The 57671-nt window shown below is 67.4% G+C and carries 48 protein-coding genes (1 of these 48 cut by a window edge); 37 read left to right on the top strand and 11 right to left on the bottom strand.

All coding sequences use genetic code 11. The features are described from left to right. The first annotated feature begins 57 nt into the window (after positions 1 to 57). The 7 genes from OR600_RS08230 to OR600_RS08200 all read left to right on the top strand — a co-directional run bounded on the left by OR600_RS08230 (position 58) and on the right by OR600_RS08200 (position 6017). Positions 58 to 684: a bifunctional 4-hydroxy-2-oxoglutarate aldolase/2-dehydro-3-deoxy-phosphogluconate aldolase gene (locus tag OR600_RS08230; protein WP_204407088.1), complete on the top strand. Its 627-nt coding sequence runs from the start codon at positions 58 to 60 to the stop codon at positions 682 to 684. 2 nt (positions 685 to 686) lie between these two features. Beyond that, on the top strand, positions 687 to 1136 hold the full coding sequence (locus tag OR600_RS08225) for a PTS sugar transporter subunit IIA (protein ID WP_168354132.1): 450 nt from the start codon (positions 687 to 689) through the stop codon (positions 1134 to 1136). A 15-nt stretch (positions 1137 to 1151) separates the two neighbouring features. Then, entirely contained in the window at positions 1152 to 1448 is a 297-nt protein-coding gene (locus OR600_RS08220; RefSeq protein ID WP_135979001.1) for a PTS sugar transporter subunit IIB, read from the top strand. A 40-nt stretch (positions 1449 to 1488) separates the two neighbouring features. Continuing rightward, complete coding sequence (locus OR600_RS08215) at positions 1489 to 2757, top strand: PTS galactitol transporter subunit IIC (protein WP_204407090.1); 1269 nt, start codon at positions 1489 to 1491, stop codon at positions 2755 to 2757. A gap of 63 nt (positions 2758 to 2820) precedes the next feature. Next, positions 2821 to 3966, top strand: a complete 1146-nt coding sequence (gene dgoD / locus OR600_RS08210) for a galactonate dehydratase (protein ID WP_135979003.1) — start codon at positions 2821 to 2823, stop codon at positions 3964 to 3966. A gap of 5 nt (positions 3967 to 3971) precedes the next feature. Then, entirely contained in the window at positions 3972 to 4877 is a 906-nt protein-coding gene (locus tag OR600_RS08205) for a phosphotriesterase family protein (protein WP_265590987.1), read from the top strand. A 78-nt stretch (positions 4878 to 4955) separates the two neighbouring features. Further along, positions 4956 to 6017: a phosphoglycerate dehydrogenase gene (locus OR600_RS08200; RefSeq protein ID WP_309295241.1), complete on the top strand. Its 1062-nt coding sequence runs from the start codon at positions 4956 to 4958 to the stop codon at positions 6015 to 6017. Positions 6018 to 6229: 212 nt separating this feature from the next. On the opposite strand, the gene mscL is transcribed toward OR600_RS08200, so the two are convergent. The 3 genes from mscL to OR600_RS08185 all read right to left on the bottom strand — a co-directional run bounded on the left by mscL (position 6230) and on the right by OR600_RS08185 (position 11086). Continuing rightward, on the bottom strand, positions 6230 to 6673 hold the full coding sequence (gene mscL / locus OR600_RS08195; RefSeq protein ID WP_265590986.1) for a large conductance mechanosensitive channel protein MscL: 444 nt from the start codon (positions 6671 to 6673) through the stop codon (positions 6230 to 6232). A gap of 120 nt (positions 6674 to 6793) precedes the next feature. After that, the gene (locus OR600_RS08190; RefSeq protein ID WP_135979007.1) at positions 6794 to 9283 is read right to left on the bottom strand and encodes a tetratricopeptide repeat protein; all 2490 of its coding nucleotides are present in this window, start codon (positions 9281 to 9283) and stop codon (positions 6794 to 6796) included. Positions 9284 to 9430: 147 nt separating this feature from the next. Next, positions 9431 to 11086, bottom strand: coding sequence for a putative manganese-dependent inorganic diphosphatase (locus OR600_RS08185; protein WP_135979008.1), 1656 nt, complete (start codon positions 11084 to 11086; stop codon positions 9431 to 9433). A gap of 201 nt (positions 11087 to 11287) precedes the next feature. On the opposite strand from OR600_RS08185, the gene OR600_RS08180 reads away from it, so the two are divergent. The 3 genes from OR600_RS08180 to OR600_RS08170 all read left to right on the top strand — a co-directional run bounded on the left by OR600_RS08180 (position 11288) and on the right by OR600_RS08170 (position 16717). Next, a complete protein-coding gene (locus OR600_RS08180) occupies positions 11288 to 12442 on the top strand; it encodes an exonuclease SbcCD subunit D (RefSeq protein WP_168354133.1) in 1155 nt (384 codons plus the stop codon). Then, positions 12443 to 15238 carry an AAA family ATPase gene (locus OR600_RS08175; RefSeq protein ID WP_265590985.1) on the top strand — a complete coding sequence of 932 codons (2796 nt, stop codon included), beginning with the start codon at positions 12443 to 12445 and terminating at the stop codon, positions 15236 to 15238. Positions 15239 to 15481: 243 nt separating this feature from the next. After that, positions 15482 to 16717, top strand: a complete 1236-nt coding sequence (locus OR600_RS08170) for a MalY/PatB family protein (RefSeq protein WP_265590984.1) — start codon at positions 15482 to 15484, stop codon at positions 16715 to 16717. 93 nt (positions 16718 to 16810) lie between these two features. On the opposite strand, the gene OR600_RS08165 is transcribed toward OR600_RS08170, so the two are convergent. Beyond that, positions 16811 to 17704 (bottom strand): SGNH/GDSL hydrolase family protein, encoded by an 894-nt coding sequence (locus OR600_RS08165; RefSeq protein ID WP_135979012.1) that lies wholly within the window; start codon positions 17702 to 17704, stop codon positions 16811 to 16813. Positions 17705 to 17954: 250 nt separating this feature from the next. Here OR600_RS08165 and OR600_RS08160 point away from each other — a divergent pair, with 250 nt between their 5' ends. The 4 genes from OR600_RS08160 to OR600_RS08145 all read left to right on the top strand — a co-directional run bounded on the left by OR600_RS08160 (position 17955) and on the right by OR600_RS08145 (position 21769). Further along, on the top strand, positions 17955 to 19121 hold the full coding sequence (locus tag OR600_RS08160; RefSeq protein WP_265590983.1) for a pyridoxal phosphate-dependent aminotransferase: 1167 nt from the start codon (positions 17955 to 17957) through the stop codon (positions 19119 to 19121). Between the two features lie 84 nt (positions 19122 to 19205). Beyond that, the gene (locus tag OR600_RS08155) at positions 19206 to 20060 is read left to right on the top strand and encodes a Cof-type HAD-IIB family hydrolase (protein ID WP_265590982.1); all 855 of its coding nucleotides are present in this window, start codon (positions 19206 to 19208) and stop codon (positions 20058 to 20060) included. A gap of 21 nt (positions 20061 to 20081) precedes the next feature. Beyond that, complete coding sequence (locus OR600_RS08150; protein ID WP_265590981.1) at positions 20082 to 20702, top strand: nitroreductase family protein; 621 nt, start codon at positions 20082 to 20084, stop codon at positions 20700 to 20702. 92 nt (positions 20703 to 20794) lie between these two features. Next, a complete protein-coding gene (locus OR600_RS08145; protein ID WP_265590980.1) occupies positions 20795 to 21769 on the top strand; it encodes a 3-hydroxyacyl-CoA dehydrogenase in 975 nt (324 codons plus the stop codon). A 323-nt stretch (positions 21770 to 22092) separates the two neighbouring features. Here the strand turns inward: OR600_RS08145 and OR600_RS08140 are convergent, their stop codons facing one another. Both OR600_RS08140 and OR600_RS08135 read right to left on the bottom strand, forming a co-directional pair. Next, on the bottom strand, positions 22093 to 23199 hold the full coding sequence (locus OR600_RS08140) for a sensor histidine kinase (RefSeq protein ID WP_265590979.1): 1107 nt from the start codon (positions 23197 to 23199) through the stop codon (positions 22093 to 22095). Between the two features lies 1 nt (position 23200). Beyond that, positions 23201 to 23899, bottom strand: a complete 699-nt coding sequence (locus OR600_RS08135) for a response regulator transcription factor (protein ID WP_265590978.1) — start codon at positions 23897 to 23899, stop codon at positions 23201 to 23203. Positions 23900 to 23951: 52 nt separating this feature from the next. Here OR600_RS08135 and OR600_RS08130 point away from each other — a divergent pair, with 52 nt between their 5' ends. Beyond that, entirely contained in the window at positions 23952 to 24218 is a 267-nt protein-coding gene (locus tag OR600_RS08130; RefSeq protein ID WP_168354136.1) for a hypothetical protein, read from the top strand. A gap of 195 nt (positions 24219 to 24413) precedes the next feature. Next, positions 24414 to 24710, top strand: coding sequence for a hypothetical protein (locus tag OR600_RS08125; RefSeq protein WP_135979019.1), 297 nt, complete (start codon positions 24414 to 24416; stop codon positions 24708 to 24710). Between the two features lie 142 nt (positions 24711 to 24852). Here OR600_RS08125 and dtd read toward each other — a convergent pair whose 3' ends face one another. Continuing rightward, positions 24853 to 25299, bottom strand: coding sequence for a D-aminoacyl-tRNA deacylase (gene dtd / locus OR600_RS08120; RefSeq protein ID WP_135979020.1), 447 nt, complete (start codon positions 25297 to 25299; stop codon positions 24853 to 24855). 46 nt (positions 25300 to 25345) lie between these two features. Next, positions 25346 to 26869 (bottom strand): carboxypeptidase M32, encoded by a 1524-nt coding sequence (locus OR600_RS08115; RefSeq protein ID WP_135979021.1) that lies wholly within the window; start codon positions 26867 to 26869, stop codon positions 25346 to 25348. A gap of 106 nt (positions 26870 to 26975) precedes the next feature. On the opposite strand from OR600_RS08115, the gene OR600_RS08110 reads away from it, so the two are divergent. The 3 genes from OR600_RS08110 to OR600_RS08100 all read left to right on the top strand — a co-directional run bounded on the left by OR600_RS08110 (position 26976) and on the right by OR600_RS08100 (position 30284). Next, on the top strand, positions 26976 to 28247 hold the full coding sequence (locus tag OR600_RS08110; RefSeq protein ID WP_135979022.1) for an aminotransferase-like domain-containing protein: 1272 nt from the start codon (positions 26976 to 26978) through the stop codon (positions 28245 to 28247). Between the two features lie 3 nt (positions 28248 to 28250). Then, positions 28251 to 29243 carry a D-alanine--D-alanine ligase family protein gene (locus tag OR600_RS08105; RefSeq protein ID WP_135979023.1) on the top strand — a complete coding sequence of 331 codons (993 nt, stop codon included), beginning with the start codon at positions 28251 to 28253 and terminating at the stop codon, positions 29241 to 29243. A gap of 87 nt (positions 29244 to 29330) precedes the next feature. Next, entirely contained in the window at positions 29331 to 30284 is a 954-nt protein-coding gene (locus OR600_RS08100; protein WP_251164191.1) for an ROK family protein, read from the top strand. A gap of 232 nt (positions 30285 to 30516) precedes the next feature. Here the strand turns inward: OR600_RS08100 and OR600_RS08095 are convergent, their stop codons facing one another. Continuing rightward, on the bottom strand, positions 30517 to 31533 hold the full coding sequence (locus OR600_RS08095) for a hypothetical protein (protein ID WP_265590977.1): 1017 nt from the start codon (positions 31531 to 31533) through the stop codon (positions 30517 to 30519). A 385-nt stretch (positions 31534 to 31918) separates the two neighbouring features. Between OR600_RS08095 and mihF the strand changes: the two genes are divergently transcribed. Both mihF and OR600_RS08085 read left to right on the top strand, forming a co-directional pair. Beyond that, positions 31919 to 34321: an integration host factor, actinobacterial type gene (mihF, locus tag OR600_RS08090; protein ID WP_265590976.1), complete on the top strand. Its 2403-nt coding sequence runs from the start codon at positions 31919 to 31921 to the stop codon at positions 34319 to 34321. 61 nt (positions 34322 to 34382) lie between these two features. After that, complete coding sequence (locus tag OR600_RS08085) at positions 34383 to 34574, top strand: hypothetical protein (RefSeq protein ID WP_135979027.1); 192 nt, start codon at positions 34383 to 34385, stop codon at positions 34572 to 34574. A 263-nt stretch (positions 34575 to 34837) separates the two neighbouring features. On the opposite strand, the gene OR600_RS08080 is transcribed toward OR600_RS08085, so the two are convergent. Together OR600_RS08080 and OR600_RS08075 are read right to left on the bottom strand one after the other, a co-directional pair. After that, entirely contained in the window at positions 34838 to 36475 is a 1638-nt protein-coding gene (locus tag OR600_RS08080) for a hypothetical protein (protein ID WP_265590975.1), read from the bottom strand. Then, positions 36472 to 37221: an ABC transporter ATP-binding protein gene (locus OR600_RS08075; RefSeq protein ID WP_265590974.1), complete on the bottom strand. Its 750-nt coding sequence runs from the start codon at positions 37219 to 37221 to the stop codon at positions 36472 to 36474. The genes OR600_RS08080 and OR600_RS08075 overlap by 4 nt, the downstream gene beginning before the upstream one ends. A 491-nt stretch (positions 37222 to 37712) precedes the next feature. Between OR600_RS08075 and OR600_RS08070 the strand changes: the two genes are divergently transcribed. The 16 genes from OR600_RS08070 to OR600_RS07995 form a co-directional block, all read left to right on the top strand. Next, positions 37713 to 37976: a hypothetical protein gene (locus tag OR600_RS08070; RefSeq protein ID WP_135978223.1), complete on the top strand. Its 264-nt coding sequence runs from the start codon at positions 37713 to 37715 to the stop codon at positions 37974 to 37976. A gap of 58 nt (positions 37977 to 38034) precedes the next feature. Next, the gene (locus OR600_RS08065) at positions 38035 to 39633 is read left to right on the top strand and encodes an ABC transporter ATP-binding protein/permease (RefSeq protein WP_168354043.1); all 1599 of its coding nucleotides are present in this window, start codon (positions 38035 to 38037) and stop codon (positions 39631 to 39633) included. 154 nt (positions 39634 to 39787) lie between these two features. Further along, positions 39788 to 40438 carry a hypothetical protein gene (locus tag OR600_RS08060; RefSeq protein WP_265590973.1) on the top strand — a complete coding sequence of 217 codons (651 nt, stop codon included), beginning with the start codon at positions 39788 to 39790 and terminating at the stop codon, positions 40436 to 40438. Between the two features lie 248 nt (positions 40439 to 40686). Next, the gene (locus tag OR600_RS08055) at positions 40687 to 41400 is read left to right on the top strand and encodes a hypothetical protein (protein ID WP_265590972.1); all 714 of its coding nucleotides are present in this window, start codon (positions 40687 to 40689) and stop codon (positions 41398 to 41400) included. A gap of 911 nt (positions 41401 to 42311) precedes the next feature. Beyond that, positions 42312 to 43394 carry a DUF871 domain-containing protein gene (locus OR600_RS08050; RefSeq protein WP_265590971.1) on the top strand — a complete coding sequence of 361 codons (1083 nt, stop codon included), beginning with the start codon at positions 42312 to 42314 and terminating at the stop codon, positions 43392 to 43394. A gap of 19 nt (positions 43395 to 43413) precedes the next feature. Then, positions 43414 to 43713: a PTS sugar transporter subunit IIB gene (locus OR600_RS08045; protein WP_135978228.1), complete on the top strand. Its 300-nt coding sequence runs from the start codon at positions 43414 to 43416 to the stop codon at positions 43711 to 43713. 54 nt (positions 43714 to 43767) lie between these two features. After that, positions 43768 to 45177: a PTS sugar transporter subunit IIC gene (locus OR600_RS08040; RefSeq protein ID WP_204407120.1), complete on the top strand. Its 1410-nt coding sequence runs from the start codon at positions 43768 to 43770 to the stop codon at positions 45175 to 45177. Between the two features lie 81 nt (positions 45178 to 45258). After that, complete coding sequence (locus OR600_RS08035; protein WP_135978229.1) at positions 45259 to 45438, top strand: hypothetical protein; 180 nt, start codon at positions 45259 to 45261, stop codon at positions 45436 to 45438. Then, the gene (locus OR600_RS08030; RefSeq protein ID WP_135978230.1) at positions 45428 to 45871 is read left to right on the top strand and encodes a DUF3284 domain-containing protein; all 444 of its coding nucleotides are present in this window, start codon (positions 45428 to 45430) and stop codon (positions 45869 to 45871) included. Before OR600_RS08035 ends, OR600_RS08030 begins: the two co-directional genes overlap by 11 nt. 296 nt (positions 45872 to 46167) lie before the next feature. Next, positions 46168 to 50550, top strand: a complete 4383-nt coding sequence (locus tag OR600_RS08025) for a YSIRK-type signal peptide-containing protein (protein ID WP_265590970.1) — start codon at positions 46168 to 46170, stop codon at positions 50548 to 50550. Positions 50551 to 50760: 210 nt separating this feature from the next. Further along, positions 50761 to 52734: a PTS sugar transporter subunit IIA gene (locus OR600_RS08020; protein ID WP_265590969.1), complete on the top strand. Its 1974-nt coding sequence runs from the start codon at positions 50761 to 50763 to the stop codon at positions 52732 to 52734. Positions 52735 to 53110: 376 nt separating this feature from the next. Then, complete coding sequence (locus OR600_RS08015) at positions 53111 to 53470, top strand: phage integrase N-terminal SAM-like domain-containing protein (protein ID WP_204407096.1); 360 nt, start codon at positions 53111 to 53113, stop codon at positions 53468 to 53470. Positions 53471 to 53512: 42 nt separating this feature from the next. Further along, entirely contained in the window at positions 53513 to 54505 is a 993-nt protein-coding gene (locus OR600_RS08010; RefSeq protein ID WP_265590968.1) for an ABC transporter permease, read from the top strand. A gap of 10 nt (positions 54506 to 54515) precedes the next feature. After that, the gene (locus OR600_RS08005) at positions 54516 to 55541 is read left to right on the top strand and encodes an ABC transporter permease (RefSeq protein ID WP_135978235.1); all 1026 of its coding nucleotides are present in this window, start codon (positions 54516 to 54518) and stop codon (positions 55539 to 55541) included. A 12-nt stretch (positions 55542 to 55553) separates the two neighbouring features. Beyond that, a complete protein-coding gene (locus OR600_RS08000; RefSeq protein WP_135978236.1) occupies positions 55554 to 57524 on the top strand; it encodes a dipeptide ABC transporter ATP-binding protein in 1971 nt (656 codons plus the stop codon). A 56-nt stretch (positions 57525 to 57580) separates the two neighbouring features. After that, positions 57581 to 57671: the 5' portion of an ABC transporter family substrate-binding protein gene (locus OR600_RS07995; RefSeq protein ID WP_265590967.1), read on the top strand. Its footprint extends 1673 nt past the window's final position; 91 of the gene's 1764 nt are visible here — the first part of the coding sequence; it begins with the start codon at positions 57581 to 57583; its stop codon lies off the right edge, out of view.

Raw genomic sequence — 57671 nt, 5'->3', positions numbered from 1 at the left:
TGCTCTAATCTCAATAACAGAAAAAAATACGACAGCAAGACAGCAAAGGAGGAGAGAGTGATTGGTCAAGACGTGGCGTTCTCCAAGGTGACCGTGATTCTCAGACGGGTTCCCCTGGAGGCGGCGCGGGTCATCGCCCTCCAGATGACCAAGAGCCGCATCCGCTCCATGGAGGTGTCTCTCGTCACGGGCGATGCGCTCGACATCATCCGCACGCTCAACGACGAGTTCGGCGACGCGCTCAGCATCGGTGCTGGCACCGTGCGCACGGCAGAGGATGCCCGCGGAGCCATCGGGGCTGGCTCCTCCTTCCTGCTCTCGCCGGTGGGCTTTTCCCAAGAGATTATCGATGTGGCCAAGGAGGCCGGCGTGATCTCGGTGCCCTCGGGCTTCAGCCCCACGGAGATTGCAACCATGTTTGATATGGGGGCAGACATCGTGAAGGTCTTTCCCGCAAGCCGCTTGGGGCCCGCCTACCTCAAGGACCTGGCCGCACCCTTGGGACCCCTGCCGCTCATGGTGGTGGGCGGCATCAACGCCCAGAACGTGCAGGACTACTTCGATGCCGGCGCCTCCTATGCGGGCATCGGGTCCGGCTGCTTCAAGCCGGAAGACATCGCATCCCTCAATGGGGCGGGAATCGCCCGTTCCTTGGCAGAACTTGAGAAAAAGGTGAGGTGGTAGCCGTGGACAGGTTCAGCGTTTCTCCTGAGGACGTGCTGCTGGGGCTCGAGGCGGTAAGCCAGGAAGAGGTCGTCCATCAGCTCTGTGAGCACTTGGCCGGCCAAGAGGCGATTGTTTCCGGCTATGAGGAGAGCCTGCTGGAGCGCGAGGAAGATTACCCCACGGGCCTTGACCTGGGCGAGGTATGTGCAGCCATCCCTCACACTGACCCTCAGTACGCCCGCGACACCAAGCTTGTGGTCGCCACACTGGCCAGTCCCGTGGCCTGGAAGAACATGGAGGACCCCGACGATCAGGTGATGGTGTCTGTGGTCGTCCTGAGCCTGTTCGACAAAGCTGAGAAGCAGTTGGAAGCACTTAAGAAAATAATGGGAATCATTCAAGACCAAGACACTCTCAAGCAGGTCTTGAGCGCTTCAGGCCCGGATGAAGTGGTAAGTATTTTTAACTAGAAAGGAAAAAGGACCATGGAGAGGAAGACCGTAATCGTATGCTGCGCCTCGTCGATGATCACCTCTACGGTTGCCGTGGAGAAGATCAAAGGGGTAGCCAAGGCCATCGGTGCCCCCGAGCCCAATTTCATCCAATGCAAGTTCTCCGAGGTGCTCGGCAACCTCGCTACCAGCAAGGTTGACCTCATCGTTCCCACCGGAAAGCTCAAAGGCGTCGAGACTGACGTGCCCATCGTGAAAGGCACCGCCTTTATCACGGGCGTCGGAGAGCAGGCAGTGCTCGACAAGATTGCAGAAGAACTCAAGAAATAACACCAAAACGAGGTGCGCAAACAGGTAGGAGGCTTGGTCCATGGAGATCGTGATCACCGCCTTGCAGACGTTCGCGTCGCTTGGCCCCATGTGCATGATGCCCATCATCATCTTTGTGTTGGGTCTCATCTTCCGCGTGAAGATGAATACGCTTTTGAAGTCGGCCCTCTTGGTGGGCGTGGGCTTCGCAGGCGTCAACATCGTTATCAATTGGTTTGTGGGCCAAGTGGCCGGGAGCGTTCAGGCCATGGTTGCCAACTGGGGCATTCAGACGTCCATCATGGATGTGGGCTGGCCGGCCCGCGCAGCCGCCACCTGGTCGTTCCCGCTGGCGGCGCCTGTGGTCTTTGTCATCCTCGGCGTGAACGTCGTGATGCTGCTCATCAAGCAGACCCGCACGGTTATGGTCGACTTCTGGTCGTACAACCACTACATCTTCACCGGTGCCCTCGTGTGGTACGCCACCGGCGGCAACCCGTGGATCGCCCTTGTCGCCGCAGCTATCGACGCCATCATCTCGTTCAAGCTCGCCGACTGGACAACGCCGGTGGTGGAGGACTACTTCGAGCTTGAAGGCGTGAACTTCCCCACTTCAAACTCGGTCTGCTGGGCTCCCATCGCCTTTTTCCTCGACAAGCTCTGGGGCATCGTTCCGGGCCTCAAGAACGTCAACGCTTCCCCTGCGGGCATCCAGGAGCGCTTCGGCTTCGTGGGCGAGCCCATGTTCATGGGTCTTATCTTTGGCGCCCTTATCAGCATCCTCGCCGGCGATTCCGTCGAGCAGATCATGATCGTTGCCATGAGCACCTCGGCCACCATGGTCCTCACCCCCAAGATGATGCAGATCCTCATGCAGGGCTTGCTGCCGTTCGCCGACGCTGTCAAGAACACCCTGTCCAAGAAGTTCCCTGACGCCAACTTCACGATGGGCGTTGACGCCGCCCTCACCGTGGCCGACGACTCCGTCATCACCGTGGGCATCATCATGGTGCCCATCACCCTGGTGCTCGCGGCCTTCCTACCCGGCAATAAGCTCCTCCCCGTGGCCGACATCGCCTACCAAGCAATGTGGCTGGCGGCGTGGCCCTGCGCCTTTGCCAAGGGCAACATCGTTCGCGGCATCCTGTCGGCAACGCTCATCACTGCGGCCGTGCTGCTCATCGGCACCGCTATGGCCCCGGTCCACACCGAGCTCGCTCTCACCGGAGGCTTCGTCCTTCCCGACGGCATGGAGCTCATCAGCACCGAGGACGCCGGTACCCACCTCATCGGATACCTGCTCTCCCTCGTGGGCGGCCTGTTCGGCTAATCGGTTTGTCCGTCAGGCCCAGGGGGCGGTCCCCTCTGGGCCTTTTTGAAAAAGGGGATGGATATGAAAATCACCGACGTGGAGCTCTTCGAGGTCAAACCCCGTTGGATCTTTATCAAAGTGAACACCGACGAGGGCGTCTCGGGCTGGGGCGAGCTCATCTCCGGCACCAAGACCCGCACCGTGGTGGAGGGGGCCAAAGAGCTGGCCGAGCGCATCATCGGCCGCAATCCGTTTGAGATTGAGCGCCTTTGGCAAGAGCTCCACCGCTCCTTCTTCCGCGGCGGCCCCATCAACGGCACGATCGTCTCGGGAATCGAGATGGCGCTGTGGGACATCAAAGGCAAAGCCTTCGGCGTGCCCGTCTACGAGCTTCTCGGCGGCGCGGCCCGCGACCGCATCCGTGTCTACTCCTGGATCGGCGGCGACCGGCCCTCCGACGTTGCCGAGCAGGCCAAAAGCCGCCTCGACCGTGGGTTCCGCGCGGTGAAGATGAACGCCACGGAGGAGCTTCACTACGTTGACACCTACGACAAGGTGAAGGCGGTGGTGGACCGCATAGCCTCCATCCGCGAGTTTTGCGGCGACGATATCGAGGTTGGCATCGACTTCCACGGCCGCGTGCACAAGCCCATGGCCAAGGTGCTCGCCAAGGCGCTGGAGCCCTACCACCCCATGTTCCTGGAGGAGGTCGTGCTGCCTGAGAACTGGGAGGTTTTCGACAAGATCGCCAACGAGGTGGCTGTGCCTCTGGCCACCGGCGAGCGCCTTTACACGCGCTGGGAGTACAAGACGCTGTTCCAGCAGGGCGCCATCGACATCATTCAACCCGACGTGGCCATGTGCGGCGGCATTCTCGAGACCCGTAAGATCTGCGCCATGGCCGAGGCCTACGACATGGCCGCTGCGCCCCACGCCCCCTACGGGCCCATCGCGCTAGCCGCCACGCTCCAGGTGGACGCCTGCACCCCCAACGTGTTCATCCAGGAGCAGAGCTTTGGCATTCACTACAACCAGGGCTTTGACATCCTCGACTTCATCGAGAACAAGGACATCTTCCAGTTTGAGGATGGCTATGTGCAGATTCCCGACAAGCCCGGCTTGGGACTCGTCATGGACGAGGGGAAGATTCGCCAGATCTCTGCTGAGGGGCTCGTGTGGCGAAACCCCGCCTGGAAAAACTACGACGGCACCATCGCTGAGTGGTAAAGATCATGGTCAACACGGTTTTGGGCCCGGTGGAGGCCGCGGATCTCGGCGTCACCTACATCCACGAGCATCTCTACGTGAAGCCCAACGAGCTGCCGGCCTTCTATCCCTACACGTTGGACGACGTGGATCGCGGCGTGGCAGAGATTGATAACTTCATGGCCGCGGGAGGGTCGACCATCGTGGAGCTGTCCCCGCTCAACTTCGGTCGAAACACGGAGGCCTTGCGAGTCATGGCCAAGCGCGCAGGGTGCCACATCGTGTGCGTGACCGGGCTTCATAAGGAAGAGCACCTGCCTTCCTGGTTCGACAGGCTCTCCGACACGGAGATTGCCGAGGTCATCGCCGATGAGATCGAGGACGGCATAGGGACTCACCACGTCAAGCCGGGCGCGGTGAAGGTGGGCACGAGCCTGAACGCCATCACCGAGCGCGAGCGCCGTGCTATCAGAATCTGCACTTCCGTGGCCGTTGGGCATCGCATGCCCATGATTACCCACTGCGACAAGGGCACCATGGCCTTGGAGCAGCTGTCCCTCATCGAGGCCGAGGGCATGGACCCGTCCCACGTCTGCCTCTCCCATGTGGACCTGACCCTGGATACCGCCTATATCGCGGAGATCTGCTGGGCCGGAGCCTACGTGAGCCTCGACCATGTGGGACGTGACCTTGCGGGGCGCGACCATGAACGTGTGGCAATGATCAAGGAGCTTGTGGATTTGGGCGTGGGCGGCAGGCTCTGCCTGGCCGGCGATATGGGTAAGAAGGACTACTGGCCCTCCTACGGGGGAAAGCCGGGACTCGCCTACATCCTCGCAGGCCTCAAGAGGGAGCTGGTGGGCTGCATTGGCGAGAAGGCCTTTGATGCCATGGTGCGCGCCAACCCCCAGCGGCTGCTGAGCTGGGAGTAGGCAACGGCAGATGCGCTGCGGCGTTGACGGCGGGCGGCTCGAGGGCAAGGAGGCCTCGAGCTGCCCGCTTGCTCTAAAATGCCTTCAGGTAAAGCCAGTGGAATGGTGGGAGCAGCCGTGTCTCGTCCGTCAAAGTGGATCGTAGCTTCAAGCGCCGTGACATTCGGGCGATTCGCAGACGGCCCGGTGCGACGCTTGGAAGAGGCCGGTTGTGAGGTTCGCCTCAACCCCTACGGGCGCCCACTCACAAAAGGCGAGATGGTGGAGTTTGCCGGGGACGCCAGCGCTATAATCTTGGGCAATGACCCGCTGCCGGCGAGCGTTATCAAGCGCCTGAGAAAACTGCGCATAATTGCCCGATACGGTGTGGGATTTGATGGCGTTGACCTTGCTGAGGCCCGGGCGCGCAACATTCAAGTGACCTACGCGCCGGCGACCAACCGCGAGGAGACGGCCGACTTTACCATGGGCCTTATTCTCGACTTGGAGCGTCACATCTCGCAGATGATCATCTCCACGCGCAGTGGGGGATGGGACAAAATCGCCGGTACGAGCCTTTACGGCAAGACCATTGGCATCGTGGGCGTGGGGCAGATCGGAAGTGCCGTGGCCCGGCGCGCCATGGGATTTGGCATGGACATTCTCGGCTACGACATCGTGCAGAGAAACGAGCCCACACTTTATGGCGTTATATACACAACATTGAACGACCTGCTCAGGCGCTCGGACGTGGTGACCATTCACACGCCCCTCAACGACGGCACCCGCAATCTCATTGGCGCTCGCGAGCTGCGCCTGATGAAGGACTCGGCCATTCTCATCAACACGGCCCGCGCGGGCATCGTCCGCCACGATGCTCTCGACAAGGCGCTGCTGGAGGGAAGGTTGAAGGGGTTTGCCACGGACGTTTTCGATAGGGAGCCGCCCGTGCATCGCCCCTACTACGACTACGAGAACGTGCTGGTAACTCCCCATGTTGCCGGCAACACCTACGAGTCCAGCGAGCGTATGGGCAACGTGGTGGTCGACAACATTCTGGCCGTCAAAGACGGTGTGGAGCCACCTGACCCTGTGACCAGCCATCTTCTCTATGAGTCTGCGGTGAGTATGGGTTTGGACGCGGGTGGCATGATTCCCTGAACGACGAACGGTGTCAGGTGGCGCCGCCATCGGCCCTGTTTCGAGTCGAGATGGCTCGGTCTCCGGTGTCGCCGATGCCCGCGACGGCGCCCCCTCGCCCCTCGGCAGACCGGCCCGTCGGTACAAAAAGGCGGCCTGCCGGCAAGAGACGGCGCGTCGGCTCCGATCGGGCCGGCGCGCCGTCTTCGCGTGCGATGGGTCGTGGTCGCTGGTTACTCGCGGTCGATGAGGGCGTCGCGGATCTCCTCGAGGAGCTTCACCTGGACGGTGGCGGGGTCCTCGGGGGCCACCTCCTCCTCGAGCTCCTGCTCGGCCTTCTTGCTCATGGCGTTGTGGGCGATGTTGATGCACTTCACCATGAGGAAGACCACGAGGGCGATGAGCAGGAAGTTGATGATGGCCTGGATGAAGTTGCCCCACATGATGGTGGCGCCGCCCACCTGGGTCTGGATGCCCGAGAAGTCGATGCCGCCGATGATGACGCCGATGAGGGGCATCACGATGTCGTTGACCAGCGAGTTCACGATAGCCGTGAAGGCTGCGCCGATGATCATGCCTACGGCGAGGTCGATCACCGATCCGCGGGAGATGAACTCCTTGAACTCGGCGATGAACCCCTTGCTCTTTTCCTTGACCTTGTCGGTGTTGACGGCCATGACGACCCTTTCTCCTCGGCACCGGCTCACGGGCGCGTCCCGGGGTTCCGGGACGGTAATAAGGTGCCTTTATTCCCCTCCAAGCCCTTGGATAACGGTCAGGGAGAAGGGTGCCGTGGGTCAGAGGTAGGCGCTGGGGGTGCCGTCCCTCAGGCTGTGGGCGATGGAGTGGAGGTCGTCGTTGTTGTCCCGGTCGGCCAGGAGCTTCAGGGGGCGCCACGCCGCGATGGGGAACCCCTCGTCCACTAGACGGCCGCCCGCCTCGCCCAGGGTGTCGAGGAGCGTCTCGTCGAGGGGCAGCTCCGCGCCGTCGGCATCCAGGGCCGCGGCGGCCTGCTTCATGGAGGGCTCCTCCACTGACTCCTCGCGGAGCAGGTCGGAGAGCTCCAGGCGGGCCTGGTCGGCAAAGCGTGGGCACCGCGCGGCCAGCACGTAGGCCGCCGCTGCCAGGTCGGGCTTTCCCTGCTGCCAGTAGGCGAAGGCCAGGCGGTAGAGGCAGAAGCCGGTGTCGTCGGTGTCGACGAGCATGGTGAGCAGCACCTTGAGCTCCGCCTCGGCCTGGGTGAAGTCGCCGTGGTCGCCGAGGAGCACGGCGCGGCGCATCCGGGGAGGGACCGAGGTGGGGGCCAGGGCCACGCATTGGTCGGCCACGGCCATGGCCTGGGCGAAGTCTCCGAGGTCCGAGTAACGCCGCGATATGGCGTCCTTGGCCTCGAAGAAGGCGTCGGGCAGCTGGTAGAAGCGGGAGGGCCTGCCGGGCTGGGGGTCGTGGTCGCCGGTGATGCCCAGGGGGTCGCGGGCCCCTTCCGCCCCGGTCTGGCGGGTGCCGCCGGCGGGGGCGTGGGCCATGAGCATGCGTACCGGGGAGCTGTTGGACCACAGGGGTGACCTGCCCTCCAGGCCTCCCCGGTCCTCGAGGGCGCCCAGGATGCGGTCGCAGAGCTCCTCGAGGCGCATGATGGCCATGACGGGGGTCTCGGCCTCCTCGGAGCAGATGGAGCGCACCTCCTCGAGCTCGGCGGGGAAGTCGTCGTGGTAGACGTCCAAGTCGGCGCCGGTTTCGGCCATGACGAGGGAGGAGAGGGGCTCCGAGAGGGGGCGTCGGTCGCGCCAGAGGTCGCCCCGGTTGCGTCCGAGGCCGGGGACCCTCAGGGGCTCCACGGGCCGGAGGGTGCCGTCGGAGAGCTCCATCGTGGCCTTCGCGCCCAGGCTGCGGGCGAGGGCCGCGGGGTCGTCCACGGGCCGGGATGCGTCGTCTTCCAGGGCCTCGATGCCCGTGCGGGAGAACCCGAGCCGGTCGAAGTCGCACCCCATGACCGCCTCGCCGCCCAGGCCGCCGTCGAAGGCGCACACCAGGCAGCGGGTGACGGCCACCGAGGAGCCGAAGGCACAGGCGGCCAGCAGCGCGGAGAGCCTGAGGCCGTAGAGGGCCACGAAGGTGCCTTGGAGGGCCCGGCAGTCCTCCAGGCCCCCGTCGCCCATGCGCTCCGCGGGGAACCACTGGGCCTTGGGCAGGGCGAACTCCACCGAGACGCAGCCCGACGGCAGGTCCACATCGTAGCGGTACTCCAGGCGGAACGGGAGCCGGAGGCGCTCGCAGGCCCTGGCCATGCGGCTGCGGACGTCCCACTCGCCGCCGCGGGCGAACTCGACGCCGTGGAAGGTGGCCATGGGGTTGGGGCGCGTGTGGCCGTCGAGGACGTCGGCGGCCTGGAGCGCCCAGGCCCTGAGGGCGCCGAAGCCCGCCTCGTCGCAGGCCCGGTCGTGGGCGGGCGCCTCGCCGTCGAGGACGAGCTGGATGCGGTTGAGGGCCGCCTCCACCGAGAGGAGGGTGTCGCGGTGGGCGGGGTCGGCGCCGGGGGGAAAGCGCATCCACCAGAGGTGGGTGCTGGCGAGGCGCACCACGTCGGCCCCGGTGGCCGCCACCGCGGACCTGAGGTCCGAGGCCCCGGCGGCCTCGAGGGACCGGGCGGCGTAGCGGGCCGCGACCCCGCCCTCGCGCCCCGCCTCGACGATCTCGTCCACGGCGTCGGGCAGGGGCTTCTCCAGCAGGACATCGAGGACCTTCCGGTCTGCGGGCGCGGCCTCCGGCTCTGCTGGGTTCCGGGTCTCGGCCTCGGCCTCGGTCTGGAGGCGCCAGGCGAGGAGCGCTCCGGCCACGGTCACGGCGCGGAAGTCCAGGTGGGCGTCGGGCGCGCCGTAGGGGCCGAGGTCGATGCCATGTGCGGCGTCGTGGAGGCGCTGGCCGCCGCCGGGGCACGGGCCCCAGAGCGCCGCCGTCTCTACGGCGTCGCCCACGCGCGCCTCCACCTCGCCGTCGTCCCGGCCGCTGTACATGAGGCCGCGGGCCAGGGGTTCGCCGGAGGGCCTGGTGTCGAGGGGTGCCGAGCAGGGCCAGAAGATGCCGCCGGCCTCGAGGCAGCCGAGGATGCGCGCGGTGACGGCGTCCTCCAGGAGCACGAGGTAGCCCCAGGTCCTCATAGCGGCCGGGCGCCACGTCTCGACGTCCACCACGGCCATGGGGAGGTCGGTGGCGTCCCCGGGCAGGGGAGGCAGGACGAGGGCCTCGGTGAACGGGGGCAGCGGGTGGGTGCGGGGTGTCTGGTCCAAGGGTGTCTCCTCACGCGGGTGGCAACCGAGTATAGCGCAGCCCAAGGGCGGCTGAAAAAACGGGCGACAGCTATGGAAGACGGCCCCGGGGCGCCTGCGAGGGCGCCCCGGGGCCGTCGGGGGGTCCGTCCGTGGCGCGGCGGGCGCCTAGTCGTCCGACAGGCGCTCGAAGGCGGCCATGAGGGGCGGGATCATCTGCTTCTTGCGGCTCACCACGCCGGGGAGCACGGCCATGCCTTCGGCGGGCTCCACGCCGAAGGCGGAGCGGATGACGGCCTCGGCGCCGTCGCCGAAGTAGAGCAGCTCGGTGGTCTGCGACTTAACGTCGGTGAACATGTACATGACGATGGGCAGGTCCTCGTTCTTCGCCGCCTCGGCCAGGTAGGGGCCCACGAGCTCCTCGGCGGCCTTGCGGCTGCCCTCGGTCATGTAGCTGCCCTGGCCCACGCCGAAGCGCGCGTTGCCGCGGGAGAAGACCTTGAAGTCGCCGTGGAAGACCTCCTCGGCGCTGCGGCCCGTGAGGTCGGCACCGGCCTCGAACATCTCGTCGGCGTAGGAGTCGATGTCCACTCCCACGATGCCGGCCAGCTCCTGGGCGGCCAAGCGGTCCTGCTCGGTGCAGGTGGGGGAGCGGAACGTGAGGGTGTCGGACAGGATGGCGGAGAGCATGAGGCCGGCGATGTGCGGCGGCGGGGTGATGCCGTTCTCGTCGTACATCTGCTTCACGATGGTGCAGGTGCAGCCCACGGGCTGGTTGCGGAAGAGTGCCGGCGTGGTGGTCTCGATGGGGCCGATGCGGTGGTGGTCGATGATCTCGAGGATGACGGCGTGGGTGAGGCCGTCCACCGCCTGGGCCATCTCGTTGTGGTCCACGAGGATGACGTGCTTGCGGTTGATGTCGAAGAGGTTGGCGCTCGTGATGACGCCGTCGAACTTGCCGTCCTCGCCGATGACCGGGAAGAAGCGGTGGCGCGTGGAGCTCATGACCTTGCGGACGTCCTCCACGGTGGTGTTGACGGAGAACTCCACGATGCCGGAGTCGAGCATGACGGCGCGCACGGGCATGGACATGCAGATGAGGCGCGTGGCCGCGTAGGTGTCGTACGGGGTGGTGATGATGCGGCAGCCGTGGCTCTCGGCCGAGCTCTTGAGGGCGCGGGTGACCGGGGCGTCGCAGCAGATGATGAGGCAGGCGGCGCCGGAGCCCACGGCGTAGTGCTGGGTCTCGTAGCGGTTGGTCACGAGCACGATGTCGCCGGGCTCGATGGTGTCCTCCATCATCTCGGGGCTGGTGCCCACGTAGACGCGGCCGCTCTCGATGACGTCCGACGGGTCGCCCAGGACCATGGTGCCGTTGAGGGTGTCGATGACGTTCTGGTAGCAGGTGTGGGAGGTGGCCAGGACGTCGGTGTCAAAGATCGCCATGTTGGCGTTGGCGATGTCCTTCACCGTGACGAGGCCCTTGAGGTCGCCGTCCTCGGTGATGCACAGGGTGTCCTGTCGCTCGTCGCGCATCTTGTTCCACGCGGCGTAGAGGCTCATCTCGCCGTCGATGCCCTCCTGGTGCTGGTACTCGAGGTCCTTGACCTGCGGGCGCACCGAGGTGATGAGGGCGGGCTCCTCCACGCCCCACCGCTTGAGGACGAAGGCCGTCTCGCGGTTGATGTTGCCGCAGCGGCGCGCCTCGTAGATCTGGGGGCCGATGGCGTTCTTGAGCCATGCGTAGGAGAGCGCCGAGCAGATGCTGTCGGTGTCGGGGTTGCGATGGCCGATGATGTTTACCTTGCGGATGGACTCTGACATGTGCGTACTCCTTGGTGGCGCACGGTCCGGGACGCCCCCGGCCCGTGGTTGCGGTCGGTTTCCATTAGAACAGTTGAAGGACGTGAATCCGGCCGCGATGGTGGAGCTTCGATGATTTCCCATCGTTGGCTTTCAGAATAGAACATATGTTCTATCCTGTCCAGTGAGAATAAGGCGTCGGTCCCATCGGGAAGGGGTGCCATGAGACTGCTCCACATATCGGACGTCCACGCCGGCAAGCGGCTCCACGGATACTCTCAGGAGGAGGACCTCGCCCACGCGCTCGCCCAGGTGGTGGACGTCTGCCGCGAGCGCTCGGTGGACTGCGTGCTGGTGGCCGGGGACCTCTACGACACCACGCAGCCGCCCGACTACGCGGTGACGCTCGTGGACGGCTTCCTGCGCGACCTCGCGGAGGCCGGGGTGCGGGTCGTGGCGGTGCCCGGCAACCACGACTCCGCCGCGCGCGTGGGGTTCGCCTCCCCGCTGCTCGCGGCGTCGGGCGTCCACGTGGTGGGCCCGCTCGAGGGGCCGGTGGAGCCCGTGGTGCTGGAGGACGCCCACGGCGAGGTCCGCGTCTGGCCGGTGCCGTTCGTGCGGCCGGCCACGGTGCGCGCGGCCCTGGGCTGCGACGCCCCGTCCCCCACGGAGGCCCTGGCGGCGGTCGTGGACGCCATGGGGGTGGACGGGTCCGTGCGCAACGTCTGCGTGGCCCACCAGTTCGTGACCTCGGGCGGCGTGGGGCCCGAGCGCTCGGAGAGCGAGCTCACGCTCGGTGACGCGGACAACGTGGAGGTCTCGGTGTTCGACCCGTTCGACTACGTGGCCCTCGGCCACCTGCACCGGGCGCAGAAGGTGGGGCGCGAGACCGTGCGCTACTCCGGGACGCCGCTCAAGTACTCCCGGGGCGAGGCCGGGAACGACAAGTCCATGGTCCTCGTGGACCTCGGCGAGAAGCGCGGCCCCGGCGACTGCGACCTCTCGTTCGAGCTCGTGCCCTTCGAGCCCCTCCGCGACGTCCGCCAGGCGTGCGGGCCCCTGGAGGAGCTCGTGTCGCCGGAGGTCCTGGCCCTCGCGCCGGCGGACGACTACGTGGCCGTCACCCTCACGGACGACACCCTGCCGCTGGACGCCCTGGGGCGCCTCCGGGAGGCCTACCCCAACCTGCTCTCGCTGGAGCACGCCCCTGCCTCCGCGACCGGGGCGCGGGAGGCGGAGGTCCGGGCGCCGGACCCGGGGCTGGACCTCGAGGGGCTCTTTGCCGGGTTCTTCGAGGCCCAGCGCGGCCACGCCATGGACGATCGCCAGCGCGCCGTGCTCGCCGAGTGCGTCGCCCTGGTAGGGGAGGGGGAGTAGATGAGGCCGGTCAAGCTCACCATGCAGGCGTTCGGCCCCTACGCCGGGCGCACGGAGATAGACTTCGATGCCTTGGGCACCCGCGGGCTCTACCTCATCTGCGGCGACACCGGGGCCGGCAAGACCACCGTCTTCGACGCCGTCACGTTCGCGCTGTTCGGCAAGACGGCGGCGGGGTCGGACAACGCCACGTCGCTGTACTCGGACTTCGCGGCGTTCGGCACCGAGGGCTTCGTGGAGCTTGACTTCATGGCCGGGTCGCGGCACTGCCGCGTGCGCAGGGGCCTCGAGTACCTGCGCCCCAAGCTGAAGGGCAAGGGGGACGCCACGTGGACGAGGGCGACGGCCTCCCTGTGGGTGGGCGACGAGGGCGGCATCCCCGACGACTGCGTACCGGTGACCAAGGTGCAGACGGTCACGCGCGACGTCGAGGGGCTGCTCGGGCTCAACGTGGACCAGTTCATGCAGATCGCCATGATCGCCCAGGGGGACTTCGCCCGGCTCCTCTCGGCCGGCACCAAGGACCGCAAGCCCATCTTCTCCAAGCTCTTCTCCACCGGGCGCGCGGCCCGGCTGCAGGGCCTCCTCAAGGGGCGGGGCAGCGCCGTGGACAAGGAGCTCGCGGAGCTGCGCAACGCCGCGCGGCAGGCCGCCCGGCGCGCCCGGGGGCCCGAGGGCGACGTGCCAGAGTTGGTCGAATGGGCCGAGGGGCCTGCCGCGGACCTCTCCCGGCCCCGGGCCGTCGTCCAGGGGCTCTGCGAGGCGGACGAGGCCTCGGTGGCCGGGTTCGACGAGTGTCGGGCGTCGCTGGGCGAGCGGGGCCGCGCCCTCGACGACGCCGAGGACCGCCTGCGCCGCATCCGCGGCCTCGAGGCCCAGGTGGCCGAGAAGGGCCACGACGTGGAGCGCCTCGCCGGCGAGGAGGGGCGGGCCAGGGCCCTCCTGGCGGAGGCCGAGGGCACCCGCGGGGAGGAGCGCGCCCTCACGGGGCGGGCGCAGGCCGTCGCGGCCACGCTGCCCCTGTACGACGAGCTTGACCGCCTTTCCGCCGCCGCCGAGGAGGCCGCGTCCAAGGCAGCCGCGGCCGAGCGCGACCGCGACGCCGCGACGGCGGCCGAGGCCCGCGGCCGCACCGCGCTGGAGGGGGCCGAGCGCGAGGTCGCGGCCCTGGGCGACGTGCAGGCGCGGCTCGACGCGGGCCGCACGGCCCTGGCGGCCGAGGAGGACGCGCTGCGCGGGCTCGAGCGCCTGGAGGGCCTGTGGAAGGCGGTGCGGCGGACGGCCGGCACCCTGGCCGACGGGCGCAGGAGCGCGGCCCGGCTGTTCGCCGAGGCCGAGGGGGCCAAGGCGGCCTGGGCCGAGGCCGACCGCCTGCGCCACGGGGCCCTGGCGGGCCTCCTCGCCGCAGATCTTGCGGCTGGCGTGCCGTGCCCCGTGTGCGGGTCCCTCGACCACCCCCACCCCGCATCGGTGCCAGGCGACGTCCCCTCGGAGGAGGAGCTGGAGCGTCTCGAGGCCGACCGCGACCGTGCCCAGGCCAGGCGCGACCGGCAGGACGGTGCGGTGGCGGAGGCCCTCAAGGCGTTTTGCGAGGCACGGGAGGCCCTGGCGGGGGAGGGGTCGGTGCCCGAGGACCCCGGCGAGGCCGGGGAGGCCGCGGAGAGGGAGGTTCGGGCGGTCGCCCAGGAGTCCCGCGGCCACGCCGAGCGCCGCGACGGGCTCGCCAGGGAGGTCGAGGCCCTCGAGAAGGACCGCACCCGCAAGGAGCGGCTGGAGAAGTCGCTGGCCGCCGGGCGCGAGGCCCTGGCGGAGGCCACCCGCTCCGCATCGGCGGCCAAGGAGGCGGCGACGATCGCCTGCGCGCTGCGCGACCAGGCGGAGGCCGCCCGCAGGGGGCGCGCCGAGGGCTTGGAGTTCGGCGGCCGGGTCGCGGCCCAGGCCGCCGTGGACGCCGCCAGGGAGCGGGCGGACGCGCTCGCCGGGGAGCGGGAGAAGGCCCGCGAGAAGGTGCTCGCGGCCGAGAAGGCCCTGGCGGAGGCCCGGGCGTCCCATGGCACCCTCTCGGAGCAGCTGGCGTCCGAGGAGCCCGTGGACGCCGAGGCCCTGGCCCGGGACCGCGCGGAGTGGAAGGCGGAGCACGACGCCGTGGAGGCCGGGCGCGACGCCGCGGTCTCCCGTCAGGCGGTCAACGCCGCCGTGGCCCGGGAGCTCTCGTCGCTCGCCAAGCGCCGGGAGGCGCTCGAGGGGACCTCCGGCGCCGTGTCCGAGCTGGCAGAGGCCGCGGCGGGCTCCGGCGCGCTGCGCAAGGTGGACTTCGAGACCTACCTCCAGATGGCGTGGTTCGACGCCGTGCTGACCGCTGCCAACCGGCGCCTCTCCGTCATGACCGGCGGTAGGTACAGCCTCGTGCGCCGGTCCGAGGCCCACGGCAACTCCCAGGCCGGTCTGGACATCGACGTCGAGGACGCCTTCACCGGGAAGTCCCGCGCCGCCGACACGCTCTCGGGCGGCGAGTCGTTCCAGGCGTCGCTCTCCCTGGCCTTGGGCCTTTCGGACGTCGTCCAGGCCCAGGCCGGCGGCGTGCGCCTGGACACCATGTTCGTGGACGAGGGCTTCGGCTCCCTCGACAGCGAGGCCCTCGATAAGGCCGTCGCCGCCCTCACGGAGCTCACCGGCACCGACAAGCTCGTGGGCATCATCAGCCACGTGGACGAGCTGCGGGACTCCGTGCCGCGCCAGATCCGGGTGAGGCGCGGCCGTGCGGGCTCCACCCTGGAGATGCGCCTGGACGGCTGACCACCGTCCCACCACCCGGACACTTCTGTCCCAGTGGTCGGGCACTTTTGTCCCACCACTCGGGCGCCCTGGGTCTCACGCCGTCGATGGGCGTCCGGCCCGTGCCGGATCCCCTCCGGCGAGGGCCTCTCGGCGCCGACTGCCCGGAACCCGTGCCACGGCCACCCGGCATGGGCAGAAGTCATCAATGACAAAATAGGCGAAGTGACAGATGGGCCAGGCACCCATCCCGGAAGGAGCCCCATGGCACCCACGACCCACGACTTCGACGAGCCCGTGGACCGCCGCGGAACGAGCAGCGTCAAGCACGACCAGGACCACCCCGACCACCCCGGCGAGGACCTCCTCCGCCTCTGGGTGGCCGACATGGACTTCCGCGCGCCCGAGGCTGTGACGGCCGCCATCCACGGCCGCGCCGACCACGGGGTCTTCGGCTACACCGAGGCGTCGGGCCGCCTCGCCTCCGCCGCCTCCGGCTGGATCGCCGCCCACGACGGCTGGGCTCCCGACCCGTCCACGCTCGTCACGGGCCCGGGCGTGGTCTTCCTCATCGCGCAGGCCGTGCGGGCCCTCACCGCCCCCGGCGACCCCGTGCTCATCCAACCGCCGGTCTACTACCCCTTCTCCGAGACCGTCCGCTCCAACGGCCGCATCCTCGTGTGCGCGCCGCTCACCTACGACCCCGGACGGGCTCGCGCCGGCTTTGCCGCGGCCGTGGCGGGGGAGGAACCCGGCCCCAGCCCCTACACGTTCGACGTCGCAGCGTTCGAGGAGGCGGTCGTCTCCTCCGGCGCCCGCATGTTCATCCTCTGCAACCCGCACAACCCCGTGGGCCGCGTCTGGACGCCCGCGGAGCTCGACGCCATGGCCCGTGTCTGCGCCGACCACGACGTCTTCGTGGTGGCCGACGAGATCCACGCGGACTTCGGCCGCCCGGGCCACCCCCACGCGCCCTTCGCCGCGGCCGCCGAGAAGGCCGGCTGCCGGTGCATCGTGTGCACGTCGCCGAGCAAGACCTTCAACATGGCCGGCCTGCAGCTCGCCTGCGGCTGGGTGCCCGACGCCGACGTGCGCTCGCGCATCGAGGCCGAGATGGACGCCTGTGGCTACTTTGGCGTGAACCCGCTCTCCCAGGAGGCGGCCGTGGCGTGCTTCGAGCACGGCGGCCCGTGGCTCGCCGACCTCAAGGCCTACCTCGAGGGCACCGTCGACTGGGTGAACCGCTTCGTGGCCGGGGAGCTGCCGGAACTCTGCGTGGTGCAGCCCGAGGGCACCTACCTGCTCTGGGTCGACTGCCGCGGCCTCGGCCTCTCGGACGAGGCCCTCGCGCGGCTCGTGGAGGTGGACGCCGGCCTCTGGGTGGACCCCGGCACGATGTTCGGCCCTGAGGGCTCCGGCTTCATCCGCGTCAACCTGGCCACCCAGCGCTCCGTGGTGCAGGACGCCTTCCGGCGTCTGCGCGGCGCCGTCCGCGGGTAGCGCCGCCGCCGGCGCCGTCTCACCCCCATGAAAAAGGCGGCCGGGCCCCTGCCGGGTCCGGTCGCCTTGCCGTTATCGGTCCCTGCCGCCGCCCTAGGCCTGAACGCCGCGCTCGCAGGTGTAGGTGCGCTCAGGGAACAGCAGCTCGCACACCGTGTTCCAGCCAAAGGCCGTGCCGCGGGCGTAGGGGCAGCCGATGCAGTCGTCGCGGAAGCACACCTGCTCGCTGCGGTCGCAGTCCTCGGGGACCTCGCCCTTGCCCATGGAGGCGAGCACCATCCGGGCGATCTGGTCCATGCCTCGCTTGGTGGGGTGGGTGCCGTCCACGGCCTCGTAGTCGAGCATGAGGGCGCGGGCGTCGGCCACGTGGCAGCCGGGCCACTGGCCCGCTGCGATGCGGATGGCGTTGTTGTAGCGGTCGAAGTGGTTGCCGCGCAGGGGGTAGGTGAAGCACGTGCCCGGGGCGCCGGCGAGCCTGCCCACGGGCACGGTGATGCACCAGACCTCGACGCCGGGGTTGTCGGTGACTATGTTGGCCAGCATGCGGCTGTAGGCCTCGCCGAACTTCTCGGCGGCGTCGGCCGGCGCCAGCGCGGGCGCCACGTGGGGGTACTTGGAGAGGTCGATGTTGTACGGCGTGGCGGTGCCGCGGCCCAGCATCTGGTTCATGGTGCCACCCCAGCCGAAGTCGTTGATGCCCATGAAGACCAGGACCGCGTCGGGGCTCTCGCCGTTCTTCTTGAGGGCGTCGGTGCGGGTGCGGGACTCTCCGGCGGGGTAGCCCACGCCCTCCACGCAGGAGCCCGACCAGCTGGCGTTGGCGAGGAACTCGCCGCCCATGCCCTCGATGACCTTCATCCACCAGGTGTCGCCCACCTTCTCGACGCCGGTGGCGGCCAGGTTCTCGCCGGTGTAGAACACGTTCCACCCCTCGGGGATGTAGCCCTCGAAGGTCGAGATGGAGTCGCCGATGACAGAGACGCGCATGGGGCCAGCTTTCTCTTGGGTGCAGCCATACCCACCCATTTTGTTCCAGGCACCGCCGCTGCGGGGCACCCGGTCGACCGGCGGGTGGGGTGAGGCCACGGGCGCGCATTGGGCATGACAGGTGCGCCGCGGCCGGGGCGGCTCTGTTTCGCCCCGGCCAAAGGGCGCGGGGGCGCCGCCGCCGTGCGCTATCGTAAGGTGCCGTCAAGGAACGCACGCGCCACGCGCCACCTCCGAGAAGGGACCGCCCATGGAGTTCTCCCGCCGCCTCGACGCCTTCGGCGACGAGGTCTTCGCATCGCTCAACGCCCGCCGTCGTGAGCTCGAGGCCGAGGGCCGCACCATCGTGGACCTCTCCGTGGGGACGCCGGACTTCGAGCCGCCCGCCCACGTGGTGGACGCCCTCGTGGAGGCCGCGGCCGACCCCGCCAACTGGAAGTACTCCCTCCACGACACCGACGAGCTCCTCGAGGCCGTGTGCTCCTACTACCGGCGGCGGTTCGGCGTGGAGATCTCCCCCGACATGGTGATGATGGTCTCGGGCACCCAGGAGGGCATGGGCCACCTCGCCCTGGCCCTGCTCGACCCCGGCGACTCCATCCTCGTTCCCGACCCCTGCTATCCGATCTTCGCCGGTGCGGCCCACATCGCCGGCGCGACCCCGGTGTACTACCCGCTCACCCGCGAGAACGGCTTCCGCCCGGACGTCGCCTCCATCGACCCGGCCACGGCCGACGAGGCCACCTACATGGTGGTGTCGCTGCCGGCCAACCCCGTGGGGTCCGTGAGCACCGAGGGGCTCTACGAGGGCATCATCGAGTTCGCACGCGAGCACGATCTGCTCGTCGTCCACGACAACGCCTATTCCGACATCGTGTTCGACGGCCCGGCCGGCGGCTCGTTCCTCTCGTTCCCCGGGGCCGTGGACGTGGGCGTGGAGTTTTTCTCGCTCTCCAAGTCGTTCAACGTCACCGGCGCGCGCCTCTCGTTCCTCGTGGGCCGGCCCGACGTCGTGGCGGCGCTCCGCAAGCTCCGTGGCCAGATCGACTTCGGCACGTTCATGCCGCTGCAGAAGGCCGCCATCGCGGCGCTCGAGGGCCCGCTGGAACCCGTGGAGGAGCAGCGCCTCGCCTACCAGGCCCGCCGCGACGCCCTGGCCGACGGCCTCGAGGCCATCGGCTGGGACCGCCCCAACGCCAAGGGCACCATGTTCATGTGGGCACGCCTGCCCGAGCGCTACGCCCCCGACTCCATGGCCTTCGCCGAGGAGCTTATGGAGAGGGCCGGCATCATCGTGACGCCGGGCTCCTCCTTCGGCCCCGAGGGCGAGGGTTACGTGCGGTTCGCCCTCGTGCGTCCCGCCGCCGAGCTCGCCGCCGCTGCCGCCGTCATCGGCGAGGCCGGCTTCGGGGCGTGAGCGCGCCCGCCCGCCCCTCCCGCAGGGCGTGGGCGCATCTCGGGTAGAGAGCAGCCGATCGGAAAAACCGACAGAGGAGTAACCGTGGCAGACAGGATCGCCTTTTTCGATGTGGATGGCACGCTGCTGTCCTTCCGCACCCATTCCATGCCCGAAACCACCCGCGTGGCCCTGCGCGAGCTGAGAAAGAACGACGTGCTGATCTACGTGGCGTCCGGGCGCGCCCTGTTCCAGCTCCCGCGTGCCCTGCGCGAGGGTGAGGGCGACTTCCCGGGCTTCGACGGGTTCATCTGCAACTCGGGTCAGATCTGCCTGGACGACCGCGGCATCTTCCGCATGACGGCGCTCGACCCGGCCGACGTCCGCGCCATCACCGAGCAGTCCATGGACGGCTCCTACGACATCGTCTACATGACGGCCGACCGCGCCTTCACCCCGCGCCACGGCGACCTCGTGCGCCGCGCCGAGGAGAACGCCAACGTGCGCTTCGACGAGGACTCCCCCGAGGAGGCCTACAGGCGCCCGGTGTTCCAGATGAACGCTTTCATCGCCCCCGAGGACGAGCACCGCATCCTGGAGGTGACCGACAACGTCAAGCTCGTGCGCTGGACCGAGGACTTCGCCGACATCATCCCGGCCGACGGTGGCAAGGACCAGGGCGTGCTGGCGGTGCTCGAACACCACGGCATCGACCGCTCCGGCGCCTACGCGTTCGGCGACGGCGGCAACGACGTCTCCATGCTCAACGCCGTGGGCTGCGGCGTGGCCATGGGCAACGCCGACCACCGGGCCAAGGCCGTGGCCGACGTCATCACCACCTCGGTGGACGACGCGGGCATCTACCGCGCCTGTGTGCACCTGGGCCTCATCGACGACGTCCTGGGCATCTGCGGCGGCGACCGCACCTACACCGTCATCGAGGACAAGGGCGGGCGGTAGGCGCCCGGGGAAGGTGGTCCCATGGACAGGGAGAAGGTCATCTCGCGCGTTGAGCTCGACTACGGGCTCGACGACCTCGCCGCCACGGTGAGGCGCAACCGCAGCTACCGACGCTTCGACGAGGGCGACCCCATCGGCCGCGACCTCATGGTCTGCCTCGTGGACCTGGCCCGGCAGACGGCCTCGGCCGCCAACCTGCAGCCGCTGCGCTACCGCGTGGTGGCCGACGCCACCGTGCGCGACGACGTCTTCGGCTGCCTGGGGTGGGCCGGCTACCTCGCCGACTGGGACGGCCCCGAGGTGGGGGAGCGCCCCACCGGCTACATCGTGGTGTGTTGCGCCGGCAAGGTGGCGCCGCTCATGTGGGTGGACGCCGGCATCGCGGCTCAGACGATCCTGCTGGGCGCGAGCGAGGCGGGCTTCGGCGGCTGCATCGTGCGCAACTTCTCGGACCGCCTGCCCGAGGTGCTGGGCATCGACCCGGCGGTCGACGAGCCGCTTCTCGTGATCGCCCTGGGCGCCCCGCGGGAGACCTGCGTGCTCGAGCCCTTGGGGGACGCCCCCGACGGCATCCGCTACTGGCGCGACGCCGACGGCGTGCACCACGTGCCCAAGCGCTCCCTGGAGGACGTCCTCATCTAGGGCCCTGCGTTTCAGTGCAGTTGGAACCGACCTGTTTTGGGAATCTCTGCAACAGTGGTCGTATCGACAGGTCCAAGACGGAGGGACACACCATGGCGTTTGAGAAGGTCGTCGTCGCCGGAGGCGGCGTGCTCGGTTCCCAGATCGCGTTCCAGAGCGCCTACTGCGGGCTGGACACCTGCATCTGGCTGCGCAGCGAGGGGAGCATCGGCCGCACGCAGCCCAAGCTCGACCAGCTGGTGAAGGACTACCACGCGCAGATCGACGCCATGGAGGCGGCCCTGGCCAAGAGCCGCGCCGACGGCGAGCCCATGGCGCCCGGTGTCTGGGCCATGGGCATCGCGGACCCCGACGACTTCGACCCGGCCCGCTGCCACGGGGCGGTGGACGCGGCCGCCGAGAACCTGCGCCTGGAGCTGGACCTCTCCGCCGCCGTGGCCGACGCCGACGTGGTCGTGGAGTCCATGGCCGAGCAGGAGGAGGCCAAGATCGAGTTCTACAAGAAGCTCGCGCCCCTCATGGCCGAGAAGACCGTGGTGGTCACCAACTCCTCGAGCCTGCTGCCCTCCAAGTTCACCCGCTACACCGGGCGACCCGACCGCTACCTGGCCATGCACTTCGCCAACCACATCTGGCGCAACAACATCGCCGAGGTCATGGCCCAGCCCAAGACGTCGCAGGAGTCCTTCGACGCCATCATGGAGTTCGCCGGCCAGATTCGCATGCAGCCCCTGCCGGTGCGCAAGGAGAAGGCGGGCTACCTGCTCAACTCCATGCTCATCCCGTTCCTCTTCTCGGCCATGGACCTCTACGTCAACGGCATCTCCGAGCCGGAGTCCATCGACACCGCGTGGGTCCGCGGCACCGGCGCGCCCAACGGCCCGTTCCAGATCCTGGACGTGGTGGGCCTCGTGACCGCCTACAACATCGTGCAGCCGTACACCAAGGTCCCGGGCTTCATGGCGCCGTACAACTTCAAGGGCATCTCCCGCATGCTCAAGGAGAAGATCGACGCCGGCGAGACGGGCGTGGCGGCCGGCAAGGGCTTCTACACCTACGGCGGCTAGGCCCGCCCGCGGCACGGCGGGCGTGACAGCGGTGCCTGGACCATCTGTCGCTTCGCCCATTAATCGGTTGATGTGACCGCCCGCCTGGGGCCGGCCCCAGGCGGGCGCAGCTGGAGTGGCGGCAGCGGCGGGCGAGGCGGGAGCGGCCCCTCGGCACCCGTGGAACGTTCTACGGGTACGCAAACACCCGCAGGACGTCCTGCGGGTGCCCTCCGGCCGCCGAACCGCCCGCAGAAGCTTCTGCGGGCGGCGCTCCCGCGCCTCTCGCTCCAAGCCTCCGCGGCCGGCTGGGACAAAAGTGTCCGACCATTGGGACGGCCCCGTCAGAGCGGGATCTCGAGCAGGGCGAGCGTCCCTCTGGGGACGGGTCGCACGGAGAGGGAGAACCCCTGGGCCGTTGCGTATCGGAGTGCCAGCGCCATCCCGATGCCGGTGCTGCCGCCCTTTCCCTTGCCAAAGCGCTCGAACACCACGGCGAGGTCCTCCTCGGAGATGGGAGCCCCGTCGTTCACGGCCCAGAGGCGGGCCTTCCCATCGGCTGCCGAGCAGCCCAACCGCACAGTGCCCTCGCCGTGGCGGATGGCGTTGGTCAGCATGTTGAGAACGGCGGCGTAGGTGAGGTCGAGGTCGAAGCTGCACACGACGGGCTGCGGTCCATGGAGGACGAGGTCCACGCCCTTGTCGGTCGCCGTGGGGACCAGGCTCCGTTCAGCGTCGTAGAGGAGCTCCCGTAGGTCGGCCCGGTGGGGGTGGGGCTTGAGCCTCCCGGCGTCGGCTCTGGCCAGCCCCATGATCTGGTCGACGAGCGCGGCCATCCGCCCCGCCTCCCTGCCAATCGACGCATAGGCATCGTCGGTCGTCACGAGGCCGCGCCGTGCCGCCGCGCTCCAGCCGCCGATGGCCATGAGCGGGGCCTTGAGCTCATGGGCGGCATCGCCAAAATAACTCTCCGCTCGCAACCTTCTGGCCTCGAGGGCGCCCACTGCGGCGACCTTCCGGCTGAACCTCCCCGTCGCTGTGACGGTCAGAGCGATGAAGGTTCCGCCGCAGACAAGGGCCAGGGCGGCGCAGGGCCCCGTGACGAGGACGTAGCGCACCCCGCCGGCGGGGGAGGTCCGGTAGATGAGCAGCTCGCCGCCTGTCCGGATCAGTTGCGGGCGTGGGTCGGCCGCGAACCCCTCGTCCGTCAGGCGATGGCGGAGCCCGTCTTCCCAGGGCCGGGCGGCGCTTCCTGCCTGTGGGGAGGAGGCCGGCAGCTCCCGAATCTGCCACCAGCCGTTTTCCGGCGACGAGAGGCTCTGCGCCCCGGTCGCGCAGAGGATGGAGAGGCCGATGAGGAACGCCGCCGCCACGGCTAGGAGTTCTCCCACGATCGTGACGGCGAGCTGATGGCGCAGCCGCTCGACCGCATCGCGTCCAGCCTCCGCCATCTCACTCGAGCTCTGTCAGTCGGTAGCCGAAGCCACGGACGGTCTGGATGCAGACGTCGGAGCCGGCCCTCGCGAGCTTGACCCGCACGCGACGGCAGGTCTCGTCCAGCGTCCGGCTCTCGACACCGTCGGGGAGCCGCCATACGGCCTCGAGGATCTGCTGGCGCGAAAGAGCTTCCCCGTGGTTCTCCATAAAGAAAATGATAAGACGGAGCTCCGTGGGCGTTGCCAGGAGGGGTTGTTCCCCTACGTAGACGGCGTGGCGCCTCCGGTCCAACCTGGTGTTGCCGCAGGTGAGGTCGTCCTGGACGGGCTGGCACCCGGGATGGGCGGCATCGTAGTCCACGCGGCGCATGAGGGCCCGCACCCGGCTTACGAGCACCATCGGGTTGAACGGTTTCGCCAGGTAGTCGTCGCCGCCCAACGCGAGGCCGGAGCACACGTCGATGTCGTCGCCTTTGGCCGTGAGCAGCATGACGGGCACGGTTGAGGAGCGTCGGATGCGGGCAAGGGCCTCGAGGCCGTCCGTACCGCTCAGCATGACGTCGAGCAATACGAGGTCGGGTTCGTGGCGCCCGAACGCTTCCAACAGCTCGTCGGCGGTGGGAAAGGCCTCGACGGCAAAGCCGTCTGCCGTCAGAAACGACGTGACGAGCGTGCGCGTCGAGTCGTCGTCCTCTGCGTACAAGATAGACTTCATATTGAATCCCCGAACCGTCGCCCTTGCTGGCATCTTATCAGAGAGGCTCCTGTTGAAGAACAGATACATCGACAGGCCGTTTGCGGAGAGGCTCACGGACATCTGCTGGTTCGCAGGCATCGGGTTGAGCGCGCTGTGGACGACCCTCGAGGTCCTCGGCGTGCTTCCGTACGGCTCCTCGGACCTTGCCGCCCGGGTGGGCTCACTGGTCTTCTTCGTGCTGGCAGCCCTGCTCGCGCTCCTGTGCGGGAGTAGGGGCAGGCTCATCTGGTGCGTCGTGTGTGCCGTGGCGTCGCTCGCTTGGTGCTTCGCGTTCTAGCCGTGCCGGCTCGGCCCCGGTTTTGACAGAACCGTGACCCGATTGTGACTCGGCGGCGGTGGCCCCTCGTCCTCATCCCCCTCATCGTTAAGGCAGATGAAGAAGGGGGGCGAGCATGGTCTCTGCGAAAAAAGTCGTTCCGGCCGCTCTGGCGCTGTGCTCGCTTTTGGCGTTGTTTGAGGTAGGGCCGTCAATATGAAGCTGATCATGCTTCTGCGCCGTATCGGAATGTATGTCAAGTGGGATCCGATGACACTCTGGAATGCGGCGCTTGTGGTCTCGATGATCCTGAGTCTTCTTGGGTTTTGGGGTTTTCGGGAGGGAGAGATCTTCACCAACGCTGTGCTGTTGATGGCTGCATCCATTGTGGGTGTGCGCTTTTATCGAGAGCGACATCCTGTCCTTGTCGGAATCTGCGCTCTCCTTGTCCTCTACTCCGTTCTGATGTTGGCCGTCGCTCTTGGCGCGGCCCCCCTGCCGTGGAGTTCGTGACAGCGGTGTCTGGCCCATCTGTCACTTCGCCCATTAATCGGTTGATGTGACCGCCCGCCCGGAGCCGGCTGGGACAAAAGTGCCCGACCATTGGGACAAAAGTGTCCGACGAGTGGGACAGCCGGTGGGACGGCACCGGCGGCTAGAACAGCTCGTCGGTGTCCAGCCAGACGGTGATGGGCCCGTCGTTCACCAGCGACACCTGCATCTCTGCGGCGAAGATGCCGGTGGCCACGGGCACGTCCTCCGCTGCGATCTTGCAAAACCGCTCGTAGAGGTCGCGTGCCAGGTCTGGGGGTGCCGCCTCGGTGAAGCTGGGCCGACGCCCCCTTCGCGCGTTGGCATACAGCGTGAACTGACTCACGATGAGGGCCTGCCCGCCCACGTCCACAAGCGAGAGGTTCATGTGGCCGGCCCCGTCGTCAAAGATGCGCAGATGGCAGATCTTGTCCCAGAGCTTGCGGGCCACGGTCTCGTCGTCATGCGGCCCCACGCCCAGAAGGATGCAGAATCCGCCTCCGATGGCACCTACGACCTCGCCGTCCACGGCAACTGACGCCTCGGTTACCCGCTGCAGCAACGCTCTCATGCCGCTTCCTTTCTGCCGTGACAAACCAACCTGGTACCTTGTCTCCCTACAGCCCGTACAGCTCGCCGAACTTGCGCTCCAGGTAGTCGCAGTAATAGTCCGGGTCGAACTCCTCGCCGCAGGCCTCCTCCACGATCCGCCTCGGCTCCTTGGAGCGGCCCCAGCGCCACACGCGGTCGCCCAGCCAGGCGCGCACCGGCACGAGGTCGCCCGAGGCCAGCACGTCGTCAAAGGGCGTGCCCCCGGCCGCTAGGTCCGCCGTCATGGCGTGCAGCAGCTGTGCGCCGTAGGCGCCGCCCAAGGCGTAGGTGGGGAAGTACCCGATGGACGCCTGGGACCAGTGGATGTCCTGCAGGGCGCCGCGACGGTCGTCGGGCACCTCCACGCCCAGGTACTCCCGGTAGAGCCGGCCCCAGGCCGCGGGCACGTCGGCGGCGGCGAGCTCGCCGGAGAGGAGCCCCTTCTCCACCTCGTAGCGCACCATCACGTGGAGTGGGTAGGTGAGCTCGTCGGCCTCGGTGCGCACGAGGCTCGGCTCCACGCGGTTCTCGGCGCGGTAGAGGTCCCCGGCGGTGACGCCCTCCAGCTTCTCGGGGAAGTGCGACGCCATGGCGGCCAGCAGCGGCCCCGCGAAGGCGCGGGAGCGGCCCACGTAGTTCTCGAAGAAGCGGCTCTGGGCCTCGTGCATGCCCATGGAGGTGCCGCCGGCCAGGCACGTGCGGTCGAACTCCGGGTCCACGCCGGCCTCGTACATGGCGTGGCCGCCCTCGTGGAGCACGGAGAACACGTTGGAGAGCACGTCGTCCTCGTAGATGTGGGTGGCGATGAACACGTGGCCGGAGTCGATGCCGTCGGAGAAGGGGTGCTCGGTGCGCCCCATCACGAGCTTCTCGGGGTCCACGCCCTCGAAGAGGGCGAGGTCGCGGGCCAGCGCCCACTGCCGATCGGGATCGAACGCCCCGGCCACGCAGGCGCGCGACGGCTGCGGCGCCGCGGCCACCCGCTCCGCGAGCGGCACCACGCAGGCGCGCACACGCTCGAAGAACCGGTCGTAGAAGGCCTGGTCGCAGCCGGGCTCGTAGAGGTCGAGCAGTACGTCGTAGGGGTCGCGGCCCGGGTCGAGGCAGGCGGCCTGGCGGCGGCACAGCGCCACCACGGCGTCCAGGTGCGGCGCGAACACGCCCCAGTCGTTGTCCCGCTTGGCGCGGCGCCAGGCCATGGTGGCGTCGTTGACGGCGCGGCTCATGGCGCCGGCCAGCTCGTTGGGGATGCGCGTCTGCTCGGAACGGTCGCGCCCCAGCACGCGCAGGCGCGCGGCGTCCTTGAGGCCCAGCCCTTCGCGGTGGGCCTCCAACACGTCCAGGGCCGCGCCCATCTCGGCGCCGCAGAGCACCTCGCGGTCCATCTCCTCCAGGCCCGCCACCGCCTCGCCGCGGCCGGGGGCGGCCTTCTCGGGGTCGGCGGTCTCGGCCAGCCATTCGGCGCTCACGAGCGCGTAGCGCAGGGCGTAGCGGCGCGCCTCCATGGCGTCGATGGAAGAGAGGGCTTGTTCGAGGTCGCGGCTTGCCATGGGGGCTCCTGTTCGTCGGGGTGTCTTTGGCCATTGTGCCCCTTGGGCGACGGTCGGTTCGCGCCACGGGCGCCGTGATAGGCTAAAACAATCGGAAAGGAGCCCTATGCCTAGCTCTCACCTTGTCTTCGACGAATGGGAGGACCTCTACGCCGACCGCGTGGAGCATCTCCGCCGCAGCGCCGTGCGAGACCTGTTCGCAGCCATATCCCGCCCCAACGTCATCGGCCTGTCCGGCGGCAGCCCCGACATCTCGAGCCTGCCCCTCGACGAGGTGGCGGAGTGCGCCAAGCGCGTGGTGACCGAGAACGGCCTCAAGTCGCTGCAGTACGGCGGGTCCGACGGCCGCATCGAGACCCGCGCCATGGTGGCCGGCATGCTGGCCGAGGACGGCATCCACGTGGACCCCGACGAGATCATCATCACCGGTGGCTCCCAGCAGGCCCTGGACTTCATGGGCCGCGTCTTCATCAACCCAGGCGACAAGATCATCGTGGAGGGCCCCAGCTACCTCGGCGCCCTCCAGGCCTTCTCCGCCTACCAGCCCGACGTCGAGGTCGTGCCCATGGACGACGAGGGCATGCGCATGGACGCCCTCGAGGAGACTCTGAAGCGCCTCGGGCCCCGCGGCGCCAAGTTCATCTACACCATCCCCAACTTCCAGAACCCGGCCGGCGTGACCATGACGCTCGAGCGCCGAAAGCGCCTCCTGGAGCTCGCCCACGAGTACGACATCCAGGTCATCGAGGACGACCCCTACGGGCGCCTGCGCTTCGAGGGGGAGCACATCGCCCCCCTCAAGTCCATGGACCCCAACGTCATCTACCTCGGCACCACGTCCAAGATCTTCGCCCCGGGGCTCCGTCTGGCCTGGTGCGTGGCGCCCAAGCCGGTGCTGGCCAAGATCAACCTCTGCGAGCAGGGCGCGAGCCTCTGCTGCAGCGCCTTCAACCAGATCCTCGCCGAGCAGTACTTCACCAACACGGACTGGAAGGGCACCCTGGTCAAGTCGCGCGCCATCTACCGGAGCCGCCGCGACGCCATGATCTCGGCCTTGGAGGAGTTCTTCCCGCCCGAGGCCACCTGGACCCACCCCGAGGGCGGCCTGTTCGTCTACGTCACGCTGCCCCCGTACTTCGACACCGAGCAGATGATGTCGGCGGCCCTGGAGAACGGCGTGGCCTACGTGCCCGGCACCAACTGCTTCCCCGACGGCCAGGGCCGCTCCTCCATGCGCCTGGCCTTCTCCTACGAGCCGGAGGACAAGATCCGCGAGGGCATCCGGCGCCTCTCGGAGGTCATCGCCGACCGCATGGAGCTCTACCGCGCCTTCCTCAAGGCGGGCGCGCTGCCCGAGACCCCCAGGAAAGGGATGTGAGCCATGGACAAGCCAACCGTTGCCGTCATCATGGGCGGCTCCTCCTTCGAGCGCCGCTTCTCGCTGGCCAGCGGCAAGCACGTGGTCGAAGCCCTCGAGGCCCGCGGCCACAAGGTGCTGGCCCTCGACGCCGACGAGAACCTCGTGGACACCCTGCGCACCGAGCGCCCCGACGTGGCCTTCGTCGCCCTCCACGGCGCCGGCGGCGAGGATGGCGCCGTGCCGTCGCTGCTCACCTTCCTGGACATCCCCTTCGTGGGCTCGCTGCCCCCGGTGTGCCGCAACACCTGGAACAAGGCCGAGCTGCCCTTCGTCATGGCCCGCGCCTACGCCCCGGAGGACTCCGTGGTGCGCTGGCCCGCCCAGGTGGCGCTGCCCGAGGGGGCGTTCCGCAACCTTGGCGCCGCGGAGGCCCTCGACCTCATGCCCGAGCGCGTGGGCGGGTTCCCGCTGGCCGTGAAGCCGGCCTGCGGCGGCTCGGCCATGGGCCTCTCCAAGGTGGAGTCCGCCGACGGCCTGGGCGAGGCCCTCATGGGCGCACTGGCCTTCGACGACACGGTGCTCGTGCAGGAGTGGGTGGACGGCGTGGAGCTGTCCGTCACGGTGATCGGCGACCCCGGCGACGAGGAGGTGCTGCCGCCCGTGGAGATCGTGGCCGAGGGCGTGTACGACACCGATGCCCGCCTGGACCCGCAGGCCGTGAGCTACTTCTGCCCGGTGCGCCCGGAGTCGCTGTCGCCCGACGGGCAGGAGGCCGCGTCCATCCGCAGCACCTGCGAGCGCGCCGCCATCGAGGTCTACCGCGCCTTCGGCTGCCGCGACATGGCCCGCGTGGACATGGTGTGGGACGGCGCCGCGCCCCGGGTTCTCGACCTCAAGGTCTTCCCCGGCCTCACCGAGACCTCGCTCGTGCCCACGGCCCTGGAGGCCGCCGGGATCGCCCTGCCCGAGCTGCTCGACTCCATGGTCGAGCAGGCCTACGCGCGAGGCTGCTAGCTGTATGTGGACGGGGTCGCCGGAGGAGGGCCGGCGACCCCATTCGTTTCTCGGCCCGGCCGGGCGCGAGGGGAGAGAGGGAGAGCCATGGCTTCCGAGAAGGTCCCGTACCTGGTGGGCATCGACGTGGGCGGCACCACGGTCAAGGTGGCGCTGGTCACCATGGACGGCGACGTGGCGGACTTCTCCGCCGTGCGCACCGAGTCGATGCAGACGCCCGGGGAGCTGGCGTCGGCCGCCGGGAAGGTGCGCGCCATGGCCGAGGGCTTTGCCGGCGACGACGCCTACATCGCCGCCGTGGGCCTGGCCCTGCCCGGCGTGGTCACCCCGGAGGACGAGCTGCTCCTGGCCCCCAACGTGCAGGTGAACCTCGAGGGGCTCGTGGACGCCTTGGCCGAGGCCTTCGGCGTGCCGGTGTACCCGATGAACGACGCCAACGCCGCCGCGCTGGGGGAGCTCTGGCGCGGCAGCGGCCAGGGGGCGCGCAACCTCGTGTTCGTGACCCTGGGCACCGGCGTGGGCGGAGGTATCGTGGTCGACGGCAAGGTCGTCGTGGGCCGCGGCGGCACCGGCGAGATCGGCCATCTGCCCGTGGTGCCCGGAGGCCGTCTGTGCGGCTGCGGCAACCGCGGCTGCCTGGAGATGTACACGAGCGCCCGCGGCCTGGTGCACCTTTACCGCGACGCCTGCGCCCGCCACGGCCAGGTGCCGGTGGAGCTGGAGCACGACGCCCACTCGCTGCCGGTGTTCGAGGCCGCCCGCCACGGCGACGACGTGGCCGTGGAGGCCCTGGACGAGTACGCCCGCTACCTCGGGCGCGCGCTGGCCATGGTCGCGTGCACCCTCGACCCCGACGCATTTGTGGTGGGCGGCGGCATGAGCGCGGCGTTCGACCTCTTTGGGCCGCTCGTGGAGGACGCCTACCGCGACACGGTCATCCGCACGTGCCGGGACATCCCCATCCGCCCGGCGTCCCTGGGCAACCTTGCCGGTATGGTGGGCGCGGCCTACCACGGCGCGCAGAGGTCCGGCCTGCTGTAGGGGCCGGTGAGCCCGGGGCCGCGGCCCCGTTTTGGCATGGGGCATGCGGTATGGGGCTTGGGGCGCCCGGCTCGGGCCGTTTGGTACTTTTCGGTATATAATTTGATCTAAACCACCAAATGGGGCGCCGTTTGGTGGTTTTTCCTCCGTCGACGGCCGAAAAGTACCAAACGGCTGCGGCGGCCAGCCGTGGGCGGGCCGCCGGCCTCGGTGGCGGGCAGGCCGTGGGGCCCTACCAGACCGGGTGGGTCCCGAGGAGCCTCTGGCGGAGCTGTGCCTGGGCCTGGGGGTCGGGGGTCTCGGCCGCCATGGAGAGGCGCCGGGCCACGAGGCGGGCCACCTCGTCGAAGGCGGCGGCGTTCCCCACGATCTGCGGGGTCAGCGAGAGAGGCTCGATGCCCGCGGTCTGGAGGGCGCTCCGCCGGGCCCGATCGCGGTCGGCGTCGTGCTGGGTGTGGAAGGAGCGGCTGTCGTACTCCAGGTCGAGCCCGGCGTCGGGCCATAGGATGTCGGGGCGCACGGTCCGGGTGCCGCCCAGCAGCCGGGAGGACGCCGACGATATCGGGACCTCCTCGTTGAGCCGGGGTAGCGGGAGCCCGTGGCCCCCGAGTTCCGGCGGCAGCACGAGCAGGAGGACGACGGCGGTCTCCATGGGCGAGGCGCTTCCGTCGCAGGTGTGGGTCAGGGCCTCGAGGGCCCGGCGCGCCCCCGGCATCCCCCGGTTGCGCCCCGTCTGGCGCGCGAGGTCCACCACCGAGACGAGGGGCTCCGGGAGTGTGGCGAATCCCGCCGGGAGGTCCGGGCGCAGCAGGTAGGTGCCGCACAGCTCCATGGCGAGCAGGCAACATCCCACCGGGTCGAGGTCGCGTGCGCGCACCACGAAGTGCTGGGCGGGCGTGAGGGAGCACACGGCCTCGCAGCCGCCCACCTCGGCAAGGCTCCCCGCGGGAGGGTCCAGGGTCGAGCAGAGGCAGCGGACCCCCTTCGCGCGATGGATCTTGGCGGGGGTGTCCACCACCACGTCCACGGCCGGCTCGGGGCCTTCCGCGGGGCCGTGGGTCTCAGCGGCGGCGCGCAGGAACCCCTCGACGGCGGCGTGGACGGGGGTCTCTCTGAATCGCTTGATCTCTCGTGCGGAACAGCGGCTCCGGGCCATGGCGAGGCTGGTCTGGGAAGGGGAGAGGGGGTTGAGCGGGATTCCAAGGGTCCAAAACGCCCTCGCCATCAGGCCGCCAAACACGGTGCCCATAGGCAGCTCCCTGAGGCGGTCGAACTGGTGGCTCCCATACTAGGGGACTTTGCGGCGCCGGGGGAGGTCGCGGTTGTTCTCGGAACCGTTTGGTGGTTTTTCCTCGGTACTGGGGCGGAAAACCACCAAACGGCACCCCATTTGGTGGTTTAGATGAGTTTTCATACCGAAAAGTACCAAACGGCTGCGACGGGTTGGCAGGGGCAGCGGGAAGCCGGCGCCGGCAGCCGGCAGCGGTCGGGCCATCCCGGCTGCAAGCGGCCCCTTGGACCCTCGGGGAGTCCCGAGAAACAATCCCACCACACGGGCGATATACACTTGACAGGCCCATGGCTCCACGCCGCCGGGCTCCCATCGCACGTTCCCGCGGCTTGGAGGTCGCTCCTTGAAACCCACCGACACGTTCAAGTACCAGCTGCTCGAGAGGCTCTGTGCCGCCTTCGACGGGGCCGCCCCCGCCGACGAGCCGCCCACCCTGGTCCCGTCCGACATCCTACCTTCCTACCTCGAGCACGACGACGAGGCCTCCCGCAAGCAGGCCCAGTGGATCTTCTCGGCCGTGCAGTCGCTGGAGAGCCAGCGCATGGTGCGCATGACCAAGTCCAAGCACGACGGGGGCACCTACGTGGACACCGTCACCCTGGAGGACGCCGACAAGGCAGCCCACGAGCTCGAGAAGCTCGCTGCCCGCGTGGCCCAGGAGGAGGCCGAGCAGGCCCGGGCCGAGGAGGCCGTCGCCCGCAAGCGGCAGGCCCAGTCCCAGGGCGGTCAGACCCACGCGCAGCGACACGGTCGCCGCCGCACATCGGATCCTGTGGACCCGCGCATCACCGAGGAGGCCGCCGAGTACCTCGACGAGGTAGACTCGCCCCTCACCCCGCGCGAGCTCTCGCTGCTCGTCACCGGCGACACCAAGAAGCTCGACCGCGTGGGCCTCAAGCGCGTGGCCCAGACCCTGCGCCGCCGCGGCTCCAGCGCCAGCCGTTCCAACGTGGGAGCGCTGGAGGAGGCCGGCGTCGTGGCCGACCTCAAGACCATCTGCGTCAAGGGTCCCGTGGTGCTCATCACCCAGAAGGGCGCCGTCGACGCCTCGATCCTGCCCAATGGCATCTCGATGTTCGACGCCGACCTCGCCAACATCGACCGCGCCTACGTGCGCGCCCGCCGCATCGTCACGGTGGAGAACCTCGACGCCTACCGCCGCTGCAACGACGACGACGTCTACATCTACACCCAGGGTTCCGTGTCGCCGCGCCACCGGGCGCTCCTGCGCATGATCCACGAGCAGAACCCCGAGGTGGAGTTCGCGCACTTTGGCGACATCGACTACGCCGGCCTCAAGGCCCACAAGGTCATCGAGGACACCCTCGGCTGCGAGGTGGGCCTCTTCCACATGGGCATCGCCGAGCTGGCGAACCCGGCCTACCGCAAGGCCATCCACCCGCTCACGTCCAAGGACCGCGACCTCCTGGCCCAGCTCCTGGAGTACGAGCGCTACCGCGGCCTCGTCTCCTACATGCTCGAGCGCAACGTGAAGCTCGAGCAGGAGATCGTGGCGCTGGACCTCTTCAGCGACTACGACGTGGACTCCGCCATGGCGGCCCTCCCCGCCGGCCGCGGCGGCCAGGGCGAGGGGCAGCAGGACGACGGCAAGCGCCGCGAGGGCACCTACCGCAAGCAGAGCCAGCACTCGCGCGGTCAGCGCAGGCAGCAGGCCGCCGACGGCCAGGGCGCCCAGCAGTCTTCGCAGCAGGTCTCCAAGGCCGAGGCCGCACCCAAGGTTGAGCCCGCCGAGCCCGAGGCCGCCGTCGGGGCGGAGGCGCCTGCGGACGCCGCGCCCGCCGAGAAGGCCGACGCCCCCAAGCCGCGCCGTCGCCGCCGCTCCCGCAGGCCCAAGGCCGAGCAGGGCGCCGAGGGGCAGGCCGCGGAGGAACGGGCCGCCGAGGGGCAGGACACGGAGGGACAGGTCGCGGAGGCGGCGGACGCCGAGCAGCCCGCGGCCGACGCCGACGCTCCCGAGGGGCAGGTCTCCACACCCGAGACCACGCCCGAGGATGCCCCCGCCCCCGAGGCGGAGGCCGAGGGCGGCGACGCCCGGTCCGCCGAGCAGGATGCGGAGCCGGAGCAGAAGGACGTGCGCCCCGGCCGAGCCGGGCGTCGCCGCCGCAGCACCCGGTCCAAGGCCGCTGCCGAGAAGGCCGCCGAGCAGCCTGAAGCTGTAGCCGATGCCGCAGCCGAGGCCGGCCAGGTGCCCAAGCCCGAGGACGCTCCCGAGCCTGCGGCCGACCGGCCCGACGCCGAGGCGCCGGCCCCCGAGACCGACGCCCCCAAGCCGCGCCGCCGCCGTCGCTCCCGCAAGCCCAAGGCGGCCCAGCCCGAGGTCGCCGGCGGCGCCGCCGCGCCCAATGCCGCCGCTGCGCCCGCCGACGACGACGCCGCCTCCGAGGCCGCTGCGCCCGCCGACGCCGCCCCCGAGGCGCCCGCGACCCCGGAGCCCGCGCCTGCCGAGGTCAAGCCCGTCTCCAGGGCCGCCCAGACCCGCAAGCTTCGCAGCGACCTGCTCGCCAACATCAAGTCCGGTGCCGTGTCGCCCGCGGACGTGCTCGACGCCGTGGACGATGCCGCCCGCTCCCTCACCGTGGTGCGGTTCCTCTCGGCGCTGCCCGGCTGGGATCGCGCCCGTGCCACGGCCTTCATGGAGGAGGTCGGCATCAGTGCCGGCCGCACCCTGCGCGGGCTCGGCAAGAAGCAGCGGGCGCGCGTTGTCGAGGCCGTTACGGGGGAGTAGGGGACTGTCCGGCGACTGGTATCATCGGTGCGCTTGGCCACTGTAGATCCAAGGAGGAGCTATGCCCCCACGCTTCACCGGCGACAACGCCACTGGCTGCGGCTTTGGCTGCCTGGCGGTCATCATCATCCTGTTTTTTGTGAACCTGTTCTTCCGCGGCGTGTTCATCATCGTGCGGTGGCTCCTGCCGGTGGCGGTGGTGCTGGGCGTCTGCTATGCCGCCTGGTACTACTTCTTCCGCAACCGCCAGTAATCTGCGGCGGGACAAGCGCGCGCCTGGCTGGCAGACGCTTGTTGCTGCCTCCCGTGCATCTGCCGTTCCCCCGGCCGCGCTCCTTCTGTCTGCCCTCCGCGCCCCCGCCCTTTCCGCGCCTGCCCTCCGCCTGAAAGCGAATAAGGGAGCCCTCAATCGCTTTCAGGCGCAGGAGGGGTCGCGCAGGAGGGGTCGCGGCGCAGGGAACCTCGCAGGGGCCCGGCGCAGAGAGTTTCAGCTTTTCGGCCGTTCGGGCCCGGGCGCTAGGCCTTCTCTCCGCAGAGGATGGGTCGTCTCAGTGTCGCGCGGAAAAGTCCGTAGCCGCCAAGCAGCAGCACGACGGCCAGGCCACCAAGGAGTGCTGCGAGTGCTCCCACGCTCCACCCAAAGACAAGGCCAAGGATGAACTTGACCGCCAGGCACACGATCCAGAGGCCCATCGAGGCAAAGGAGCACACGAGAACCGAGCGGCTGCGGTTGGCAACGGTGGCCGGGCTGACCCAGCCAAAGTTGGGCCTCGATACGTCAATGAGCAGGCCCAGGTTGGCCGTGAACCAGAAAAAGGAGAAGGGCAGGACGGCACAGAGGGCTATCGCCTGCCATGCCACGCCGCCTATGGCCAAAAGCACGCAGCAAACCAGGGAGAGCGCTGCGCACATCACGCACCAGGGGAGCATTTTCGATAATAAAATAATCTTTTTCGGGAGGGGCAGCGTGAGCATGATCCAGGCGCACGGGCCTTCCAGTGAGGTCGCCACGCCGCTCATGGGGCAGATGGAGGCCAGGTAGGCGATGAACAGCACAACGGTGAGCTCGATAATGTCCGCGACCTCGGGGCCCACCGCCTCGGGGCCGGCCTGGCCCGAGATGAACGCATGGCCGGCGAAGGCAAACGCCCCTGCCATCGCCACCATGCCCACCATGCCAAAAAGCTGGTTGAGAACCACGGCTGGCGTGTCGAAGGCCTGGGAGACCTCCTTCAAGGAGAGGGCCATGAGGGGGGACCTGGAATCCCTAGGCCGCAGCTGGGAAGCCCGCTGGGAGGAGGCCGGTGTCGCCGACACCATCGTGGCGATGGCGCGGTAGCAGTGGGAGACTATCCAGACGCAAATCGCCGCCACGGCAACGCACTCTATGGAGAGGAGGGCAAGGGCGCCCCAGCTCCCGCGACACCACGTATCGATAACGGCCGCAGCGGGAGGGAGCCACAGGCCCATTCCCTTGGCAAGGGTGTCGGCCATTGCCGAGAGGGCCGTCGTGTCATCGGAATGAATAGAGCTGCTTATGAAAAACCACGCTCCTGCGATGGCGAGGCCCGCGCAGAGCTGAAGGACGGTCGAGAGCGCCTTGGCCGCCTTGAATCGCGCCGTGAACGCTGCAATGCCGGCCGCCAACAGGGCGCACACGCCAACGACCGGAGCCGGCATGAGCAAGGTGCAGGCAACGACGGCTGCGAGGCGGACAGGGGAGACAAGGGCCGGGTCGCAGTACATGGCCGCCCCGCAGAGGGGCACCACCAGCACGGCCGCAAAAGATACCCCGCCAAGGTAAAGGGACGCAAGGCGTGCCAGCACCTGGGTCCGCTGGGGAACGGGAAGGCTCATGGTGAAGTCGTAGTCCTTGGCGGCAAACAGGACGTCCGAGGCTTTGGAGAACGAGGTCAGTGCCCCGCCTGCCAGGGCGAAGATGGACGCAAACGCCGGCACGGCGCTCCCGGCACCAAGGGCTTGGAGACTGAATCCAAAAGAGCCGAGGAAAAAGGCGACAAGGGCGCAGACCAGGATGGATACCAGCCAAGTGGTGACGCGCTGGAAACCCTCGCTACCCTTGCCCCCTTCCTTGCCCGGCTGGGCGTACACAGCTTTGAACTGCACTTTTAGCATCAGGAGGAACAGCCTCATCGCCCCTCCCCCGCGCCGTCGGCCATGACGTCCATGAAGACGTCCTCGAGGGTCTCGTCGCCCATCACGGCCTCGATGGGGCCCTGGGCCCGCACCGCGCCGCCGCGCACGATGGCCACGGTGTCGCAGAGCCGCTCCACCACCTCGAGCACGTGGGACGAGAAGAGCACGGCGCCGCCGCCGTCGGCGTGCTCGCGGAGCATGGCCCTGAGGGTGCGGGTCGCCACCGGGTCGAGGCCCACGAAGGGCTCGTCGAGGACGAGGAGGGCCGGCCTGTGGACGAAGGCGCCCATGAGCACCAGCTTCTGCTGCATGCCGTGGCTGTAGGAGGAGGCCTTGGAGCCCAGGGCGTCGGCCATGGCCAGGCGGTCGGCCAGCCCCCCGATGCGTCCGGCCCGCTCCGGGGCGGGGACCCCGAAGACGTCGCAGACGTAGTCGAGGTACCCCATGCCGGTCATGAAGCCGTAGACCGAGGGCGTGTCGGGGACGAAGGCGAGGCCGGCCTTGGCGGCGACGGGGTCGGACGCCACGTCGTGGCCGCAGACGGCGATGGACCCGCCGTCGAAGCCCTGGATGCCCACGACGGAGGAGATGAGCGTGGTCTTGCCGGCGCCGTTGGGGCCCACGAGGCCCAGGATCTGGCCGGAGTCGACCTCGAGGGAGTAGCCGTTCGCGGCCACCTTGGCCCCGTAGGTCTTGCGGAAGCCGCGCACGTCGAGGACGGGCCGCGGGGCTGGTTGCGTCATGGGGGGGGTCCTTTCGTAGGGGGTGGGGGCTGCTGCCGTCTTGGACACAAAAAATGGTCAATCATACCAACGGCTGTTCGAGGTTACCCCCCCTCGCCCGCTGCTATATGTGGCTGTTGTTTGCCGATATATCCGGCAATCAGTTGTTGTCAGGGCCGGCACGGGGAACCGAGAGGCGGATGCCATATTCTTACAACTGATTATTTATTGTTGCCAAAAGTTCCGGCAAGCCATGAGCGCGGTTGTCTCGCTCTTTTCTTTTGCTGACAAATCTACCTAGTGTTTTGTGGTCTTTGACAGGGTCTGTCAGGGAGTTGTCAAAAACGGCCTCAAAAAGGCCCTTCTCGGCAAAGCCTATCCTGCGTTCAAGCCGGTCGTGCAGATCGGCCGTTCCTGCTCTTGCGAGAGAAAAAGAGATGCCATGTCGAGAGGCCCCAAGGCTCTGCCAGGCCCATGGCCCGTTTTTCTGCAAGGTCTATGCGGACGGTTCCGTGGCCCTCTGTGACCTTATGGACGCCCCCGAGGCCCGCGTCTTTCTCGAGGACATCGTCGATTGCCCCGAGAGGCTTAACGAGGTCTACAGCGACATCAAGGCCACAGACCCGCTTCAAGATTCGTCTTGCGTCCGTTGCCCGGCGCTGCAGGCCTGCGGCGGCCGCGCATGCTGCCGCCGTGACCAATGCGACCCTTCCGTGCTCAAACGGGTGCTCGGGTCGAACCTTGCCGTGCTCTCCCATTCCTTAAGAAAGGAATAACTCGATGTACGTCCATGAGTTTTTTCGGCGACACCCGCTGTGGATGACTTCTTGCCTTGTGGTTGTCGCAATTGCGTCCTGCGTGAACGTGGGCATGGCCTTTGTGGTGCAGGCGCTCGTGTCCCTGGTCACTTCGGGTGAGCTTGCGGCTCACCCCGAGGCGGCTTGGGTTGCCGTGGCCTATCTCGTGCCGTGGGCGCTGACCGAGTACGCCTGGGTGGCGTTCACCTATCATCTGGTGGGCCGCTACCAGGCCGATATACGACTCAACGTTATGGACCAGATAAAGGGCATCAAGGTTCCCCGGTTGAGCCGCTTCTATCACAATCCCGATGCCTTTCGGTCTGGAATCGTCAACGATGCCGGCTTGATTGGTGCAGATTATTTTTACTACACATTTAGGATAACCTATGATGTGGTGACGTTTGTGGCCACGATCATTGCGACGGGCCTTATCGACCCCTCGTTCATACCCTTTGTGCTGGGCCTTTCCTTGGTCTCGGCCATCCTTCCCAAGTTTGCCCAGAAGCGCCTCTCTGAGGCCCAACGCCGTACCTCTGACAGGGTTGCGGTGCTCATCGCGGAGGCCTCCCGCATCACCGACGGTATGGAGTCCCTTGTCTCTTGTCGTTGCGCTGAGCGCGCGTGGCAGGCGCTGGTCGATGCCAACGAAGGGGTGAGGCGGGCCTTCGTGCATCGCCTGATGGTGAGGACAGAGGTTTATACCTTGTCCGTTGCTTCGGGAAAGCTCGTGACCTACGGCATCTGGGCCCTGGGGGCCTTGGCCGTGGCCCAGGGGTCCATGGACCTGGCCAAGCTCGTGGCCCTGGCCCAGCTCATGACCGTGCTGCAAGACCCGATTCAGGAGATATCCCCCATCTACTCGGACGTTATCTCCAATCGGGCGCTCGTGAAGAAGATCAAGGACCTGTCCCAGGAGGAAGAACTGGACGACGGGGAAGACGCTGCGGCCGCAGGTCTCGCCGCCCCCGCCCCCGCCGACGGCCTGGCCTGCGAGGGCCTCACGGTCGCGGCCGAGGGCGGCGGCGAGGTGCTCTCCGGGGCCCGCCTGGCCGTGCCCGCCGGCGCCCGGGTGCTCGTGGAGGGCCCCTCGGGGGCGGGAAAGACCACCCTTCTGCGGGCCCTGGCCGGCACCGCGGCGGCCTCGGGCGCCGTGTGGCTGGGCGGGGAGCCCCTGGGGCCGGCCGAGGACCGGGCCGGCCGGGTGTGCCTGGTGACCCAGGCCGCCTTCCGGGCCGCCCCCGACCTGGCCGGCTGCATGGACCCCGGCGGCTCCGGCGACGCCCTGGCCGCCGCCCGGGAGGCGGCCTCCGCCTGGCCCGGGGTGCTCGGCCCCCTGGCCGCCCGCCTGGCCGAGGACCCGCGCGCCCCGGCGTCATCGCTGTCGGGAGGGGAGGCCAGGCGCCTGCACCTCCTGCGCGGCCTCCTGGCCACCCCCGAGGCCCTGCTGCTCGACGAGGCCTGCGCCGGGCTCGACCCGGCCTCGGCCGCCGCGGCCCTCTCCGAGGCCAACGCCTCGGCCGCGCCCGTGGTGCTGTCGGTGGTCCACGACCTGCCGGCCGACCCGGCCTCGCTGGGCTTCACGCACCGCGTGCGGGTGGAAGGGGGCCGCGTGGGGCCCCTGGAGCCGCTGTAGCGCGGGCGGCCGCGCCCCGCCTCCGGCCGTGGCTCCCGGCCCTGCTCCCCCGCGTCCCCTTCTGCGCCTGAAAGCGGTCGAGGGCGCCCTCGACCGCTTTCAGGCGCGGGGGGCGGGGGAGCAGGCGCAGAAGAGAAGAGGAGAGGAGAGTCCGATGCGGCTGTTTCTCACGGTCCTGTTGGTGCAGCTCAAAGCTGTTTACGCTCACCCCGAGAAGTGCCAAAAAGCATCCGTTCCAGGACGCGCTGCAGCTTTGCTTCTGTCCGGAGTCGCCTGCGTCCTCGTCCTGTGTTTCATGGGCTATTGCGGCTTCAGCCTTCAAGCCGCAGGTGCCGGAATCGCGCTGCCCGTGCTCTCGGCGCTTCTCGCCTTGGCGTGTGGGGCGGTGGCCTCGTTTCCCGCGGCCGCAGACGCGCTGTTTGCCGCCGAGGACTACCGCTTTTCCATGAGCTTGCCCATCTCTGAGTGGGTCCACGTGGTGACGCGCCTTGTTCCTCTGTATCTCGCGGGCGCGTTCTTTGCGGCTTGGCTGGTTGTGCCTCTCTGGGGAGGGGCCGCGTCATGCGATGCGGTCCTGCTTTCCCCCGTGCATATGGCCGCCGTTGTTGCCTGCTCCCTGCTGGTGCCCGCCTTGGCCTTGGGCGCGTTTTCCCTGCTGGGGGCAGGCATCACCGTGGCGACGGCACGGCTTGCTGCGGGCGGGCCCTCTCTGTTGCCACGAATATCGCCGTTGCGGCCCTCGTGTCGGCGATTTTGCTCGTCCCGATCTTCCTGCTGGGTTCCAGCGGCCCCGAGGCGGCTTTGACTACGGCTAACGATCTCGCGGGCGCCGTGGGCCTTTGGTTTGCCCCTACGGCGGCGCTCGTAGATGCGTGGGTTCACGAAAGCTGGGGTGCCCTCGCCCTTTTCTGTGCGGAGTGCGTCGCCGTTCCCGCTGCTTGCATCGCAATCGTTGCTCGGCAGTATCGCGCGGTCAACACGGCCGTGGCGGCGGGCCCGGCTCGGCCCAAGAGCGCGCCGCCTGCTTGCCCCAGACCCCAGCGTTCCCCGCTTGTGGCACTTGCCGCAAAGGAGCTGCGTCAAGCCTTCAGCTCTCCTGTAACCATTGTCGACCAGCTCTTTGCCGCAGTATGCATGGTGGCCCTTTCGGGTGCGTTCGCTTTTCTTGCTCCCGGACTTGCGGCGGAAGGGGGTCCTGATGCGGTCAAGCCCGAGGTTGCGCACTTCATTGAGCTTGCCGTTGTGCTTATCGTCTCCTGCTTTGCCTCCGTCTCGCCCGCAAGCGCTGCGGCCGTCTCTTTGGAGGGGCACCGTGCCTGGATCATGCTCACGCTTCCGGTTCTCACAGGGGCGATCTTGCTGTCAAAGCTGCTCCCGTGGTGCGTCATGTGCGCGACGGTCTCCCTGACCTGTGTGGTCCTTATGGCCGTAGGGGGTGCGCCGTGCCAGGTGGTTGGCCTGTGCGTTTTTCTCCCCTGCGCCTCGTTCTGGTTCACGGCCAATCTGGGTCTGTACCTCGACGTGTCGAATCCGCGCTATGAATGGGCGAGTCCAGGGGCCGTTGCCAGCCGCGGTCGGCCGGCGGTGGTCTGCGGCCTTGTGACGGCGATTCTTACCGTTGCGGCCCTGGCGACCGACTTTGTTCTCGCCCTTGCTTGCGACTGGGGCCTCGGGCGGCTCAGCGCCCTTTTCGCTGCCTGCGCCTGTTTGCTGGCGATTGGCGGCTGTGTCCTTTTCCGCGCGACGCCGATGCAAAAGGCGCGGTAGGGGCGATTGCGGCTGATCGGCTCTTGCTTGTCCGTCGTTCGGCCCTCGTTCGGCCCTCGCTCGTTCATCGCTTGGCCCACTCTCTCCGCCTCTTTCCCTCCCTCTCCGCGCTCCTCTTCTGCGCCTCCCCTCCGCGCCTGAAAGCGGATAGGGACGCCCTCAACCGCTTTCAGGCGGAGAAGTAGTGGCGGGAGGATGGGGCGGAGAAGGGGAGGCGAGGGGAGGGGCTGTCGAGAAGGTCGCCGGCGGCGCCGGGGCGGCGACGCTGGCGCGAAGGCCTGCGAATGCGCGAATAGAGTGGCGCAAAGGCCGATCGATGCGCAATTTGGGGCCTTTTTCGTGCATCGGATGCCTTTCGTGCCAAAAAGGTCGCGCATCGGTGCCCTTTTGTGCCAAGGCCTCCCTTCGTCGCGCGCTCGGGGCCTCTCGTGCCAGCCTCCCGCCATCGCTCGTCTCCCGCCAGCGTCCAGCCCCTGCCTTTCTCCGCGCCTGAAAGCGGATAGGGACGCCCTCAATCGTTTTCAGGCGGAGGGAGGGGAGCGGCACAGAAAGAGGCCGGGCGCAGAAGAAGCGGCGGAGAAGGGCCCGCGGAGAAGGGGCCTGCGCAGAAGGGACCCGCACGGAGGGGAGGTCAGCGTCCCGTCGCGCCCGGCCGCGACCCACGCCCAGCGCCGGCACCGCCGCTGCGACCCGCGTCCAGCGCCGCCCCTGCCCCGCAGCCCACCCCCTCCGCAACAGCGCCGCAGTCCCGCGCCCGTACCCCCCCGCGCCCCCAGCGCCCGGAACTCATGATTCGTTGCCGGAAAATCCTGCAAATCATGAATCAACAATGTCACTTTTTACAAAGGCGGATGGTACATCATTTTGCTGATAGCAGCCAATGGGGCGCCACCTCACAAAAGGATGTGCACATGGGACTCGGTGTATCGGTGTATCCGGAGCGCGTTGACGTAGACGCCATCGTCCAGTACCTCGGCCGAGCGGGGACCCTCGGGTACTCGCGGGTGTTCAGCTGCCTGCTGTCTGCCGAGGGGGGCCGCGCCCACGTGGTCGAGCGCTTTTCCCCGGTGGCCCGGGCCGCGCACGAGGCGTCCATGGCGCTCACTCTCGACGTCTCGCCTGTGGTCTTTGAGCGCCTCGGCATCAGTCCGGACGACCTCTCGTTCTTTTGCGACCTGGGGGCAAACGCCATCCGCCTCGACGAGGCCTTCACACCGCGTGAGGTGGCGGCTCTCACCCACAACCCCTACGGCCTGGCGGTGGAGCTCAACGCCTCCACGGCCGACGGGACCGTAGCCGCCGTCTGCGCCTGCGAGCCGGACCGCTCCCGCCTGAGCGCGTGCCACAACTTCTACCCTCAGCGATACACCGGGCTCAGTGCCTCGTTCATGGAGCAGGAGAGCCGCGCCGCCAAGGAGCTCGGCCTCGGGGTGGCCGCGTTCGTCTCGTCCGGACAGCCTGACGCCTGCGGCCCGTGGCCCCTCAAAGAGGGTCTTCCCACTGTGGAGGCCCATCGCAACGCCCCCATCGACCTGCAGGCGCGCCACCTGTTTGCCACGGGCGTGGTGGACGACGTGCTGGTGTCCAACTGCTTTGCCTCAGATGACGAGCTTCGCTCCTTGGCAGCGCTGGACCCTGCCACCGTCGCGCTCGGGGTCGTCCCGGCCAAAGGGGCCGAGGCCCCGCTTTTCAATGCGCTCCTGGGGTCTTCGCTGCGGGTCCGCGGCGACTCCTCTCCCTATATGCTGCGCGACTCCGACCAGAGGGCCCGCCTGGCGCCTCTGGGCATCGCCCCGCACAACACGTGGGGCCTTGTGCCGGGCGACGTGGCCGTGGTCAACGACCGCGGCGGCCGCTACGCCGGTGAGCTGCAGGTTGTCCTCAAGGCCATGGACAACGACGGCACCAAGAACGTCGTGGCCAACGTCGTTGAGGAGGAGCGCTTCTTGCTGGGATACCTCGGGCCGTGGTCCGGGTTCTCGTTGCTCGCGTAAGAGACGATTGGAGAGTTAGATGGTCAAAGTAATGCTCGTCTGCAACATGGGCATGTCCACGAGCATGCTCGTCAAGAAGATGCAGGAGTCCGCCGATCGCCGCGGCATCGATGCCAGGATCTGGGCCGTCCCCGAAGCCAAGGCGGCCGTCGAGGGGGCGGATGCCGACGTCGTGCTCCTCGGGCCTCAGATCCGCTATCTCGAGGACCGCATCGCCGCCCAGGTGACGCCCGTCCCCGTGAGCGTTGTGGACGTCATGCAGTACGGCCGCATGGACGGCGACGCCGTCTTGGACTCGGCCCTCGATCACATCGCCTAACCGCTCCTCACGGCACGGCCCGGGAGACGGAAGAAGACAGAAAGGAAGTGTTTCATGAGCAGTCCTATGGACGGATTCATGCAGTGGATGGAGACGAAGTTTGTCCCCGTGGCCAGCAAGGTCGGCAACCAGCGCCACCTTGCCGCCGTGCGCGACGCCTTCATCTCCATCCTCCCCATCACCATGGTGGGCTCCATCGCCACGCTCCTCAACGTGTTCGTGGTTGACCTGCCCACCATGTGGCTGGGCGAGGAGAACGTCGTCACCACGTCGCTCGCGCAGGTGGTCAACGTTGACGGCCTTGTGAGCCATGGCTCCATGGCCATCTTTGCCCTGTGTTTTGCCTTTGCCTTTGGCTATCGCCTGTCCCGCGCCTACGACGTGGACGGCCTGGCCGGCGGCGTGATCGCCCTCGCCTCGGTAGTGGCCACCATGAACTTCGCCCCCGAGTTTGCCTATGTGCTTCCCAACGTCACTCCCGACGCGATGGGCGCGCTCTCCTCGGCGGGTCTTGCCGTGGCAGAGGTCGATGGCGCGGTGACTCTTCAGGTGACGGGCGCAAACCTCATCTCCACAGCGCTCACCGGCGCCACCGGGCTCTTCTCGGCCCTCATCTTCGGCATCATCTCCACCATGGTCTATGTGAAGCTGACGCTCAAGGACGTCACCATCAAGCTGCCCGAGGGCGTGCCGCCCGCGGTCTCCAAGGCGTTCGCCGCCATCATCCCCGGCGTTGTGGCCGTCTACGTCTGCGCTATTCTCGCCCAGCTCTGCGTGGCCCTCACCGGGCAGTACCCCAACGACCTCATCGTGGAGTTCATCCAGAAGCCCCTTCTGGGCATCTCCCAGAGCGCCCCGGCCATCGTGCTCACAAGCTTCTTGATCCAGCTCCTCTGGTTCTTTGGCATCCACGGCTCCCAGGTCATGGCCCCTGTGCTCGAGGGCCTGTACACGCCGGCGCTCTTGGAGAACATGCAGGTCTGGAACGCCACCCACGACATCGCCCAGCTGCCCTACCTGTGGACCAAAGCCTCGTTCGAGTGTTTCTCCATGTTCTCGGGCGCCGGCATCACCCTGGGCCTCATCATCGCCATCATGATCTTCTCCAAGCGTCGCGAGTGCCGTGTGGTGGCCGAGATGTCGGCGCCCATGGGCGTCTTCAACATCAACGAGCCGGTCATCTTTGGCATGCCCATCGTCTTGAATCCCCTCTACCTCATCCCCTGGCTGCTGGTTCCGGTGGTCGCCACGGTCGTGGCCATGGCCTTCACCTTCACCGGGCTCATCCCGCCGGTGTTCATCCAGGTGCCGTGGATCATGCCCGTGGGCATTGGCGCGTTTCTCGCCACGGGAGGCAATGTGCTCGCAGGACTCGTTGCCCTGCTCAACCTCCTGATCTCCTTTGTCATCTGGACGCCGTTCGTGAAGCTCGCCAACCGCATGGACGCGCCCGAGAAGCAATAGCCGCACGGTTTTTGGCCTCCACGCTCGAGATGGCGTGGAGGCTTTTCTTTGTTCTGCTCAAAGCTGCGAAAAGGAGCCTCCATGGATGCGTTGAGTTCTGCGACCAAGTGGGCCCTGGCCCTGCTCTCCATGGGTTGTGCCGCCTTCACCTACGGGTATGCCACGGGAAACATCAACGTGGGATGGGGTGTGCTGCTGATTGCGGCCGCTGGTATCGTCGCTGTGGCCCATTGGGCGGCTGGGAGGCGTCATGCGCGTTGAGAGATGGATGGATGTGGCCCCCGAGACGGCGTTTGCCTGCCTTGAGGAGGCCGTTCTCGCCGATATGGCCCAAGGAGGGCTGCCGGAGGGGCGCAGGCCGTGCGCCGGCACGACCTGGCAGCGCCCCATGGTCACCAAGATGGGCCAGACCGTCACGGCCACGGTCTCTGTCGAGGAGTACGAGGACGGGCATGCCTACGCCTCGTCGGTACAGGCTGGAGACGGGACCTACCTCGTCCGCTACGGCTTGGAGGCCAACGGGGAGGGTGTCATCGTCTCCTACGAGGAGACGTTTGACGGCAGCGGCTTTTGGTGCGGCCTCAACGGAAGGCTCGTGGGCCTTGTGACCGCCCCGTGGCGCCGTGCCAAAATGACGCGCCACCTATGCGCCCTCGAGCGGCTCGCATCTATGCGCAGTGATTCCGGGTCTTGAGGGACTATTTCTCCATTGATTCTTATAGGAAACTGAATAAATGGTAAATCGCTGTTCGCTATTATAAATATACTAAACCATAATGAAAAACAGCCAACTTTGTTGGCAAATACAATCATAGCTATTTACCTGCAATTATTCGTGAAAACAGCTATCTTGTTCCCTTGCCTGTAAAGATGGAAATCTACAGTTAACGATTGGGCTAGGAGTTAAGAGAACAATCTCTATTGTGGTCGAGAAACCATTCACCAACTACGCGTGCGGACCCGAAAAACCGCACGGGGGGGGGTCGTTCAATGGACCACAAGAACGTCTCGGCCGGGCCTCCGGTCAACAAGCGGGGAGTAAAGGTAGAGCGGGTTCCGCGCTACGGGCTCCGTAAGCTCTCGGTGGGCCTGGTCTCCTGCATGCTGGGCGGCACCATGATGCTGGTGTCGCCCGTGGCGGCAGTTGCGGCTGAGTCCCAGCCGGCCATCGCCACCCGTTCCATCGACCCGAACTTGCCGTTCGCCGCCAAGGGCGTCGAGGAGAACCCGAGCCTTCGCTACGCCGGCCTCGAGTATAAGAGCGTGGACGACAAGGGCAACATCGTGCTCAACGAGGCCAAGTGGGCCAAGCTCGCCACGGGCTGGGGCCACGACGACTCTATCCAGCTCTCCGGCCAGTATCTGCTCTACTTCGACAACCCTGACTTCTACAACGAGGTCGCCAGCATCTCCGCTGCGGGTAAGCCGATGAACAAGGTCACCAACGTGGACGGCAAGGAGGTGCAGCCTGGAAAGCTTTGGTCCATCGGCATTGCCAATCCCAACCCGTTCGATTACGCCAAGATCGGCATTGTCACCAACCACGACATCGTCATCACGCTGAAGGACGGCCAGACCTTGGACAGCCTCGGCCTCGCCGACACGCCGGTCAACTTTGGCTCCGTCTGGCTCACCGACGAGGGTCTTATCGATCCCAACGGCTCTTCCAACGGCTTCATCTTGAAGAACAACGATAAGATTTTGCCGGACGACCAGTACTACAGCGGTCTTGGCCGTAACTTCTGCAACGGCGAGATGATCCAGAACATCATATTCGATCAGAAGACGCGCACCATCCGCTCCGTTCACACCTTCAAGCCCGACCAGAACTTCCTCCAATCCAACTACTCGTGGCTGCTCTACGTCAAGGAGCGCGTCCCGGCCGAGCTGCTCAAGTACATCAAGGTCAACGACGTGAAGCTGGGCGTTTCTGACAAGCTCGGCAACTACACCGGCGACAACGAGTGGATCGACCTCAACGTCGACGACTCCGGCCTCGTGGACTCCTCGCGCACGCCGGCCGTCTCCATCGCCGACATCGACACCTCGTCCAATGGCGATAAGAATGCCGCTAAGGAGCGCTTCAAGGAGGCCAGGACAAACCTCGACAACAAGGTCTTTTGGGGCACCCTTGGCCAGTCGCGCAACTACACCATCTCCTACACGCTCAAGGACGACATTGACTCGGCCCAGTTCGTGCGCGACCTTGCCGAGTACGTGAAGAAGAACGGCTCGCAGCTCAACGTTGACTCTTGGCTTGAGGCCGACTTCCCCGACTCCTTCATCGGTGGCGGCATGCTCGTGGGTGGCAACGACAACGGCGATCCCACCAAGATGATCAAGGGCTCCTACGCCAACGCCTTCATCGACCTTACCGACTCAGACGGCGACGGCATCCCCGACTTCTCCGAGAACAACATGGGGACCAACCCCGCCCTCTATGACACTGATGGCGACGGCCGCTCTGATGGTGACGAGCTCACCCTCGACCAGACCGGCCCTGTGGACCCCAAGAGCTTCAAGGTGGGTGTGGGCCCGTTGATTCCCCCCGCCGACTACGACCCTGCTGCCACAAAGCCCGGCGAGACCACGCTCTACCTCAATGGCGGGGACAGGAACTCCTCCGTTGCCGGCTCCCATGCTGTCTTTCTGACCAAGGAGCCTTCGGCCGCCTGCGATTCGAGCACGGGCGTTGTGGACCCCAACTCTGTTCAGCAGGTGTCCAATTCTGACACCAAGCTCATCTTGGCCCTGCGCCCCTACGATGCGGCCACCAAGAAGTTCGATGCCACCGCTACCGGCGACAGCTTGGGCGTTCCCGACAAGGAGTACAACTCCGACGCCATCAATGCTGGCATTGACCACGCCGATCTTCTCGGTAAGATCCCGGCCGAGCTTGTCATTCCCGATACCCATAAGCTTGCCCCTGGCGACTATCAGCTTGTGGTGTACCGCAGCGCCGACGATCCCAACCCGGTTCCCGGCGAGGTCATTCACGTGGTTGCCGACGCTCCTACTGCCCTGGACGCCACGGTGACCGCCCCCGGCCCCCAGACCGAGGGCCAGGCCGTCCCGGCCGGCACCAAGGTCGTGGAGCCCAACAAGCCCGGCTCCACCATCAGGGGCGACGTCGTTGCCGGCATGGCCGTCAACCCCCAGGGCGAGCTCACCGGCACGCCCACCATCGACGACTGGAAGGACGGCGAGACCGAGCGCGTGGTCAAGCTCCCCGTCACCGTCACCAACGGCTCCGAGACCAAGCGGGTCGAGGTCCCCGTCACGGTCAAGCGCCCCCAGGCCGCCCTGGACGCCACGGTGACCGCCCCCGGCCCCCAGACCGAGGGCCAGGCCGTCCCGGCCGGCACCAAGGTCGTGGAGCCCAACAAGCCCGGCTCCACCATCAGGGGCGACGTCGTTGCCGGCATGGCCGTCAACCCCCAGGGCGAGCTCACCGGCACGCCCACCATCGACGACTGGAAGGACGGCGAGACCGAGCGCGTGGTCAAGCTCCCCGTCACCGTCACCAACGGCTCCGAGACCAAGCAGGTCGAGGTCCCCGTCACGGTCAAGCGCCCCCAGGCCGCCCTGGACGCCACGGTGACCGCCCCCGGCCCCCAGCTGGAAGGTGAGGCCATCACCCCGGTCAAGGCCGTGGAGCCCAACCGTCCTGGTTCTGTGATTACCTCCACCCAGACCAACGGCATTCTCGTGGACGGCCAGGGTCAGGTTGTGGGCACCCCGTCCATCACCGACTGGGGCGCCACCGAGGAGGAGCGCACCGTCCAGGTCCCCGTCAGGGTGACCAACGGCGGTGAGACCAAGGACGTCGTGGTGAACGTCACCGTCCAGCGCGACACCGACGGCGACGGCATCCCCGACGTCACCGACCCCGACGACGACAACGACGGTTTCACTGACGAGGACGAGAAGAAGGCCGGGACCGACCCCAAGGACCCCAACTCCAAGCCTCAGGCGCCCGCCGCCCTCGACGTTGCCGTGAAGAACCCGACGCCCCAGCTTGAGGGCAAGGGCATCACCCCTGTCACGGTGGTGACTCCCAACAAGGAGGGCTCCACCATCAAGGGCACCATTGCCTTCGGCATGGCCGTCAACCCCCAGGGGAAGCTCACCGGCACGCCCACCATCGACGACTGGGGCAAGGACGAGGAGCAGCGCGAGGTGGAGCTCCCCGTCAAGGTGACCAACGGCACCGAGTCTAAGGACGTCGTGGTCAAGGTCACCGTCCTGCGCGACACCGACGGCGACGGCATCCCCGACGTCACCGACCCCGACGACGACAACGATGGCGTGACGGACGAGGACGAGAAGAAGGAGGGGACCGACCCCAAGGACCCCAACTCCAAGCCTGCGGCTCTCGATGTCGAGGTCAAGAAGCCTTCTCCCGTGATCGAGGACCAGGATCTCAAGCCTGAGAAGGTGGTGACGCCCAACAAGAAGGACGCCGAGATCCTCTTCAACACCGACGCCGGCTGCTCCGTTGACAGTGAGGGCAACACCAAGGGTCACGCCATCGTGAACGATTGGGGCAAGACCGAGGAGCAGCGCGAGGTCACGGTTCCCGGCGTGGTCAAGTACGGCTCCGAGAAGAAGTCCGCTGACGTGGTCTTTACCGTCCTGCGCGACACCGACAATGACGGCATCCCCGACGTCACCGACCCGGATGACGACAACGATGGTGTGAGCGACGAGGACGAGATCAAGCATGGCACCGACCCCAAGGACCCCAGCTCCAAGCCGGTGGACTTCACCCTCGGCAACGGTGACCAAACCATCAAGGATGGCGACCCGATCAAGGATATGCCTGTCACCAAGGGCGACAAGGACAAGATCGACCTCAAGGGTCCCGACGGCCTCACCTACGACGAGGACAAGGGCGTTATCACCGGCACGCCCACCATCGACGACTGGGGCAAGGACGAGGAGGAGCGCACCCTCACCGGCACGGTGACCGTGACCTACCCGGACGGCTCCACCGAGGACAAGGAGTTCACGATCACCGTCCAGCGCGACACCGACGGCGACGGCACCCCCGACGTCACCGACCCCGACGACGACAACGACGGCTTCACCGACGATCAGGAGAACCAGGCGGGAACCGACCCCAAGGATCCCAACTCAAAGCCTGAGAACGCGAAGCCCGAGGCGCCGTCCCAGGGCAACAGTTCCAACGGGAACGGCGACAACGGTGGTACGAACGGTGCTCCTTCCAAGACCGTGTTCTCTGCGGGTGGCTTCCTTCCCAAGCTTGGTGATGCCGGCGCCATCGCGGGCATCCTCGGAAGCGCGGGAGCCGCTGTGGCCGGTGCCGTGGCACTGGTCTTCAGGCGCCGCAACCACAACGACGGGGAGTAAGAGTTAGGTCTTCCTTGAGGCGGTTGTGGATATGAGCTAGCGAAGCGGGAGGCATTTCTCTGAAATGCCTCCCGCTTTTTCATAAAAAGTACGAATTCATGCATAGGAATTCAGGTTTGAACTCCTACTCGAGTGGTAGGTAGCAATTGTGAACTATTCCGGCACTCTGCCGCGGCTGTAAGTTGCTTCGAGGAAAAAGGAGAGGTCGCTGTGGACCAAACAATCTCTTCATTTATGGAATACATCTACCGTCGCGACGGAGCCTCCATGACGGCTGTTATGGAGTATATGGATGTATGCGAGCGTACGGTGCGCACCTATGTGAAGGCAGCCAATGCGGAGTTTGCGGGCATTGCCAAGGTGAGTAAGCGTCGCGGTGGGGACTACCAGGTGAGCTGTTCCAACCCCGCCGCTTTTGAGCGGAGGTTGGAACAGGCGAAGCGCGGCGAGCCCGGCGTGTACCAAGACTCGGAGAGCCGCCTGCTCTATGCGCTGGCCAAGCTCATGGGCGACGGCCGGTGGGTCAAGTCAAAAGACATCCGCTCGGAGCTGTTCGTCTCAAGTTCGACGATAACGGCCCTGCTCAAGGACGTGGCGGCTGTCTGCTCGGAATTTGGGCTTCGCTTGGCGAGGAACTCCGCGAAAGGCTCTCGTATCGAGGGGCCGGAGTTCAGCAAGCGGCTCTGTCTGGAGAGCGCCGCCGTGGCCTCCCGCTGCGGCCTCGAACGCTACCTCAACATCGTGGGCCTCGACTCCAGGCCCTTGAACGCCTGCGCCGACGCATTCTTTCGCGTGGTGGGCATCGCCGCCTCCGAAGTGGCGCGCAGGGACTTCATCCTGAGCCTCTCCCTCGTGATCCTTCGCTCGGGCCTCGAGCCTTCCCTGGAGCTTCCCAAAGAACTCGGCCGCTTTCTCACGCTTCCTCGCTTCACGACGATGAGCTCCGCGCTGCGCTCCACCATCAGGAGCGTGCTCAGCCACACCGTCGACCTCAACGAGTGCGCCTTCGTAGTTATGCACCTGGCCTTTTGGTGCGACCTCGACGAGCCCATGGGAGGTACCACCGACGTTTTGGCCACCCAGCTCATAGAGAGCCTGGACAGAACCTTCAGGTGCGACCTCTCAAGCGACGAGGGGCTTCACGAGGTGGCGGCAAACCACCTGCGCCTCCTCTTCTTGCGCATGCTGTACAAGACCCCTGCCCGGCTCGAGCCGATCAAGGGGGTGCGCGAGTTCCTCCCTTTCTCCTACGTCCTTGCAAACGAGACCTGCCGGATCATCGAGTCGCGTTCCGGCCGGGAGATCCCCGATGGCGAGTGCGGGAGCATCGCCTTTATTTTTGCCCGGGCCCTGGCCCGGCGGTCCCATAGCACCGGGCCGACCCCGGTGGGGCTCGTCTCCTCTCTGGGGGAGGCGTCCCGCGACTTTTTGGCCGACAGGATCGCTTCGGAGCTTGGCAGCGAGGTGACCTGCTTCTCGGGATGGGCTGACGGCCGCCTCAAGAACTGCGACCTTTCCCGCCTCTCCTACATCCTTTCCACCGAGGAGCGCAATCCCTCGATGCCGGTACCCGTCATCAGGGTGGGCCATTACATGAGCGACGACGACCTTTTGTGCGTGCGTCGGGCAAAGCGCTCCATTGCCAGCTACGGCATGCTGGCCAAGGTCTTTCCCAAGCAGCGTTTCGACGGCGCGTGCAAAGCCACCAACGCCCACGGCGCCCTGTGCGACCTTCTCGCCCTTTTGGACCTGGTGGACAGGGACCCCGCGCTCTGCATGAGCCTGCTCGATACCCAGGGCGAGGAGCGGATGTACTACGGCAACGGCGTGGCGTGCGTCTATGCGCCCCGCGCGACCGTCCATCAGACCTCGCTGGCCTGCGTCCTGCTCCCAGAGCCTGTCTCATGGGGGGCACATCAGGTGAACGCCGTCTTTGCCCTGGTGCTCTCGAGGAGCGCGCCGGCCAGGGAGGCCGCAATGCTGCTGGGCTCGGTGTGCCGTCTGGCAGACCGGCGCGACGCCGTCTCCGTGCTCAAGGAGGCTCGCGACCACGATGCGCGCCTGCAGGCGCTGTCCGGGCTGGACAGCACTCGCCTTGTGGTGGAGGCCGACTCCCCACAGAAGGCCCGCGGCCAGGAGCGGCGCTTTGGGGGCACCGGTTTCCCTCAGTGGGCGGCCCGTTGAGGTCTTGCTTTCTTTTGCTGAATTGGCTGGCAACCAAAAGTTTTGGCAGGGGTGCCTGAATCGGCCATGTCCCTTCACAACAAGAACGCCTAAACGCCATGTCACGCCCTCCCTGTCCTGCGCAGAGAGGGCGCCTTTTGTCTGACTCTGATCAATAGCCTTAGTTTGCCGAATAAGGCGGCAGTTCATTGCTTGGTTCAACGGGCAATTCGGGGCGGCAGGGGGCCATCATAGGCTGCGCGCGCAGTCACGGTCGGCATTGCGCGCAGACCCCCGTCGGTCGTGTTCGGGCCCATTCCTTGCTTCACCTGCTGTGTCGTTTCCATTGTCTTCTTCTCGAGCGCGACCGGCGGGGCCTCGTGAAAAGGAGCCAGAGATGTCAACACCAAGCGCGACACTTGCCAGCTGCACTGCCCAACGAGAGCTCTGCGACGGCATTCTCAACGCCTATATGGAGACGACTTCCGGGCGTTACGCATCCGGCACCGTTCGGTCAAAGTGCACGGCGGTGAGGCGCTTCCTCACGTGGTGCCGAACGGAGCACGTCGATCCGCTCGTTGCCACGCCCGAGGACGCCGACCGTTTCGTTGGCATGCTCGACCGATCGATGTCCAAGCTCACAATTCGCGAGTACCGCTGCAACGTGAGGGTCTTCCTGCGGTGGCTGCAGCTCCAGATGGCGATTCACCTCATTGAGACTGGGGGGGACGAGGACCCGAGCGCCATGTTTGTCTAGGGTTTCGCCGCAGGCAGTGCAGGCACGTTCATGGGATGGTCTATGTCGAGTTTCCTTTTGTATGTTCTCAAGCGTGTGGCCGGCTACGCGGTCATGATCGTTGTGGCCACGTCGCTCACGTATTTTTTGGCCTCGGCCTTTCTCAACCCGAGGTCAAACTATGAGTCCAAAACGCCGCGCCCCCCCCAGGAGTCCATCGAGCGCTCCCTTGACGAGGCCAACCTCAACGACAAGACGCCCGTGGTGGAGCGCTATCTTCGCTGGGCCGAAGGGGTGGTCACGCGGGGCGACTTGGGCATCACCCCCACCGGCGACTCCGTGGGCCGGATCATCTCGGTGCGCATGGTCGTCTCCGCCCAGCTGCTCATAGCCTCCACGGTGCTCTCGGTGCTTATCGGCGTGGCCCTGGGCGTCTATACGGCGCAGCGCCAGTACGCTTGGCAGGACCGCGTGACGGGCGCCTTTGCCTCGGTGCTCATGGTGATTCCCACCGTCGTCTTCGCCATCTTGGTGGTCTTTGTGGCCATTGAGATAAACCAGCTGGTGGGCGCCCGCATCTTCTTTGTCACCGACATGTCGTCCTACGACGGGGGCAACCCGTTGCTGTGGCTCGTGGACCTCGTGCAGCACATCTTCTTGCCCACGCTGGTCCTCACGGTGCTCGGCGCCGTGGGCTACCACCTGGGGCAGCGCACCTACCTGCTCGACGAGATGCACGCCGACTACGTCCGCACGGCCCGGGCCAAGGGTCTCACCCGCCGTCAGGCGGTGAGGCGCCATGCCCTACGCGCCTCCTTGATTCCCACGGCCGTCTCGGTGGCCTTCTCCATCGCCTCGGTGTTCACGGGTGCCGTGATGACCGAGAAGGTCTTTGGCATCCATGGCATGGGCGAGTACTTCATCAACGCCGTCAACGGCAACGACATCAACGGCGTGGTGGCCGTAGCGGCGTTCGGAGGCGTCTGCACGCTCGTGGGCGCCTTGCTCGCAGACCTGTTCGCCGCCGCGCTCGACCCGCGCATCAAGATGAGCTGAGGGGAGTCCCATGGATATCGACGAGAAGGACGGCACGAAAACCCCGCCGTCGGAGCCTCGCCATGTCACCAACGCAGAGCTCGAGCTCATGGCCGACGCCCGCGGGGGCACCGGCCAGGTGCGCCACATAGGCTATGCGTCGCTCGTGCTGCGGCGCTTCTTTCGCCAGCCTTCGGCCGTTGCGGGCCTTGTGATCTTCTTCTTGCTGGTACTCTTGGCCGTTGTGGGCCCCTTTTTGAGCCCCTACGACTACACGGAGCCCGATTTTGCGGCCCTGTCGCTTCCGCCCTTTACCGATGGCCACCTCTTTGGCACCGACGGCGGCGGCCTCGACCTGTTTGCCTGCGTGGTGCACGGCCTGGGCCGCTCCCTCACCATCGGCGTGGTCTACACGGTTCTCACTACGGTGATCGCCGCCGTGGTGGGCACGTCCATCGCCTATTCCCGCGGCATGGCCGAAAAGGTGGGCATGTGGATCCTCGACATGCTGCTCATCATCCCGAGCTTTCTGCTCGTGGCCATGATCGTGCGCGCGGCCGGAGCCAACACCGGCTGGATTATGCTCATCGTGGGCCTCACCGCCTTTGGGTGGATCGGCTACGCCCGTACGCTGCGCACCATGGCCCTCTCCCTGCGCGAGCGCGACTACGTGCGGGCCGCGCGCTACATGGGCGTGCCGCCGCTGCTCGTCATCGTGCGCCATCTCATCCCAAACCTCGGCTCCATCCTGGTGCTCGACACGGTGCTCGGGGTCATCGGCGGCATCAACTCCGAGACCGCCTTCTCATTCCTCGGCCTGGGCATCCAGGCACCCGACACCTCGCTGGGCTACCTGCTGAGCCAGGGCTCCTCCACCATGCTCACCACCCCGTGGGCGATCCTCATCCCCTCCCTCGTCTTGATCGTGCTGTGCGTCTCCATGCAGCTGGTGGGCGACGGCCTGCGCGACGCCATCGACCCCTACTCCAGGGCCGCCGGCACCGTGGCCGAGGAGGAGTCCGAACAAATCGAGCTCGAGCACGAGCTTCAGAGCTGAGGGGCGGCAGGCATGAGCAACAACACGCAGAAGGGCGCCGTGGCCCCCGTGATGCAGGTGCGCGGCCTCAAGGTCTCTTTCGCCACCGAGGCCGGCCGTGTGGACGCCGTACGTGGCGTGGACCTCGACATTTACCGCGGGCGCACGCTCGCCATCGTGGGCGAGTCGGGTTCGGGCAAGTCGGTGTGCGCCCTCTCCCTCATAGGGCTGCTCGACGACAACGCCAGGGTCTCCGGCTCGGTGACGCTCGACGGAGAGGAGCTGGTGGGCAAGAGCGACGAGGGGCTATCGGCCTATCGCGGCAAGCGCATCGCCATGGTCTTTCAAGACCCGCTCTCTGCCCTCACGCCCATGCTCACCATCGGCGACCAGGTGGCCGAGGCGCTGCTCGTGCACAACCCGTCCATGGACGCCGCCTCGGTCCGCGCCCGCTCGGTGGAGCTCTTGGGCATGGTGGGCATCCCCGAGCCCGAGAAGCGGCTCGACTCCTACCCCCACGAGTTCTCCGGCGGCATGCGGCAACGCGTGGTCATCGCCATGGCTATGGCCAACGACCCCGACATCATCATCGCCGACGAGCCCACCACGGCCCTCGACGTGACCATCCAGGCCCAGATCCTGGACGTGCTCGCCATGGCCCAGGAAAAGACCGGCGCCGCCGTGGTGCTCATCACCCACGATTTGGCCGTGGTGGCCGGCACTGCAGACGACGTCTGCGTGATGTACGCCGGGCGCATCGTGGAGCGCACCGACGTGGACACGCTCTTTTCCCATCCGGTGCAGCCCTACACCATGGGCCTTCTGGGCGCGGTGCCCAAGCCCCACGAGGCGGCCAACCACCGGCTCGTCCCCATCAAGGGCGCGCCCCCGTCTTTGGCGGCCATCCCCTCGGGCTGCCCCTTCTCGCCGCGCTGCCCCATGGCAACGGAGCGCTGCCACGAGGTGGAGCCGGCCTTGGAGGCCGTTCCCGACGCGCGGCCCCATCTGGCCGCCTGCGACGAGCTGGAGCGGGTGGTGAGCGAGGGCCTCACCTTTGAGGACGTGTACCCCGAGCTTGATCCGCTGCCCGCCAAATGGGCCGACATGCCCCGCGACGAGCGCCCCGTCACCTTGGCCGTGCACGACCTCGTGAAGACCTACCAGGCCCAGGGCAAGGGGCTGCTCCGGCGGGGGAGCGACACCGTGCGCGCCGTGGACCATGTCTCCTTCAAGATCCACGAGGGCGAGACCCTGGCCTTGGTGGGGGAGTCGGGCTCGGGCAAGTCGACCACCCTCATGCAGATCATGGACCTTGTGGCCCCCGAGCATGGTTCCATCGAGGTGCTCGGCCATGACATCTCCGCGCTCAAGGGGCGCCGCGAGCGCCTTGCCGTGCGCCGCGACCTGCAGATCATCTTCCAGGATCCCATGAGCTCCCTCGACCCGCGCATGCCCATCTACAGCGTGCTCGCGGAGCCGCTGAAGGCCCAGGGGTGGAGCTCCCACGACATCAACCGGCGCATCGGTGAGCTCATGGGCCTTGTGGGTATCAACCCCGACTACGTGGACCGTTTCCCCACCCAGTTCTCGGGCGGCCAGCGCCAGCGCATCGCCATCGCCCGCGCCTTGGCCACGAGCCCCAAGGTGCTGCTCCTCGACGAGCCCATCGCCTCTCTGGACGTCTCCATCCAAGCGGGCATCATCAACCTCTTGGAAGACCTCCAGGCCCAGCTCAAGCTCTCGTACCTCTTTGTGGCCCACGACCTGGCGGTGATCCGCCATATCTCCGACACCGTGGCCGTGATGCACAACGGGCGCATCGTCGAGCAGGGCGACACCGACGAGGTGTTCGACCATCCCAAAGACCCCTATACCAAGGCCCTCATTTCGGCCATTCCCATTCCCGACCCCGCCGTGGAGCGTACCCGCGAGCGCCTGGTGCTCGTTGGAAACCGCCTCGTTCCCGCGAGGCGCCCCGGGCGCGGCCAGGACGGCGGGGCCTGACAGACGTGGCATCTCGGGGTTGCGTGGCAGCCCCGTTGACAGCAAAGGAGAAGCCTATGGACACCAACAACATATCGCGCAGGGCCTTTGTGGCCCTGGCCGGGTCGGCAGGGGCTGCGGCTGCCGGTGCAGGCCTCGTGGGCTGCA

Source organism: Granulimonas faecalis (assembly GCF_022834715.1).
GTDB classification, from domain to species: domain Bacteria; phylum Actinomycetota; class Coriobacteriia; order Coriobacteriales; family Atopobiaceae; genus Granulimonas; species Granulimonas faecalis.
This window is presented reverse-complemented; position numbering and strand designations above follow the sequence as displayed.

Excerpts from the sequence above, each read along its gene's own strand:
- OR600_RS08220 (WP_135979001.1), top strand. The coding sequence starts at position 1,152 with ATGGAGAGGAAGACCGTAATCGTATGCTGCGCCTCGTCGATGATCACC.
- OR600_RS08215 (WP_204407090.1), top strand. The coding sequence starts at position 1,489 with ATGGAGATCGTGATCACCGCCTTGCAGACGTTCGCGTCGCTTGGCCCC.
- dgoD (WP_135979003.1), top strand. The coding sequence starts at position 2,821 with ATGAAAATCACCGACGTGGAGCTCTTCGAGGTCAAACCCCGTTGGATC.
- OR600_RS08205 (WP_265590987.1), top strand. The coding sequence starts at position 3,972 with ATGGTCAACACGGTTTTGGGCCCGGTGGAGGCCGCGGATCTCGGCGTC.
- OR600_RS08200 (WP_309295241.1), top strand. The coding sequence starts at position 4,956 with ATGCCTTCAGGTAAAGCCAGTGGAATGGTGGGAGCAGCCGTGTCTCGT.
- mscL (WP_265590986.1), bottom strand. The coding sequence starts at position 6,673 with ATGGCCGTCAACACCGACAAGGTCAAGGAAAAGAGCAAGGGGTTCATC.
- OR600_RS08185 (WP_135979008.1), bottom strand. The coding sequence starts at position 11,086 with ATGTCAGAGTCCATCCGCAAGGTAAACATCATCGGCCATCGCAACCCC.
- OR600_RS08180 (WP_168354133.1), top strand. The coding sequence starts at position 11,288 with ATGAGACTGCTCCACATATCGGACGTCCACGCCGGCAAGCGGCTCCAC.
- OR600_RS08175 (WP_265590985.1), top strand. The coding sequence starts at position 12,443 with ATGAGGCCGGTCAAGCTCACCATGCAGGCGTTCGGCCCCTACGCCGGG.
- OR600_RS08170 (WP_265590984.1), top strand. The coding sequence starts at position 15,482 with ATGGCACCCACGACCCACGACTTCGACGAGCCCGTGGACCGCCGCGGA.
- OR600_RS08165 (WP_135979012.1), bottom strand. The coding sequence starts at position 17,704 with ATGCGCGTCTCTGTCATCGGCGACTCCATCTCGACCTTCGAGGGCTAC.
- OR600_RS08160 (WP_265590983.1), top strand. The coding sequence starts at position 17,955 with ATGGAGTTCTCCCGCCGCCTCGACGCCTTCGGCGACGAGGTCTTCGCA.
- OR600_RS08150 (WP_265590981.1), top strand. The coding sequence starts at position 20,082 with ATGGACAGGGAGAAGGTCATCTCGCGCGTTGAGCTCGACTACGGGCTC.
- OR600_RS08145 (WP_265590980.1), top strand. The coding sequence starts at position 20,795 with ATGGCGTTTGAGAAGGTCGTCGTCGCCGGAGGCGGCGTGCTCGGTTCC.
- OR600_RS08140 (WP_265590979.1), bottom strand. The coding sequence starts at position 23,199 with ATGGCGGAGGCTGGACGCGATGCGGTCGAGCGGCTGCGCCATCAGCTC.
- OR600_RS08135 (WP_265590978.1), bottom strand. The coding sequence starts at position 23,899 with ATGAAGTCTATCTTGTACGCAGAGGACGACGACTCGACGCGCACGCTC.
- OR600_RS08125 (WP_135979019.1), top strand. The coding sequence starts at position 24,414 with ATGAAGCTGATCATGCTTCTGCGCCGTATCGGAATGTATGTCAAGTGG.
- dtd (WP_135979020.1), bottom strand. The coding sequence starts at position 25,299 with ATGAGAGCGTTGCTGCAGCGGGTAACCGAGGCGTCAGTTGCCGTGGAC.
- OR600_RS08115 (WP_135979021.1), bottom strand. The coding sequence starts at position 26,869 with ATGGCAAGCCGCGACCTCGAACAAGCCCTCTCTTCCATCGACGCCATG.
- OR600_RS08110 (WP_135979022.1), top strand. The coding sequence starts at position 26,976 with ATGCCTAGCTCTCACCTTGTCTTCGACGAATGGGAGGACCTCTACGCC.
- OR600_RS08105 (WP_135979023.1), top strand. The coding sequence starts at position 28,251 with ATGGACAAGCCAACCGTTGCCGTCATCATGGGCGGCTCCTCCTTCGAG.
- OR600_RS08100 (WP_251164191.1), top strand. The coding sequence starts at position 29,331 with ATGGCTTCCGAGAAGGTCCCGTACCTGGTGGGCATCGACGTGGGCGGC.
- OR600_RS08095 (WP_265590977.1), bottom strand. The coding sequence starts at position 31,533 with ATGGGCACCGTGTTTGGCGGCCTGATGGCGAGGGCGTTTTGGACCCTT.
- OR600_RS08085 (WP_135979027.1), top strand. The coding sequence starts at position 34,383 with ATGCCCCCACGCTTCACCGGCGACAACGCCACTGGCTGCGGCTTTGGC.
- OR600_RS08080 (WP_265590975.1), bottom strand. The coding sequence starts at position 36,475 with ATGAGGCTGTTCCTCCTGATGCTAAAAGTGCAGTTCAAAGCTGTGTAC.
- OR600_RS08075 (WP_265590974.1), bottom strand. The coding sequence starts at position 37,221 with ATGACGCAACCAGCCCCGCGGCCCGTCCTCGACGTGCGCGGCTTCCGC.
- OR600_RS08060 (WP_265590973.1), top strand. The coding sequence starts at position 39,788 with ATGCGGCTGTTTCTCACGGTCCTGTTGGTGCAGCTCAAAGCTGTTTAC.
- OR600_RS08050 (WP_265590971.1), top strand. The coding sequence starts at position 42,312 with ATGGGACTCGGTGTATCGGTGTATCCGGAGCGCGTTGACGTAGACGCC.
- OR600_RS08045 (WP_135978228.1), top strand. The coding sequence starts at position 43,414 with ATGGTCAAAGTAATGCTCGTCTGCAACATGGGCATGTCCACGAGCATG.
- OR600_RS08040 (WP_204407120.1), top strand. The coding sequence starts at position 43,768 with ATGAGCAGTCCTATGGACGGATTCATGCAGTGGATGGAGACGAAGTTT.
- OR600_RS08035 (WP_135978229.1), top strand. The coding sequence starts at position 45,259 with ATGGATGCGTTGAGTTCTGCGACCAAGTGGGCCCTGGCCCTGCTCTCC.
- OR600_RS08030 (WP_135978230.1), top strand. The coding sequence starts at position 45,428 with ATGCGCGTTGAGAGATGGATGGATGTGGCCCCCGAGACGGCGTTTGCC.
- OR600_RS08025 (WP_265590970.1), top strand. The coding sequence starts at position 46,168 with ATGGACCACAAGAACGTCTCGGCCGGGCCTCCGGTCAACAAGCGGGGA.
- OR600_RS08015 (WP_204407096.1), top strand. The coding sequence starts at position 53,111 with ATGTCAACACCAAGCGCGACACTTGCCAGCTGCACTGCCCAACGAGAG.
- OR600_RS08010 (WP_265590968.1), top strand. The coding sequence starts at position 53,513 with ATGTCGAGTTTCCTTTTGTATGTTCTCAAGCGTGTGGCCGGCTACGCG.
- OR600_RS08005 (WP_135978235.1), top strand. The coding sequence starts at position 54,516 with ATGGATATCGACGAGAAGGACGGCACGAAAACCCCGCCGTCGGAGCCT.
- OR600_RS08000 (WP_135978236.1), top strand. The coding sequence starts at position 55,554 with ATGAGCAACAACACGCAGAAGGGCGCCGTGGCCCCCGTGATGCAGGTG.